Raw genomic sequence first — 57,671 nt, forward strand, 5'->3', positions numbered from 1 at the left:
GGTGAGGGGCTGAAGATTTTCGAGGGCTGACTTCCGGTCGACACGACCGGAAGTCAGCCCTCTGGCTTACCCGCGCCTCTGCCCGCTCACCGCAAGGCGTCGCGAAGCTTGCGGAGCGTCGCGATCCCCTCCGAGTGCCCGGCGGCCTCGGCGTCCGCGATCGCCTTGTCGAGCCGGGCCTTGGCGGCGTCCGGCTGCTCCAGCGAGCGGAACTCGATGACCGCGGCCTGCCGGATCGCGTCGAACCGGGGCGGGATCGCCGCGAACCCGGGCCGGTCGTAGAGCAGGGCGGCACGCTCCAGCTGTTCGATCGCCTCCTGCGGCCGCCCCGCGGTGTTGAGCACCCAGCCGCGGGTGTAGCAGGTCTGCGCCTCGTCGACCTCGACGCTGAGGAACTGCGCCTGCGCCGCCTCCGCGAACTCGACCCGCATCCGATCGGCCTGCGTGAGGTACGCGAGCGCGTCCTCGGCGCGCTCGGCCCCGAACGCGTTGATGGTCTCCCCGGCCATGTCCCGCAGGGCCTCGGTCATGTCCGGGATCCGGGGCGCCACCGCGTTGGAGGCCAGTGCGCGCTCCCACGCGGCCTTGGCGCCGTCCCAGTTCCGCGCCAACGCCAGCGCGCCGGCCGCCTCAGCCGCGGCAGCGGTCAGCCGCCCGGCCTCCGGCCACCCGTCGACGGCATCGGCGACGTGCAGGAACTCGACGGCCGCCGCACGCGGTTCGTCCAGCGCGAGCAACCCGCGCGCGAGGTCCGCGCGGATCTGGACCATGAGCATGTCGGCGCGGGAGGGGTGCTTGGTCGGCTTGGGGGTGGTGGCGCTGGAAGGTTCGTCAGCCACGGCACTGGCATCGGCGACATTCGGCTCGTCACCGGTCTTGTCACCGGTCTCGGCACTGGTCTCGGCACTGGTCTCGTCACTGGTATTGGCACTGGTATCGGTATCGGTATCGCCGTCGGTAGCAAGGTCGGTGGGCGCATAGCCCCCATCCCCGCCGAGCGGAGTCTCCACCAGCGTTTCCAGCACCGCGACCGCATCCGCGGTCTGTCCCTGTGCCGCCAACGCATTACTCATCCGCCACCGCGTCTCGACCGCCCCGAACGCGTCGCCCTCGCGGTCCAGCCGCACCGCGGCCTCGGCGAACGCCCGCACGGCGGTCGCCGGCTCGCCGCCCTGCAACGCGGTCTCGGCGAGCAGCCGGTACAGCGGCGTCAGCTCGTCGGCGTCGACCGCGGGGTGCGCCTCGGCGATGCCGGTTTGCAGCACCTGCATCGCCTCCGGGTAGCGGTCCTGGCCGGCCAGTGCCAGGCCGAGGATCATGCGGGAGCGGTGCAGGCGCCAGGGCCAGCCGAGGTCGGTGAAGGTCTGGAGTGCGTGCCGGGCCAGCGGTTCGGCGGCTTTGGGGTCCTCGTGGGTGGCGTCGTACTCGGCGACCGCCTCCATCACCAGCGCCAGCCGCTCGGGGGCGTTGAGGCCGGTGCCCTCGCGGACCATCCGCTCGGCCTCGGCGCGGAAGACGGCGAGCCAGCGTTCGCGGTCGGCCGGGGCGGCGGCGTGGATGGCCGCGTTGCGGGCCGCGAAGACCCGGCTTTGGTGCACCACCAGCTTCTGTACCTGTGCGTCGGCGAGGTACTCGGCCGCGCCGCCGTCGGCCAGCAGCGTGTCGATCTGCCCGAGCAGCGCGTTCAGTTCCGGCCACGCCTGTTCGGCGACGACCGCCGCGTCAGTGTCCTGATCCCCGCGGTTGGCCTTGTTCCACTGCACCCGGGCCAGGGACGCGATCCTGCGGTCCGGCCGGTCCGCACGCTCGTAGCACGCGGCGGCCTCCAGGAAGTGCGTGTCGATCGCGTCCCAGTCCCGTTCCCGGTGTGCCCGGCCGGCCCGCTCGGTCGCGATCTCCCCGCGCAGTACGTCGGTCACCAGGTCGGCATCCGCGCCGTCGACCCGCTCCAGCAACGAGTCCCACAACCGCCGCGAGTCCGGATGGAACTGCCGGTCCAGCCGCAGCGTCTCGGCGACCAGGGCGGCGAAGTCGTCCGGGACCGCCGTTTCAGGAGCCTGCGACGCCGCGGCAGCCGAGCCCGCCGAAGGCACCGAAAGCGCTGTCTGAGCACCCTCCAACACCGCCGCCCGCACCCCGAGGTTCAGTTCGGCGACCAACGGCTGCTCGGCCAGCTGCTCCGCCCGCCGCCCCGACATGGTCGCGTTCCCGTTCCGCGCGTCGAAGCGCGCCACCAGCGCGTCCGCGTCCGCGGCGACCGACTCCAGCAGCTCGGTGACCGTCCACTCCCGTCCCAGCGGTCCGCCGCAGGGCGTGTCGGCGTGCCCGGCCGCGACCAGCCGGCGCAGCAGCACCTCGACCTTGGTCAGGAACTCCAGCCGGGACAACGGCGCGGACGTGAAGCCGAACAACGCACGGTTCTGCGACAGCAGCTCCAGGCCACGGGCCTGGTTCCCGGTCAGCGCACAGAACTCCAGGTGCCGGCCGACCAGCGCCAGGTACGCCTCGCGCCCCCGCACCGCCCGGTACGAAGCCAGGTGCGCTCCGCGCGCCTCGTCGGTCCGCCCCAACCGCACCAGCGGCAGCAGCGCCGCCGTCTGGCTGGCGTGCGGCTCCTCGTCGCATGTGTTGCGACCGTCCAGCGTCGCCTCCAGCTCGGCCATCCCGAGCTCGTCCTGGCCGAGCCCGAAGTGGTACTCGGCCCGGGACCGGGCTTCGCAGGCCTCGCAGTCGCTCATCCGGGTCCGGCCGCGCGTGGCCCACAGTTCGTAGGCCAGCTCCTCACCCTCGCCGAGGTGCTGCGCCAGCGAGTACAGCTGCCCGTAGACCGGCTGCAACCCGTAGTCGGCGGCCTCGTAGCGCTTGCGCATCTCGCCGATCCAGCCGCGGATCGCGGCCAGCGGCACGTCCGGGGTGGTGAGCAGGCCGGCACCGACCCACTTGAAATACCAGAAGACGCGGTGCGCCTCCCAGTCGTCGAACGCCTTCGGGTTGCGGTCCCACAACCGCAGCAGCCGCGCGAACACCACCGGGTACTTCACCCGCTCGCCGCTGCCGTGGTAGGAGCTCATCAGCTCGACCAGCGCGGTGGCCGTCACCTCGTCGTCGCCGAAGACCTCGGCCTCGTCGGCGATCTCCTCGGCGATCGCGGCCTTGGCCCGGCCGTCGGCCCGCTCGCGGTTCTCGCGCAGCGCGCCGAAGAACTCCTCCTTCGTGCCGAACCCGCTCACACGTCACCCCGGCTGTCGGAGGCAGTGCCCGCCGCGGAGCCGCCGCCGGAGCCGCCGGATCCCCCCGCGCCGCCCGCGCCGCCGACGCCGCCGGAGCCGCCGGCCGCCTGCGCCGCGAACTCCAACAGCCCGATGAACGACCGGTTCAGCAGCGCGTGGTCGCTCGGCCGCAGCGGACGCCGCGACATCAGCAGCGCCTGCCCGTACAGCGCCTCGATCGCGGTCTGCGACAGGTGCGGGTCCGCGATGTCCGCGATCTTGCGGATCAGGGGATTGAGATGGTTGACGATCAGCTGCGCCCGCGGTGCCGAGGACCCCAGCGAACCCAGGATCCCGGCCCACAGCTCGTCGGCGTCCGCCGACAGCTCCGCGCGCCGCCGCTCGTGCCGGGCCTCGCGGTTGTCGACCAGCATGGCCGGCACGCCGACCGGCTGGAACGAGCGCAGCGCGACGTCGGTGTCGAACTTGTCGCACACCGCCCGGGCCCGGGCCAGGAACGCCGCCGCGGCGAGTTCGGCCGCCGGATCCACGGTGTCCAGGTGCGCGCTGACCGTCTCCGGGTCCAGATCCGCGACCGTCACGCCCGGCCGCACCTCCGGCAGCCGGTGAACCAGCTCCCTGTCATACACGTAGCCGCCGTTGACGACGCCCAGCCCGGCCGAGGCCGCGATCGGCGCCACCTGCCGGAACTCCTCGACCGACTGCGTCACCAGCACCACCGGGTGCGCGCGGGCGAACTCGTCCAGGCTGACGTTGCCGTCGGTGGTCTCGAACGGCAGCCACGGCAGCAGCAGCGCCAGCAGCTTGTCGTCGTAGCGGGCCAGCGCCTTGACCGCCAGGTGGTGCACGTCGATGAAGCGCCGCAGCAGCGTCAGGTCCGAGGCCGCCAGCCCGACCAGCCACTCGCGGATCCGCTCGCCGATCGCGTCGCGCACCGCGGCCAGCGTCTCGTCCTCGTACAGCGCCTCGCGCGAAGCCGTCGGCCGCAGCCCGGTGGTGTCCACGACGCAGGACACGAAGAAGGCCCAGTCCGGCACCAGTTCGGCCGCCGAGTCCGACAGCAGCATGCCCTTGAGGTGGACCCGGTGTCCGGAGCGCTTCGTGGGGTGCACCGGGGTGGGCAGCACGAACGCCACGCCCTTCAACCCGACCAGCGGCAGGTCCAGGTCGATGGTGTCCAGCGGGGCGAAGTCGAACGTCGACTTGGCGTAGCCGGCCAGCGCCTCGCGCCGGGCCAGCGGCGAGCCGTACGGCCGGTCCCACACCGGCGGGGTATCGTTGACCTTGCTGACGTCGCCGTGCCGGTCCACGATCTCCACGTCGTAGCGCAGCAGCGAGCCGAAGTGCCGGGCCAGGCGCAGCACCCGGTTCGGCTCCAGCCACTCGCTGCCGTCGCCGCGGGGCACCAGCGTGACGGTGGTGCCGGGCTCGGCGACGGTGCCCGGTGGCAGGGTCTTGATCTGGTACGTGCCGTCGCTGCGGCCGCGCCACTCCACGGCCGGGGCGTTCGCGTCCCGGGCGCTGCGCGAGACCACGGTGATCTCGTCGGCCACCACGAAACAGGCCAGCAGGCCGATACCGAACTGGCCGATGAAGTCCTGGCGGGCCGCCGACAGGTCCAGGCCGCCGTCCTCGGCGCGCTTGGAGGAACGGCCGATGGTCGCCAGGAAGGTGTGCACGTCGGCCTCGGTCAGCCCGACGCCGGAGTCCTCGACCCGGATCCCGCCGTCGACGCCGGTCCGGATCCGGATCCGGGCCGGGGCCGAGGAGTCCAGCATGCGCCGCGCCGTGATGGCGTCGACGGCGTTCTGCATCAGTTCCCGCAGATACACCTTCGGGGAGGAGTAGAGGTGGTGGGAGAGCAGGTCGACCAGTCCGCGCAGGTCGACTTGGAAGGTGTGGCCGGGCTCGGTGCTCACGTGTCGTGTCCCCTACTTCTTCCGTTTCTTGACGCAGTCCTGCCGGGCCACCGCGAACACCCGCTCGGGGTCGCCACGGTAGCGCCACGGGGCCTTGGTGGCGTGGTCTGCGATCCGCTCGAACAGCCGGCCCGCCGAGTCCTTGTCGTCCGCGAGCCAGAAGGCCATCGCGAAGGTGTTCAGCGCGGTGTACGGCGAGGAGGTCGGGGCGAAGGCCGGGTGGAACACCGAGGCGTCCGCGGCCCGGCGCAGGTCCTGGACCACGGCCGCGTCCCGGATGTAGACGTCGTCCGGGCCCTGCTCCAGATCCAGCCAGTGCTCCAGGTGCGCCTGCGCGACGAGCTCGCCGAGCCCGCTGCCGGGCGGGGCGGCGTCGAAGACCTTCGTGGCGAACGCGTGCATCGCCTCGTGCGAGCCGCCCCACTTCGCGCACAGCTGCTGCAACATCTGGCGGTGCAGGCCGACGTGGCCGGGCGCGCGCTTGATCCCGGCTTCGAAGCGGCGGCGGGTGACGTCGGCGCCGTGTTCCAGGCCGCGGCTGGTCACACACAGGGTGTACCAGGGCGCGGCGTTGGCGGGGTCGAGTTCGACGGCGGTGTAGAGGTACTCCTCGGCGACGCGCAGCCGATCGTGGAAGACCTTGAACTGCTCCTCGGAGACCTGCGAGGCGCGATAGCCGGTGCGTGCCTCCCAGGCCCACGCCGAGTGCCGGGCGCCGGCCACGGTCAGCGCCAGCGGATCGGACGGGAGCTGGTTCGGGAGCTTGAGCAGGAAGTCGCCGCCGAGGTCTTCGATGTTGCCTATGAGAAAGGTGAGGCGTTCGAAGTCATCGCGGTCGCGGACCGGCCGCAGGATCTCCTCGACCGTCGGCCAGTCGGTGATCCGCGCGGCCTGGCGCAGCGCGGCGAGCTCGGGATCGCCGTGCGACCGGTCGATCGGCACCGGCTTGATCGCCTCGGTCTCGGAAGGCCTGCGGGCCCGGGCCCGCGCCGCGGCCTTCCTGCCCCGCTTGCCGCCATAACCCTTGGACAACCCGCGGATGACGGACACGGCGGCCACGGCGGCTATCGCCATGGTCGGGATGCTCGACGTCAAAGTGTGATCCCCTCCGTTGGACCGGTCCGGCGCGGTTCACGGCCCGGCACGGCTACGGTAGCCGACCGGACCGTCAGTGCGGTAACCGGTTCGGCGGCTGCGCCGCAGGTCAGCTCTGCGGGTCGGGGGCCGGGACGCGCATCGCGACGGGGCTGGGGGAACGTCAGTGCGGACCCGGCTCGGTAGGCTGGCGGCGTGGCGACGGGGGAGGATGTTCTCAGGGACCTGTCGAGCCTGTCGCAGACGTGGCGCGAGCGGATGGGGGATCGGCCGCCGATCGCGCACGAATTCCCGACGGAGCACCGCGATCGGTGGGTGCGGTTCCACAGCCTGCCGGAGTCGAAGCGGTACGCGAGCGACGCGGCCGAGCGGCGGACGATCCTGGAGCGGCACTACGCGGTACTCGGTGAGTTGTTCGGCGGCGAGGACGTCTTCATCATGACGTCGACGTGGTCGACCACGCCGGAGCCGGAGCCGCGAGACCGGCTCGATCTCCGGATCAACCCGGGGAGCGTGCTGTGGTGGTCCTTCTTGTCCGAGGACGATTCGAACCCTGATCTCGTGGTCCACACGCACGTCTATGTGGCGTGGACCGGTTGGTCCGCCGGGAGCCTGAATCGACTGTTGAGCGCGGTCGCGGAGTACCGGGCCGGCAACGTGGTGATCGGTGACCGCCGGCTGCGTCGCCTGTACCTCCCCTACGACGGCGGCGCCGACGTGCTGGCCGTCGACTCCGCCGAACGCGACGTACTGCGCGACCGGCACTCGGCCTGGCTGTCCGGACACCCGTCCGGCAGGTAGCGCCGACTGGCTCGCGGGGCCTCCGCCACGCGGCACTACCCAGTTCGCGGGTCTTCCGCAAAGCACGCGAATCTGTAGCCTGACACGCGTGGCCGACTATCGCATGCGCCGTCGCGCTTTCCTCGCCGCTTCCGCAACGACCGCCGCCTCCGCCGCCGCGTTCAGCACCCTCGGGGTGTCCGCCGCCAACGCCGACTACACCACGACTGTCGATCCCGGCACGTCGTGGGGTACGTGGGAGGGGTGGGGCACCTCGCTGGCGTGGTGGGCCAAGGCCTTCGGGAACCGCGACGACATCGCAGACATCTTCTTCACCCTGAACTCCGCGCCCTACAACGGATCCACGCTGCCCGGCCTGGGCCTGAACATCGTGCGCTACAACGCCGGCGCCTGCAGCGGGAACTCCATCGGCGGGACGACGATGGTGAAGGGTGCCGCCGTGCTGCCGACCCGGCAGATGGAGGGTTACTGGCTCGACTGGTACTCGGCGGATCCGGCGTCCGCCAGCTGGAACTGGTACGTCGACGCGCCGCAGCGGAACATGCTGTGGAAGGCGCGCGATCGCGGGGTGAACCACTTCGAGCTGTTCTCCAACTCGCCGATGTGGTGGATGTGCTACAACCACAACCCTTCGGGCTCGGCCGACGGGACCTCGGACAACCTCCAGTCGTGGAACTACCAGCAGCACGCCGTGTATCTGGCGACGATCGCCAAGTACGCGCACGACAACTGGGGCTTCCAGTTCACCTCGGTCGAGGCCTTCAACGAGCCGATCTCCGGGTGGTGGAAGGCCGACACCAGCTCGCAGGAGGGCTGCCACTTCGACGTCTCGACCCAGCAGACGGTCATCAACTACCTGCGCGCGGAGCTGAACAGCCGCGGCTTGGGCGGGGCGCTGCTCGCTGCCTCCGACGAGAACACCTACGACCAGGCCCGGGCCACGTTCCTGGGTCTGGACGGCACCGCGCAGGGCAACGTCGGGAAGATCAACACGCACGGCTACCAGTACGGCGGCGGACGCCGGGACCTGCTCTACGCCACCGCGAAGTCGGCCGGCAAGGTGCTCTGGAACTCCGAGTACGGCGAGGGCGACGCCACCGGCTTGTCGCTGGCGAGCAACCTGAACCTGGACCTCACCTGGCTGCATCCCACGGCCTGGGTCTACTGGCAGGTGCTCGACGGCGGCGGCTGGGGCGCGATCCAGTGCGACGAGGCGGCCGGCACCATCGGCGCGGTCAACACCAAGTACTACGTCCTGGCGCAGTTCACCCGGCACATCCGGCCCGGCATGCAGCTCATCGACAGCGGCGACCACAACTCGGTGGCCGCCTACGACGCCGCGAACCACAAGCTGGTCATCGTCAGCACCAACTACGGCACCGGGCAGTACATCGACTTCGACCTGTCGAAGTTCGGCACGGTCACCGGGTCCGGCGGGAACGGGCTGGTCAGCCGTTGGGCGACGCAGACCGGGGGCGGGGACGCGTACACGTACCACGCCGACACCTTCCTGCACGGCAAGGTGTTCTGGTCGTACTTCTCGCCGAACACGGTGCAGTCATTCGAGATCGACGGGGTCTATCTGTAGACGGGGTCTATCGGTAGCCGAGATCCCTCACCACGCCACCGGAGCCCTCACTCAGCGAAGAAGTCATCCGGGTACTCCTCGGGGTACTCCTCCGGCGGCTCCTCGAAGTCGAGCTCGGCGGGCGGCTCGGCCGCCTCCGGGCGACCGGGCCGGTCGAGGGCTTCGCCGAGCACGTCCAGGATCGGCTGCCCGTACTTGGCGAGCTTGTTCTCCCCGACGCCGTTGATCGTGCCCAGCTGCCCGAGGGAGCTCGGGGCCTGCGTGGCGATCTGGCGCAGCGTGGCGTCATGGAAGACGACGTACGCCGGGACGCCCTGCTCCTTGGCCGTGGCGCCACGCCAGGCGCGCAGTTTCTCGAAGACCGGCTTGGCCTCCTCGGACAGCTCCTGGACCGCGGCCCCGCCCCCGCCCGAGCCCGACGCCGTCCGGGGCGCCTTCGCCCGCGCCGGCTTCTCCGGCTCCCGGCGTAGCAGTACCTTGCGATCGCCGCGCAGCACCGCGCCGCTTTCCTGCGTGAGAGCCAGGGTGCTGTAATCGCCCTCGACCATCAGCAGGCCCTGGGCCAGCATCTGCCGCACCACGCCGCGCCACTCGCCCTCGGTCAGCTCGGTGCCGATCCCGAAGACGCTGAGCTGGTCGTGGCTGAACTGGCTGACCTTCTGCGTCTGCTTGCCGAGCAGGATGTCGATGGACTGGACGGCGCCGAACCGCTGCCGGCGCTCGCTCTTCAGCCGGTAGACCGTGGAGAGCAGCTTCTGCGCGGGGACCGTGCCGTCCCAGGACTGCGGCGGGTTCAGGCAGGTGTCGCAGTTGCCGCACGGCTCGCCGGCCTCGCCGAAGTAGTTCAGCAGCTGGACCCGGCGGCACTCGACGGTCTCGCAGAGCGCGAGCATGGCGTCCAGGTGCGCGGTGAGCTGGCGGCGGTAGGCGTCATCGCCGTCGGAGGAGGCGATCATCTTGCGCTGCTGCACCACGTCCTGGAGGCCGTAGGCGAGCCAGGCGGTCGAGGGCAGGCCGTCGCGGCCGGCCCGGCCGGTCTCCTGGTAGTAGCCCTCGACCGACTTCGGGAGGTCCAGGTGCGCGACGAAGCGGACGTCCGGCTTGTCGATGCCCATGCCGAAGGCGATGGTGGCGACGATGACCAGGCCGTCCTCGCGCAGGAAGCGGGACTGGGTCCGGGCGCGGGTGTCGGCGTCCAGCCCGGCGTGGTAGGCCAGCGCCGGGATCCCGTTGTTGCTGAGGAACTGCGCGGTCTTCTCGGTCGAGGCGCGCGAGAGGCAGTAGACGATCCCGGCGTCGCCCGCGTGCTCGGTGCGCAGCAACTCCAGCAGCTGCTTGTTCGGCTCGGCCTTCGGCACGATGCGGTACTGGATGTTCGGCCGGTCGAACCCGGCCACGAAGTGCTTGGCCCCGCCCAGATTCAGCCGCTCGGCGATCTCCTGGTGCGTGGCCTGGGTGGCGGTGGCGGTCAGGGCGATGCGCGGCACGTCCGGCCAGCGCTCGTGCAGCATCGACAAGGCCAGGTAGTCGGGCCGGAAGTCGTGGCCCCACGAGGAGACGCAGTGTGCCTCGTCGATCGCGAACAGTGAGATCTTGCCCCGGTCCAGCAGCCGCAGGGTCTGCTCCGACCGCAGCCGCTCCGGCGCGAGGTAGAGCAGGTCCAGCTCCCCGGCCAGGAACATCGACTCCACGAACCGGCGCTGGTCCGGATCCTGCGTGGAGTTGAGGAATCCGGCCCGCACCCCCACCGCGGTCAGCGCGTCCACCTGGTCCTGCATCAACGCGATCAGCGGCGAGACCACCACCCCGACCCCCGGCCGCACCAGCGCCGGGATCTGGTAGCACAGCGACTTCCCGCCGCCGGTCGCCATCAGCACCAGCGCGTCGCCGCCGGCGATGACGTGCTCCACGATCTCCTGCTGCGCCCCGCGGAACGAGTCGTAGCCGAAGACACGCCGCAGGACGTCGTCCGCGTCGGTGGCCGTATGGGTGGATTCGGGAGGAGCCATGCCAGGAGTCTACGGAGGTGGATGGGGCGGGGCCGGAAGGTTGGGCCTTTTGCCAGGTCGGGGCCATCCTCGCCCGGAGTCGGTCCCCGGCCCGGGCCGGCAGCGCCTCGTGCGGTCGCCGCGAAGATCGCGCAGCCCCGGGCGCACGACGGCTAAGGGTCATATCAAGGGTATGCGAAATCCGTTTCCACGGCTAACCTCACCCCTAACCGCACATCCATGCCAAAACACTGAGTTGGGAGCAATTCAGCATGCGCATGAACAGGAACGGGCGAACCACAGTAGCCGCCGTCCTCATGGCCGCGGGCCTGGTCACCGCCACCGCGGGCGCCGGGCAGGCCGCAGCCGGCCACGGCCGGCAATCGGCGGGCGCGTACAGCGAAAGCGCGAGTGCGCACGCCGCGCAGGCCGGCGAGAACATGCAGTACGGCGGCGGGCCGGTCCAACTGCACCCCGTGGTCTATCTCGTGTTCTGGGGATCTCAGTGGAAGAGCGACACCAACGGGATACCCGCGTACCTGACGAGTCTGTTCCAGGGACTCGGGACGACTTCGGACAACTGGTCCACCATCACCTCCCAGTACACCGACTCCAGCGGTCAGGGACCGAGCTTCAGCGGTGCGGTTCTCGGCGGCGTGTGGATGGACAACGCCAAGGCTGAGCCGGCCAATCCCAGTGCCAACGCCGTGGCCAGTGAGGGGAACCGGGGCGCGTCGCACTTCGGGGTGACCGGGAATGCCGACGCACAGATCGTCGTCCTCAGTGCACACGGCACGCACCCCGACGGCTGGCCGAACTCCGGTTTCTGCGCGTACCACGACTACACCGGCTCGGTGTCCTACACCAACATGCCCTACCAGCTCGACGCCCCGGCCGGCAGCCGCTGCCCGAACAGCGCGCTGGGCGGGAAGCTGGACGCGTTCAGCATCGTCGAAGGGCACGAATACGCCGAGTCGGTCACCGACCCGCAGGCCGGGAACGGCTGGGTGGCGCCGAACGGCGAGGAGATCGGCGACCAGTGTGAGAGCGACTTCCAGGCGGTGACGCTGTCCACCGGCACCTTCGCCATGCAGCCGATCTGGAGCAACAACGCCAACGGGTGTGTGATCCATAACTGAGCCCTGAAGGAGCGCGGTCCCGGCCGGTGCTGGGCCCAGGAGTAGCCGGCTCCCCCGAACCCGCCGCCGCATCGAGTACCGTGAACCTGGGGCGGCGGCGTCCCGATCAAGCGCACTCGGCGTCCCCGCAGCGGGGGCGCCGTTCCTTCGCGTCCCGGGCGGGCGGCCGGTGCCGGTACTCCGGCGGGCCGCGGTGGGCGTGTTCTTTCCGCTGGCAGCAGGAGGCGACCTTCTTGAACGTGACCCCGGAGTCCCGGGTCAAGCGCGCGACCATCGAGGACGTGGCAAAGCTGGCCGGGGTGTCGCGGCAGACGGTGTCTCGGGCGGTCAACGACAAGGCCGAGATCGACGCGGAGACCAAGAAACGGGTCCTGGACGCCGCGCGCAGCCTCAACTACCGGCCCAGCCGGTTCGCCCGCGGGCTGATCCGGCAGGACACCACCACGCTCGGTCTGATCATCTCCGACATCGGCAACCCGTTCTTCCCGGAGCTGGCCTCCGGGGTGCTGCGGGCGGCGCAGGCCCGGGACTGGCAGGTCGTGCTCTACGACACCGGCGAGGACCCGGAGCGCGAGGTCCTGGCGCTGTCGACGCTGGCCGCGCAGGCCGACGTCGGGGCCGGATTCCTCACCTCGCCGGAGGTCTTCGCGCACGCCGAGCGACTCGGGGTGCCGTTCGCGGTGCTCGATCCGGGCTGGGACGCGGGCGCGGCGCCGGGCGTGGGCATCGACGTCGCCGGCGGCGTGCGGCTCGCGGTGCGGCACCTGGCTGCGGCCGGGCATCGGCGGATCGGGATGGTCGACGGCGCCGCCGACCCGCGCGACAAGCGGCGGACCAGCTTCCTGGCGGTCGCCCGGGAACTCGGGCTGGAGGTCGGCGAGGACGATGTGCAGAGCGCGCCGCGCAGCGTCGAGGGCGGGGCCGAGGCGATCGGGGTGTTGCGGGCGCGTAAGCCGGAGATCACGGCCGTGTTCGCGTACAACGACATCCTGGCGGTCGGCGCGGTGCGCGGTCTGAAGGCCGCGGGCGTGCGGGTCCCGGAGGACTTCGCGGTGGTCGGCTTCGACGGCCTGCCGTTGGGCGAGTTGGTCGAACCGCCGATCACCTCGGTGTACGTGGACATCCGGCGGATGGGCGAACTCGCTGTCGCCGCCGCCGCCGAACTGCTGGCCGGCCGCACGCCGGAGCCGGTGGTGCTGAGCCCGGAGCTGCGGGTACGCGGCTCGGCGTGAATCGTTCACCGAAGCCTTCGGCTACGGCAATGTGAACGCAATCCGGTAACGCCTCTTGACGAGACGGTGTGAGCCGGACCACTCTTACCCCCGTGAGCGCTCCCGTGAGCGCTCACGGGCTCCGAGTGAGGCTGGGCTCGCCGGGGTTCATTCCCTAGCCCCAGGAGGCAGCGGATGTTCACACGACGACACCTAGCACCGTCTTCTGTAGACACGGCGACAAACAAGGCGGCGGACGCGGCGACTGCCGACTCCGCCCCGGGCAGCGGCGGCTCCGGCCGCCGACGGCGCCGCCCGGCCCTGCCGCGGTTCGCCGCGCTGGCCGCGGGCGCCGCCCTGGCCCTGTCCGCCTGCTCGGCGGCCGGCGGCTCGTCCTCCTCCAGCTCCGGCGGGGACAACAACACCATCACGTTCCTGACCTTCGAGACCCCGAACCTCACCCCGGCCTATTGGGACGCGGCCATCAAGCGCGTCACCGACCAGTTCCCGGGCATGAAGGTCAAGCGCCTGGTGTCCCCGACCTCCGACCGCACCAGCTACGCCAAGCAGCTCAAGGCCTCCGGGCAGTTCCCGGACGTGATGATCGCGGTCACGCCGACCGGCTTCGCGCAGGCCGGGGACCTGTACGCCTGGCAGCCCGGCGACCTGACGCAGTTCGAGGTGCCCGACGGCGGCGCCATCGGCGGCAAGGTGTATCAGCTCCCGGCGAACACCCAGACCATCCCGATGGTCTACTACCGCAAGTCGATGTTCGCCAAGGCCGGCATCACCGCCACGCCGACCACCTACCAGCAGATGCTCGACGACTCGGCCAAGCTCAAGGCCGCCGGGGTCCTGCCGTTCCAGGTCGGCGGCGGCTCCGACGCCTTCGCCGCGGTACTGCCGCTGTCGGCCACGGTCGCCACCCAGGTCTACCGCCAGGATCCGAACTGGCTAGTCGAGCGGCACACGAACCAGGTGAAGTTCTCCGACCCGGACTTCGTCGACGCGTTGCAGCGGGTCGGCGACCTGGCCGCCAAGGGCTACATCGACCGCTCCGGCCTGTCCCGCAACTACGCCGACAGCCAGAAGGCGTTCCTGGACGGCAGCGGCGCGATGTACCCGATGGGCATCTGGTTCGCCTCGGCCGCCGACGCCAGCCCGATCAAGGACGACATCGGCGTGTTCGCCTGGCCCACCGACGACGGCAAGCTCGTCATGCCCGCCTACACCGGCGGCGGCCTGGAGGTCAGCGCGCACGCCAAGAACCTGGACATGGCCAAGAAGTTCGCGCTGGCCTTCCAGCTGGACAAGCAGAACCTGGACAACAACGTGCTCAGCGACGCGCTGTTCCCGGCGATCAAGGGCTACACCCCGCCGTCGACCACCGGCCCGGTGTTCAACGAGTCCTACCAGCTGTACCAGCAGGCCAAGACCAGCGGCACCGTCGTCAAGGCGTTCAGCTGGGAGGCCGGCGACGACGCGCTGCTGCCGGGGATGGTCGACGTGGTCTACGGCGCGGTCGAGGACGTGATGCTCGGCAAGAAGTCGGCCAAGGACGCGGCGTCCTATCTGGACTCCGAGTGGGCCAAGCAGTCGTCGGACTGAGCGGTCGACCAGAGCCCTGGACCCCGAACCCAGGGCTCTGCGTCGTGAACCAGGGCTCTGTGCCTCGGACCAGGACTCTGCGCATTGAACCAGCACTCTGAGAGGAATTCCGCAGTGCGGATACTCGTGTTCAACGAGAACCACCACGAACTGACCCGCCCCGAGATCGCCGAACGCTACCCGCTGGGTATCCACGGCACCGTCGCCGCGGCCCTGGTCGAGCGGCTCGGCCCCGCGGCCGACATCACCACCGCGACCCAGGACCAGCCCGGCTACGGCCTGACCCGCGAAGCCGTCGAGGACACCGACGTCCTCATCTGGTGGAGCCACCTGCTGCACGCCGAGATGGACGACGTGACCGTGGACCGGATCCGCCGCCGGGTGCTCGACGGCATGGGCCTGGTGGTCCTGCACTCCGGCGCCGGCTCGAAGCTGTTCACCTCGCTGATGGGCACCAGCTGCGACCGCCGCTGGCGGCACGGCGAGGACCGGCACCTGGTCTGGACGGTCAAGCCCGGCCACCCGATCGCCGCCGGGATCCCGCAGCCGCTGGTGATCCCGCACGACGAGATGTACGGCGAGCCCTTCGACATCCCGGACCCGGACGAGCTGGTGTTCCTGTCCTCGTTCAGCGGCGGCGAGGTGTTCCGCAGCGGCGCCTGCTTCACCCGCGGGGCCGGGCGGATCTTCTACTTCGGCGCCGGGGACCAGGAATGCCCGGTCTACCACCAGAAGGAGGTGCAGGACGTGATCGCCAACGCCGTGCGCTGGGCCGCGCCGACCGGCCCGATCGGCGAGTACTTCGTGGACGAGCCCTCGCCGGTCGGGTGGTGGGAGCGATGAGCGGGTTCGCCACGGTCAGCACGCCGGGACCGCTGCGCGCGGTCATCGTCGGCGCCGGGTTCATGGGCCGGAACTGGGCCCGGGAGATCGCCCGGCAGGCCGACACCGAACTGGTCGGCTGGGTGGACCTGGACGAGGCCGCGCTGCGGGAGGCGGTGAAGGAGGCCGGGTCCGACGCGCCGGGGAACATCACGATCGGCACCGACCTGACCGCGCTGCTGGCCGAGCTCGCCCCGGACATCGTGTTCAACAGCTCCCCGCCGGCCGCGCACCGGTCGGTCACCGCATCAGCCCTCGAACACGGCTGCGCGGTCCTGTCCGAGAAGCCGATGGCCATGACGCTGGCCGAGGCCCGGGAACTGGTCGCGGTGTCCGAGCGCACCGGACGGCTGCTCGCGGTCACCCAGGACCGGCGCCAGCTCGCCGGTACCAGGGCACTGATAGACGCGGCCCGTCGGCTGGCCCCGCTCACCCGCCTGGAGATCGACTTCCGTCTCCCGCACCGCGCCGGCCCCTACGTCCACCTCTGGGACGAGCCGCTGCTGCGCGAGATGGCCATCCACCTGTTCGACGCGGCGCGCGCCGTCACCGGCGCCGACGCGCAGTCAGTGTTCTGCAACGCCTACCAGACGCCCTGGTCCTGGTACCCGGGCAACGACTCGGCCGAGGCCCTGTTCCAGATGGACGACGGCCTGCACTTCGCCTTCACCGGCTGCTGGACCGCGCGCTCGGACTTCACGTCCTGGACCGGCCGCTGGTACCTGGAAGGTGCCAACGGCTCGGTCAGCTGGGACGGCCTCGGCGCGCCGGTGCTCACCCCGGCACGCGGGGAAGGCGAGCCGGAACCGGCGTCCGAGACGCTGCCGGTCGCGCCGCAGTCGCCGGAGTTCCCGGGCTTGGCCGAGGTCCTGGCCGGATTCGTGCACGCGCTGCGTACCGGCGAAGCCCCGGACGGCGAGTGCCACGACAACCTGCGCAGCCTGGCCATGGTCGAGGCCGCCGTGGCCTCGGCCCAGTACGGACAAGTCGTCATCGTCGAGAACTGATATCCGCACCGCGTCAGATAGGGAGAACAGCTCATGACCTCCACCATCAGCCGCCGCTCCGTGATCGCCGCGACGGCCGGGGCCGCCGGCGCGGCTTCCGTCACCGGTGTCGCGTTCGCAGCACCGGCTTCGGCGAGTACGAACACGCCAGGAAACCTTTCACCTGACTGCGGATCCGGATCCGGGGTGCGCTGGGAGGACGTCCGGCGCCAGCTGGCCGCGGCGAACCCGCGGGTGAGCGCGCCGATCCAGAAGGTCGTCACGAACAAGTACACGCCGGGCATGCTGTTGGGCAACGGCGACATCGGCGTGGTCGTCGGCGATTCCTCGGTCGCGCAGCAGAGCTTCCACTTCGGCAAGAGCGATTTCTGGGGCAACAACCGCAAGACGGCGAGCCCGCTGTCCTGGCAGAACTCGATCCTGCCGGTCGGGGCGCTCACCGTCGCCGTGTCCGGCGCCACGCCGGCGGCCAGCGGCTACTCGATGGTCACCGACATCGGGACCGCTCAGGTCACGTCGGTGCTGCCGTTCGCGGGCAGCACCCTCACCCTGAACTCCTGGACCGCCGACCACGACAACGTCCTGATCACCGAGCTCTCTTCGGCGGCCGGCGATGCCGACCTCACCCTGAACGCCGGCGTGGTGTTGCCGAACGACCCGGCCTATCCGTCGGCGGCCGGCGTCACCGGCGGAGCGCTGTGGCTGACCCGGCAGAACAACGCCGTCGGCTACGGCGACGTCAGCTACAAGGCGTCCGTGGCGTCGGCGACCGTCGTCCTGGGCGGTTCGTTCACCGCGCCGAGCTCCACGGCGACCACAGCGGCCGGCACGTTCGTGCTGCGCGGAGGCGGCCGAGCGGTCCTGCTGACCGTCTTCCGCTCGCACGGCCAGGACCTCTCCGACACCAGCCCGGTGCCGACCCCGGACCAGCTGCGCGACCAGGCGATCGCGGCGGCGGCGTCGATGCGCGACCGGTGGCTCCGCGATGCGCGGGCCGTGCACCACGCCTACTGGACCGACTTCTGGACCCGGTCCAGCGTGGTGCTCGGCGACTCGCAGCTGGAGACGTACTACTTCAACGCGCAGTATGTGCTGGGCAGTGGTACGCGCTCCGGTGTGCACAACCCGCCGTCGCTATGGGCCGCCTGGACCACCAACGACACCCCGAACTGGGGCGGCCGCTACTTCCTGAACTACAACGAGGAAGCGCTGTACTACGGCGCCTTCTCCTCCAACCACGCCGAGCTGTCCGAGTCGTATCGGCGGATGATCCTCAACGAGGTGGCCTGGCAGCGCAACACCACCCACAACGCCGGGTATCAGGGCACGGCGTTCCAGCGGAGCCTTCCGCCCTTCCACCTGTACCAGACGCCTCCGGCGCCGGTCCCGGTCGCGGCGACGAAGAACTACTCGAAGCTGCCCGCCGACCAGAAGTCCAACGGCACCTTCGGCGCGCTGCCGCTGATCTGGCACTGGGAGTACACCCGGGACCTCGACTATCTACGCACCGAGCTCTACCCGCTGTTGAAGGAACTCGACGCGTTCTGGCGGGACTTCGCGGTCTGGGACGGCACCCGCTGGATCTTCCAGCACACCTCCGCGCACGAAGGCGGTGACGACACCAACCCGAACCTGGACCTCGGGTTCGCGCGGAAGGTCATCAATACCCTGCTGGACACGTCGGTGGTGCTCGGTGTGGATGCCGATCTGCGACCGGCTTGGACGGACTTCCTCGCCAAGCTGAGCGCGTACCCGACCGGTACCTACAACGGCGTCACCGTCTTCTACACCGGCGAGATCATCAACAACCCCGGGCTGCCCGACACCTTCGAACCCGGCAACCAGCCGATCAACATGGAAGGCGTCATCTTCCCCGGCGAGCAGTGCTCGATCGGCGGCGACGCGATGCTGCTCCAGTACGCCAACAACTCCCTGACCCAGATGAACTCGTGGGGAGTCACGCCGGGCGGCAACTCCAACAACGGCTTCTGCAAGGAGTTCGTCATCGCGGCCCGCGTCGGCTGGCCGGCCGAGGACCTGTTCCAGAAGCTCAAGGCCTCCATCGCCTACCTGTGGCGGCCCAGCAACAACACGGTCTTCCAAGGCGGCGGCGGGGTCGAGACCACCGGCACCACCGAGGCGCTGAACTCGATGCTGATGCAGAGCGAGGACGGCGTGATCCGAGTCTTCCCGTGCTGGCCGGCGGCGCGCGACGCGTCGTTCACGCTCCAGGCCAAGGGCGCGTTCCTGGTCGGCGCGGCACAGCGGGGCGGGAAGGTCGGCCAGGTCCGGCTGCACAGCCGGGTCGGCGGGGACGCCACGCTCCAGCTGCCGTGGAACACCGGGTCGGCGCAGATCGTCGACGAGTCGCACGGCGGTCGGGTCTCGGCTTCGTCGTCCGGTGGCCGGGTCACCTGGCGCACCGAGGCCGGCCACACCTACCGCGTCACCCCGAAGGGACGGTGAGCAGGACAATGGCTACCAACGGAAATGCGCGCATCGGTCGGCGCGCGCTGATCGGCGGCGCTGCCGCCGGGGTCGGTGCGGTCTTGGTGGGGACGGCTGCCGAGCAGGCGAGCGCGGCCGGCTCTCGGAGCGCCGGTGTGGTCGGCGCGGTCGGCGCGGGACGCGCGGCCGGTACGTCGGCCGCCTCCGGCATCAGCTGGCCGGCGGTCCAAGCCCAACTCGCGGCTGTGAACCCGCACGTCACCAAGCCCATATCGGGCGTCGTCACCAACAAGTACACGACCGGCATGCTGCTCGGCAACGGTGACCTGGGCGTCGTGGTCGGTGACTCCTCGGCCACCCAGCAGACCTTCGCCTTCGGCAAGAGCGACTTCTGGGGCGACGACCGCAAGAGCACGAGCCCGCTCAGTTGGCAGAACTCCATCCTGCCGATCGGGAAGCTGACGGTCGCGGCCTCCGGCGCCAGCGCGGCGTCCAGCGGCTACTCGATGACCACGGATCTGGCCGGGGCCGCGGTCACGACGGTGCTCGCGCTGTCGAACGCCACGGTCACGATGAAGTCGTGGACGGCCGACAACGACAGCGTCCTGATCACGCAGCTGTCGTCCAAGTCGGGGAGCTCTTCGGTCACGCTGGCCGCGACCGTCACGCTCCCGGTCGACAAGGCCTATCCGTCCGGTTCGGGCTCGATCAACGGCACGCAGCTGTGGCTGACCCGACAGAACAACTCCTCGGGTAACGGCAACGTCAGCCTGCAGGCCACCGCCGCCTCGGCGACTCAGCTCGTCGGTGCCAAGTTCACGAAGACCAGCGGCACGAAGACGTCGTCACAGACCTCTGCCACCGGAACGTTCACGCTGGCCGGCGGGGCGACCGCGACGCTGGTGACCGTCTTCCGCTCCCACGCGCAGGACGTGTCCGACCCGACAACCGCGCCGACCCCGACGCAGCTGCGTGATCAGGCGGTCAGCGCGGCCGCGGCCGTCGACGCGTCGTGGGTCTCCAGCGCCGCGGGCACGCACGCCGCGTTCTGGCAGGACTTCTGGACGCAGTCCAACGTCGTGGTCGGCGACTCGCAGTTGGAGGCGTACTACTTCAACGCGCAGTACGTGCTGGGCAGCGCGACCCGCTCGGGCGCCCCGACAGCGCCGTCGCTGTGGGCCCAGTGGCTCACCAACGACACGCCGAACTGGGGCGGCCGCTACTTCCTGAACTACAACGAGGAGGCGCTGTACTACGGCGCCTTCTCCTCCAACCACGCCGACCTGTCCGAGCCCTACCGCCGCGTCATCTACAACGAGGTGCCGTGGCAGCGGAACACCACCCATGGCGCGGGATATCAGGGCACGGCGTTCCAACGGAGCATGACGCCGTTCCACCTCTATGAGAAACAGCCCGCAACGGCTCCGGTCGCGTCCACGAAGGACTACACGAAGCTGCCCGCCGACCAGAAGTCCAACGCCACCTTCGCGGCGCTGCCGCTGATCTGGCACTGGGAGTACACCAGGGACACCGCCTACCTCCAGACGCAGCTGTATCCGCTGCTGAAGGAACTGGACGCGTTCTGGCGCGACTTCGCGGTGTGGGACGGCAAGCGCTGGGTGTTCGAGCACTCCTCGGCGCACGAGGGCGGCGACGACACCAACCCGAACCTGGACCTCGGGTTCGCGCGCAAGGTCGTCAACACTCTGCTGGAGACCTCGGCGATCCTCGGTGTGGACGCGAACATGCAGTCCACGTGGCAGAGCTTCCTGGCCAAGCTCAGCGCGTACCCGACCGGCACCTACAACGGCGTCACGGTCTTCTACACCGCCGAGGTCATCAACAACCCGAGCCTGCCGGACAAGTTCGAGCCCGGGAACCAGCCGATCAACATGGAAGGCGTGATCTTCCCCGGCGAGCAGTGCTCGATCGGCGGGGACGCCAACCTGTTGCAGTACGCGATCAACTCCCTGACTCAGATGAACTCCTGGGGCGTGACGTCGGGAGGCAACTCCAACAACGGCTTCCCCAAGGAGTTCACCATCGCGGCCCGCGCCGGGTGGCCCGCCGACGATCTCGTCGACAAGTTCAAGGCCTCGATCGCGTATCTGTGGCGGGCCGGCAACGACACCGACTTCCAAGGCGGCGGCGGGATCGAGACCTCCGGGTCGATCGAGACGCTGAACTCGATGCTGATGCAGAGCGAGGGCGGCGCCATCCGGGTCTTCCCGTGCTGGCCGACCTCGCAGGACGCGTCGTTCACGCTGCTGGCCAAGGGCGCGTTCCTGGTGAACAGCGCCGTCAGCGGCGGCACCGTCGCCTCGGTCGGGATCACCAGCCAGGCCGGCGGGAACGCCACGCTGGTCCTGCCCTGGACCGGCGGCACGGCGACCGTCACCGCCGACGGAACCTCCGTCCCCGTCACCGTTTCCGGTGGTCGGGCCACCTTCGCCACTACGGCGGGCACCACGTACAAGGTCACCCCATGACATCCATGCAAGGCTCATTACGGGGGTCCAGCCAGGGTTCCCGGCAAAGCACGAAGAACCGGCGCTCGAACCTGGGGTACTTCCTCGGGTTCGGCGCGCCGGGGCTGTTCTTCTACGCGTGTTTCGTGTTCGCGCCGCTGGTGCTGAGCCTCGGCTACAGCTTCACCAACGCGGACGCGTTCGCGCCGCACACGAAGTTCACCGGGCTGCACAACTACGTGAAGCTGCTCGGCGACCCGGACTTCCGGATGGAGGTCCGGGTCACCACGATCCTCACGCTGATCATCGTGATCGTGCCGAACGTCGCAGGGCTGGCGATCGCGGTACTGCTGAACCGGCAGGGCCGGCTCTACCGCGCGCTGCGGACGGTGTTCTTCGTGCCGGTCGTGCTCAGTTCCGTGGTGGTCTCCGTGGTGTGGCAGGCGATGCTCACCGACGGCGGGCTGCTGGACACGGTGCTGGGCTCGATGGGGGTGAAGCATCCGCCGGGCTGGCTGTCCGATCCGTCGATCGCGCTGTATTCGGTGGGATCGATCGCGAGTTGGCAGCTGCTCGGGTTCTGCACGGTCGTGTATCTGGCCGGGCTGCAGGGCGTGCCGGACGAACTGCTGGAAGCGGCGGCGATCGACGGGGCCGGGAAGTGGACCCGGTTCCGGCGGGTCACCTGGCCGATGCTGGCGCCCGCGCTGACCATCAACACGGTGATGCTGCTGATCACCGGGTTCAAGACCTACGACTACGTGCAGGTGATCACGCACGGCGGGCCGGGGACCGGGACGACGGCCACGGTCGCGTACGGCGTGATCCAGACCGGGTTCACCGAGAACAAGACCGGGATGGCCTCGGCGATGGCCGTGGTGATGCTGATCATCGTCGCGGTGGTGTCGAGCGTGGCGCTGCGGCTGCTGCAACGGCGGGAGGTGGAGCTGTGACGGCGGGAACGACAACTGAAGCGGCCGAGACGACGCCGGCGCGCGAGGCCGGGACGCATCCCGGCCGACGCGACGAGTCGCGGGCCCCGTGGGTGCGGCCGCTGGTCGCGCTGATCGTCACCGCGCTCTTCGCGGTGCCGCTGTATCTGGTCGTGGTGAACGTGTTCAAGCCCGGCGGCCATATCACCGGCTCGCCGGCGTCCATCCCGTGGCCGCCGACCCTGGACAACCTCAAGGCGACGCTGGACCGTCCGGACAACCTCTACTGGGACGGCCTGATCAACAGCGTCGAGATCACCGCGGTCTCGATCGTGGTGCTGGCGATCCTGTCCGCGATGCTCGGGCACTACCTCGCCCGGACCCGCAGCCGGTTCGCGCGGGTCATGCTGCTGGTACTGCTCGCCGGGCTGATGGTGCCACCGCAGGTGATCCTCGTGCCGGTGGTGCGGATCCTGCGGCTGACGCACCTGATGACCACTCTCACCGGCATGGTCGCGTTCAACGTCGGGTACTACATCCCGTTCGGCGTCTTCGTCTTCGCCGGCTTCATCCGCTCGATCCCGATCGAGCTGGAGGAGGCCGCGGCGTTGGACGGGGCCGGCCGGTGGCGCACGTTCTGGATCGTCATCTTCCCGCTGCTGCGGCCGGCGACGGCGAGCGTGCTGATCTTCCTGGGGGTGTGGATCTGGAACGACTTCCTGGATCCGCTGATCATCCTCGGACCGGTCGGCGGGACCACCGTCACCGTCGGCGTCTATCGGGCACTCGGCGAGCACCAGTCGAACTACGGGCAGTTGTTCGGACTGATGTTCCTGGCCGCGTTGCCGGTGGTCATCTTCTACTTCCTGTTGCAGAAGCACTTCGTCAAGGGCCTGACCGGTGGCGCGGTCAAGGGCTGAAAGGGAATCATGACGCTCATTCGGTCGATTCCCGGGGCTCGGGCCTGGGTGGTGACCGCCGGCCGGTCGTGCGCGGTGTTGCGGCTGGACGATCGGGACCGGTTGTTGTCCGCGCACTGGGGACGTGCGCTGGGGGTGGAGCAGGCCGCGGCGTTGGTCGGAGTGCCGGTGGCCGTTCCGGTCGCGGCAGCTGTGGCCGGACCGGTCGGCTCGGCTTTCGGCGGCCCCGGCGGTCATGGCAGCTCCGGTGCTCTCGGAAGCTCCGGCGGTCACGGCAGCTCTGTGGGTCACGGAAGCTCCGGCGGTATCGGCGGTCCCGCAGAGGCTCCCGGCTTCGGCGCCGTCGGGCACGGCGGGGCCTGGCCGTTCGAGGAGGACGTCGACGGCCCGCTGGAACTGGCGGCCGGCGCCGCGTTCCAGTTCGGGCACGCCCAGCTCGCCGTGCGGTTCGCGGACGGCACCCGCGATCTGGAGCTGCGGTTCGTCCAGGCCTCGATCGCGGACTCCGACGACTCCGGCGACTCGGCCGAGCTCGTCCTGAGCTTCGCCGACCGGCACTATCCACTGGCTGTGGAAAGCCGACACCGGGTTCGGAGGGGAAGCCCGGTGATCGAGCGGCGGCTGGTGTTGCGGCACACGGGAGCGTCGGGGGAGGAGCCCATCAGTGTACTGAGAGCTGACTCCGCCTCCTGGACGCTGCCGCCGCTCCCCGACTACCGGCTGAGCCAGGTGCGCGGGCGATGGTCGGCCGAAACCCGGCTGCACCGCTCGTCACCGCCGTTCGGGGAGACGCTGCTCACCAGCCGCCGCGGCATCACCGGCCACCACGCGAACCCGTGGGTCATGGTCGACGACGGCACCGCGGGCCCGGCCCACGGCCAGGTCTTCGGATGCGCGCTGGCCTGGAGCGGGAGCTGGCAGATCACGGTCGAGCGCACGTCTGCCGACCGCACTGTCGTGGCCGCCGGGTTCGGGCACGACGGCCTGGCCTGGTCGCTGGCACCCGGGGAGGTGCTCACCACCCCGGTCAGTGCCGGGATCTGGACGGACGGCGGGTTCGACGCGGCTTCGCAGGCGTGGCACGCATACGTCCTGGACCACGTGCTGCCGCACGCCGCGGAACTGCGGCCGGTCGTCTACAACTCCTGGGAGGCGACGGGCTTCGACGTCTCATTAGAGGGACAGCTGGCACTGGCCCGGCAGGCGGCGGCGCTCGGCGTCGAACTGTTCGTCATGGACGACGGCTGGTTCGGGTCCCGGACCTCGGACCGGGCCGGCCTCGGCGACTGGTGGCCCAACCCGGACCGGTTCCCGGACGGCCTCGCGCCGCTGGCCAAGGGCGTGCGCGAGCTGGGCATGGACTTCGGGCTCTGGGTCGAGCCGGAAATGGTGAACGCGGACTCTGATCTCTACCGCGAACATCCGGATTGGGTGCTGCACCAGCCCTTTCGGCAACGGAGCGAGCATCGGAACCAGTTGGTGCTGAACCTGGCCCGGCCCGATGTGGCCGCCTGGGTGCACGAGCAGCTGGACCGGCTGGTGGCCGAGAACGACATCGGGTTCCTGAAATGGGACATGAACCGGCCGTTCACCGAGGTGGGGTGGCCGCAGGCCGGTGCCGACGGAGGCGACCTGGTGTGGCGGAGGTACGTGGAGAACCTGTACGCCGTACTGGACAACCTGCGTGCCGCTCACCCGGCGTTGCGGATCGAGGCGTGCAGCGGCGGCGGAGGCCGGCTCGACCCGGGCATGCTGGCGCGCGTCGACCAGGTGTGGACGTCGGACAACACGGACGCGCTGGACCGGTTGGCGATCCAGGAGGGCTTCGCGCAGGTGTACCCGGCGCGGGTGATGTCGGCGTGGGTCACCGATTCGCCGAACCCGCACACCGGACGTCGGATCCCGCTGGAGTTCCGCTTCCATGTCGCGATGGCCGGCGTACTGGGGATCGGCGGCAACCTGGCGGAGTGGAGCGAGGCGGAGTCGGCCACGGCGCGCGAGATGGTGGCTGCCTATAAGCGGATCCGGCCTGTTGTGCAGCACGGGGTGCGGTACGCGCACGGCGATGCGGCGGGGGATCTGAGCGGGGTGGAGTACGTCGCGGCCGATCGCTCCGAGGCCGTGGTGTTCATCTACCGGCGCGAGCGGCGGTTCGCGCAGATCGAGCGGCCGGTGGTGCTGCGCGGGGTCGATGCCGCCGGACGGTATCGCGATGTGCGCAGCGGGATCGTGCACCACGGCGCGGTGCTGCTGAGCCGGGGGCTGCCGATGGCTTTGGGCGGCGGCGATCCGGTCAGCACGATGGTGCATTTGGTACGGGAAGGGTGAGATGGGGCTTCTGAGTAAGGGAGGATGCTGATGCGCGCGGTCCAAGTGGTCGGATTCGGGCGGCCGGTCGCCGTCGTCGATCGGCCGGAGCCGAAGGTCGAGGCGCCGCAGGACGTGGTGGTCCGGATCGCCGGAGCCGGCATCTGCCGTACCGACCTGCACATTGTCGAGGGCGGGCTGGAAGCGGCGTTCAACCAGCGGCTGCCGCTGACCCTCGGCCACGAGAACGCCGGCTGGGTCGAGGCGGTCGGCACCGGCGTCCCGCACCTTGCGGTCGGCGACCCGGTGATCGTGCACCCGGCCGTCACCTGCGGGTTCTGCGACGCCTGCCGGCGCGGCGCCGACATGCACTGCGCCACCTGGCGCTTCCCCGGTGTCGACGGCTGGCCCGGCGGATACGCGGAGCTGATGCTGACGTCGGCGCGGGCGCTGGTGAAGCTGGCGCCCGGCACGTCCCCGGCCCCACTCGCCCCGTTCGCGGACGCTGGCCTGACGGCCATGCACGCGGTGCGGCGCCTGACTCCGTTCGCAGGCACCGGCACGACAGTGGTCTGTCTCGGCTCGGGCGGCGTCGGACAGATCGCGGTCCAGCTGCTGAAGATCCTGACGCCGGCCAGGGTGGTCGTCGTGGAACCGGATGAAGCGCGAGCTCAGACCGCTTACGAACTAGGCGCGGATGAGGTCGTCACCCTTCCCGCCGAAGCCGCCGCCGACGCCGTCCTGGACCTGACCGCCGGCCACGGCGCCCAAGCCGTCCTGGACCTGGTCGGCGAAGGCGGGGTTCCGGAGCAGGCACTGCGCATGCTCGCGAAGGGCGCGGTGTACTCGATCGTGGGCTACGGCGGCGGCGTCCACATCGAGCACCTGGACATGATCAACCGCGAACTCACCATTGTCGGCAACCAGATCGGCACGCACGCGGAGCTCGGCGAGCTGATGGCGTTGGCGGCGGCGGGGAGGGTGACGCTGGGTACTGAGACGTTCCCGTTGGAGGCTGCCGCCGAGGCGATGGCCGCTGTCGCCGCGGGGCAGGTCGGTGGCCGAGCCGTGTTGGTGCCTGAATAGCTCCTCAGCCGAACAGCGTCGATCCCAAGGCGTGCTCCGCGTCGAACCCCGGCAGGATCAAGAACGTCGCGCTGGCCGTGGTCGTGGTGAACGCCAGCAGCGCGTCGGAGTCGTCCATGTGCGTGAGGGTGGCGGTGAAGGTGTGCAGATCGTTCTGGAAGGAGATGAACAGCAGGCCGGGCTTCGGGTCGTCGATGCTGTAAGACCGGCGCAGCATGAGGCCGACGCCGACCACGTTCGCGTGCGCGCGGCGGGCGTGGGCGTCGGCGGGGATGAGGTAGCGGCCGTCGGGGGTTTTGGCGCCGAGGTCGGGGTTGCTGGCGATCGTGCCGCCGGACAGGGGGACGCCGGTGGCGCGTCGGCGGCCGAAGACCGCTTCCTGTTCCGGGACGGACAGTGCGGCGAAGCGCGTCAGGTCCAGCTCCATGCGGCGGACGACCGCGATGGTGCCGCCGGCGACCGGTGCGGGTCCGGCCAGCCACAGGTCGCTCTGCTGCTCGGCGGTCGTGGTGGGGCCGATGATGCCGTCGATGAAGCCGAGCAGGTTGCGCGGCGCGGCGCGGCCCGGCGCCACGGGGGTGTTCGGGCCGCGGCGGGCGGACTGGCGCCAGCGTTCGGTGACCCGGGCCCCGGCCTGGTCCAGTAGCGCGGCGGCCGCGACCGGCAGTACCAGCGTGTCGCCGGCGCACAGCTGGATCAGCAGATCGCCGCCGCGGGCCTGCGGGACGATCTCTTCGCGCGAGAACTGCGGGAGGTCGGCCGAGCCGGGCAGGGCGGCGTTGGCGTTGGCGCTTGCGTCGGTGTTGTTGGTGCTGGCAGCCCCGGCTGCCGATGCCTTCCGCACCACACCGGGTCCCACGCCGACCGTGATGGTCAGGTCCCCGGGGGCCAGACCCAGCAGCCGTGGCTCGGTCCCCGCAGTGAGTGCGAGCACTGTCTTGCCCAGCTCGGCCAGCAACGGCCCGACCGCGGCCTCGTCATCGATGTCTGCGACGACAGCCAGCAGATTCGGCTGCGCCGGCTGCGGAACGATGACGCCGGCCTGATAGCGGCCGGTCGGCGGCACCGACGTGTCAGCGGGAGTGCTCTGTGCCTGAGCGTGGGCCTGAGCCTGGGCCTGCGACGTGTCAGACGCCGCGTGAGACTGCGAATGTGCATCGCACCCCGCGGCACCGCCGACGGCCACCACGGCCCCGGCCGTACCGAGGAAGGCGCGGCGGGACGGTTGCTGATCGGCTCGGCGCACAGCGTAGAGACTGCCATATCCGTCCGCCCGGTAGTGAATCCGAGTCCTGAGTCCATCGTTCGTGCCAGACTGAGCCGTGCCACATTTGGGTTTGCGCGGGAGCGCGGTGCTGGGTGTCCTGACGTTGGCGACGGCCGCGTGCGGCAGTGGTGCGAGTCATCCCGCCGGCCAGGGTCACCGCCCGGCCGGGAGCAACGTGACCATCCAGGTGCCGGCGGACGCGCCGACGATCTCCGCCGCGGTGGCACTGGCCGAGCCCGGAGACCTCGTCTTGGTCGCGCCGGGCGTCTACCACGAGACGGTGAAGATCAAGACACCTCAGATCACGCTGCGTGGCGAATCGCGGGACAAGGTCGTCATCGACGGGCAGCTGCAACAGGCGGACGGTGTCGTGGTCACCGCGCCCGGGGTCGCGGTGGAGAACCTGACCGTCGAGAACAACACCCAGAACGGTGTGCTGGTCACCGGTTCGGCCCGGGCGGCCGCCGGGTCGCCGGAGTCCGGCGGCGACTACGACACCGGCAGCGAGCCGGTCAACTTCCTGAATTCGTTCCTGGTGTCCTACGTGACGGCGACTCGCAACGGCCTCTACGGCATCTACGCGTTCTCCGCACAGAACGGCGTCATCGAGGACTCATACACCTCGGGCGGCGCCGACTCGGGCATCTACGTCGGCCAGTGCAAGCCGTGCCACATCGTGGTGCGGGACAACATCGCCGAGCTCAACGCGGTCGGCTACGAGGGCACCAACGCCAGCAACGACATGTACGTCGTGGGCAACCGCCTGGTCGGCAACCGCGTCGGCCTGACCACCGACTCCGACCACCAGGAGAAGCTGCTGCCGCAGCAGGGCGCGGTCGTGGCGGGCAACCTGGTCGCGGCCAATCAGCAGGCCGCGACGCCCGAACAGGCCGACGGCGGTTGGGGGATCGGCATCGGCATCGACGGCGGCAGCTCCAACCAGTTCCTGCACAACCGGGTCACCGGCAACGTCAACGCCGGTCTGGAGATCACCGCGACCCAGGACGTCCCGCCGAACGACAACCAGATCCTGGACGACGTCTTCGCGGGCAACGGTCTGGACGTCGGCTGGACCTTCCCGAACGCGACCGTGGGCCAGGGCAACTGCGTGAGCGGCACCGGCCTGGCCACGAACCCGTCCGGGCTGACCAAGACCGCGGCCTGTCCGGCCACCCACCAGACGCAGTCCCCGTCCGGCACGTGGAGCGCACCGACCCCGCCGGCCGGGATCCCGTTCACCACCGTGGCCGCCCCGCCGGTCCAGCCGCAGTTCCCGAACGCCGCCGGCGCGCCGGCCACCGTCGTCCCGGCCACGCCGACGATGCCGGACCCGGCCGGTATTCAGGTGCCGACGGCGTCGCTCCTGGCGGCTACGGCCTTGGTACAGGCTTCCTGAATCTCGCTTTGGACGACGGGCTTACGTGACAGGCCTACTGGCCAGCCGTGATGACCGGGACCGGCGCGTACTTCTGTGTGTCGAACTCGATGACAGCGGGCTGCGTCGAGGACGCCACCGCGGCCTGGACCCGGTACATGGTGCCGTCCTGGCCGACCCAGTAGCGGACCGTCCCCGTCAGCCCCGATCCGGACCCGCTCTGCGCGGTCGGGCCGGTCATCACCGTGACCTGATGTCCGGCGATCTTGTCCAGGCCGACCCACATCGCGCCGTTCTGCGGCAACAGCTGCGCGTTGTCCGGCCGGTCGCTGCCCAGGTTCAACGCGATGGCCAGCGAGCTGTCCAGCGAACTGCCGGTCTGCTGGAGCTGGCGGCTGTACCAGCCGGTGGCCGGCGGTGTCGCCGGGGCGGTGGCGGGGGCGCTCGGCATCGGATCGACGAGCACTGATGTGGCCGTCCACTCGATGAGCCCGTCGCTGGACGTGTCGCGTCCGGTGCCGTGCACGACGCCGTAGCCGAGCTTGGCGCGGTAGTCGACCGACCCGGTGATGACCAGGCCGCCGGCGTCGCCGGGTACGCTGATCGTCACCGCCCGGCCGCCGGTCTCGTAGTTGCGGAACCGGGTGATGGCCAACCGGTTCGCTTCGTCAGAAGTCAGGACCCTGGTCTTCGTGCTGGTCCCGGAGCCGCTCGCCGCGACCACGATGACGCCGGCCGCCGCGACCGCCGCAACGCAGCCCCCCGCGATGAGCCAACGGGCCCGCGGAACGCGCCGCCCGGTGGGCGCCGGCGGCGGCACTTCTCGTGGTTTTGGCATGGCCGTACCTTACGGGCACCCGGGTGCGCGGCGTGCTCGGTTCGCCATGAAACACCTGTTCGCAAGGCGTTTTCAGGGCCCGAGCGATACAATGCTCTGATTCACTGTGGTGGTTCCGCGGCACCCGCCGGCACCGGTGCGCGTACCCGCTCGGCCACGGGCCGGGCGCCTCGAACCATTGCATCAGTACCCTGACAAAAGGATATCGGGCATGAGCGAAGCCGGCAGAAAACGGGTACGGCCAGCCGCGCAGGGAGTCGGGCGGCTGGCCCGGGTGGGACTGGCGACTGCGTTGGCGGTGGGTGGCGCCACCGGGGCGATGGCGAGCGGGGCCCCGGCGGCCAGCGCGGACTCCTCCGACGGGTCCGTGACGGTCCAGGTGCTCCGGGACTTCTTCGGGACCGGCGTCATCAACGCCACGATGGACACGCCGCAACAAGGCATGAGCGTCGATGTCGCTGACGCGGCGGGGCACCACGTCATCGGGATCACCGACGCGACCGGCAAGTTCGTGGTGCCGGCCTCGACCGATCTGGTCGGCGGACAGTACCGGGTCGACGTGACCGTCCCGCAATCGCTGAACTACCTGCGGGCGGCTCCGGCCTCCACGCAGACCAACCACTTCGACAGCTTCACCACGTTCGTCGACGTGACCGAGGGCAAGAAGGCTTCGGTCATCACCGGCGTGTGGAACCCGGCGGACTACACGACGTCGGACCACAAGTACTACGTCCCGGTGCAGACGCCCGCCGTGACGACGAGCGGCGCTCCGAGCGACCCCGACGGCCATGCGCTGGTCGCGGTCGATCCCGCGGCGCGCGATACCTGCAAGCCGCCGACGAACTGCCCCACGACCCTCAACACGCAATCTGAGGTCGGGACCACGTGGGGCTTGGCGTACGACAAGTACCAGAGCCGCATCTTCCAGAGCGCTTTCGCGAAGCGCTATACCGTCTACGGTCCTGACGGAGGCGGCGCGATTTACACGACGCCGACCGACGGCTCGTCTGCTCCGCAGCTGTTCGCCAGGGTGCCCGACGCCGCGCCGACCGGCCACGGCCTGCTGGTCGACATGCGCAAGGACCCGGCGTTCGTGGACGTACCGGGTAAGGAGAGCGTCGGCGGTGTCGCGCTGTCCGAGGACGGCAAGACGCTGTACGCGGTGAACCTGAACACGCGCTCTCTGGTGAGCTTCGACGCGACCGGTAAGACGGCTTCGGCGCCTTTGGCGACCGTGTCGATCCCCGACCCCGGGTGCGCGGCGGATAGCGACTGGCGGCCGTTCGCTGTCAGCGCGCATGATGGCAAGCTGTACATCGGCGGCGTGTGCGACGCCGAGAGCACTCAGCAGCGCAGCGACCTCAAGGCCGTCGTGTACACATATGACGGCTCCAGTTTCAGCAAGGTGCTGACCCAGGGGCTCGACTACCAGCGGGGCCAGGTCATCAACGGGGTCTCCACCGCGCACTCCGACCACTGGAACCCGTGGAACACCAGCCTGTCGACCTGGGACCAGCGTTTCGGCTACTCCAACGTGTACATCGATCCGCAACCGGAGCTGGCCAGCCTGGCCTTCACCCGGGACGGCTCGATGATCCTCGGGTTCCGCGACCGGTTCATGGACGTCATCGGCGCCGGCGGCCTCGACCCGCGGCCGGGGAACAACACCCCGGAACAGGGCATGTCCGGCGGCGCCATCGACATGGCCTGCTCCGCGCCGAACGGCTATGACTGGGAGGGGACCGGCGACTGCCCCAACAACGCCACGTATGCCAATGACGGCCACAAGCCGGCCGGCGTCGTGCAGTACTTCCCCGGCGACTTCTTCGACCCGAACCACACCGGTCAGGGCGAGCACGAGGACGCGTCCCAGGGCTCGGTGGCCTACGTCCCGCAACAGGAATGGGTCGTCAGCACCGAACTCGACCCGGCCTTGCAGGTCAGCTCCGACGGCCTGGGCTACTACGACGTGAAGACCGGCGTCGGTCCCGGCCAGAACGATCCGGCGAACGGCTACCAGTTCATCGGCCCGAACGACAACGCCTTCGGCAAGGCCGGCGGCCTCGGCGACATCGCCTACACCGCGGCCAACGCCCCGATCCAGATCGGCAACTACGTCTGGTTCGACGGCGACCACAACGGCATCCAGGACCCGCACAGCACCAACGAGGTCCCGCTGTACGACGCCACGGTGAACCTGTTGGACGCCAATGGAAAGCAGGTGGCGACCACCACGACGGACAAGGCCGGCGAGTATTACTTCGGCGGGGTGGGGGCGGCGTACCAGCTCACTCCCGGCGCGAAGTACACGGTGGAGTTCGACGTGTGCACCGCCAAGACGGACAACGTCCCCAGCCGACCGGCGGCCACCGACCTGCGCTTCACACTCCCGCTGGCCGGCAACGACCGGGCGCACGACTCCAACGTCGTGCCGCCCACGACCGGGCAGCTGTGTGACGGGTTCGCCCCGGTGACGGCACCGGCCAACCCCGGTGGGGTCGACCACACGATCGACGCGGGCGTCTACATCCCGCCGCCGGTCCCGCCGTCGAGCCCGCCGCCGTCGACCTCGTCGTCGTCTTCTTCCTCGGCGCCGCCGACGACATCGCCGTCGTCCACGCGCTCGACGATCCCGACCACGCCGTCGACCACGCCGACCACCCCGACCGAGTCGAGCTCGGGGACGTTGGCGAAGACTGGTGTGAGCGACGCACTGCCCGAAGTGATCACCATCAGCGTCCTGCTGCTTTGTGCGGGTGCCGCGATCGCTTGGGGGAGTCGGCATCGGCAGGTCGGCCGACACTGATTCCCGGTTGTAGAGGTCCGCGCCGCCCGCACTTTGAAAGTGCGGGCGGCGCGGGCTTTTGCCCGTCGGCGGCTCTGGGAATCAGGGGACGTTGATGAGAATCAGGGGACGTTGATGACGTTCAGCGTCGGGGCGGACGACTGCGGGGTCGCAGTGGACGTGACGGCGAACAGGGTGTCGCCGGAACGGTCCCAGGCCAGGTCGTAGACGCTGAAGCCGCCGAGCTTGTAGGTGCTGGTCGGGTTCGAGACGCCGGGCGTGAACAGGTCGACCGAGGAATCGGACTCCAGGCCGACCGCGATCGTGCCGCTCGCGGGGGCGACGGCGACGGCGGACGGGTAGGCGCCGGTCTGGTAGGTGGCGTCCTCGGTCATCGTGTTCAGCGTCAGCTGGCTGCCGTAGTACGGCGCGCCGCAGGCCGCGACCACGTCCTTGCCGCCGGCGGTGATCGCCAGCTGCCGAAGGTTCTCGCAGCCGTCCGACTGCGTCCAGGGATTGGACGTGGCCAGCACCACGGGCGCGCCGGAGGTGACGTCGAAGGACTCGATGACGGACGGGCTGATGCCCGCGTTGCCCGCGACCAGGGTGTTCGGCGCGCTGGGCGAGGCGGCGAGTACCGGAGCGTAGTAGAAGGCTGATTCGGCGGTGGTGCCGACGGTCAGCGCTCCGGGGTCGAGCACCCCTATCCCGGCGCTGCCCGTACTGCCGTAGCTGAACCAGATGTCGTTGCCGACGACGGCCAGGTGCTGGGGATCGTGCCCGGTCCCGGTGAAGTAGACGGCGACCTCTTGCAGCGTGGCGGTGTTGACCGCGGCGATCTCGTCGGTGCCGCCGATCGCCGCGTAGAGGATGCCGTCCTGCCGCGACAGGGCCAGCGCGTCGGCGCCGTCGAGGGCGGGCAGCGTGGTGAGCGGCTTGCCGGCGAAGTCGGTGACCGCGACCGGGTCGGAACCCACGCCGGAGACGAAGACCTGGTGGTGGGTGGAGTCGGCGGCGATGGAGGAGAAGCCGGTCAGGGACAGGACCGTCGCGCTCGTCGGATTGGCGGTGGGGACGGAGGCGGCGGTGGTGCTGGTGGTGCTGGTGGTGCTGGTGGTGGCGCCGGCGGCGTGGGCGGCGGCCCCAGCCGGGCCGGCCATGGTGACGAGGACGGCCGCGGTGGCGGCTCCCAGGGCTCCTGCGGACTTGAGTCGGCTACGCAAGACGGACTCGGTTCCTTCCGTTCGGATGGTGCTGCGCTCGACGGCCAAGCACGGCTTGACCTGCCCCTTTGCTGCGGGCGGGCGCAGCGTGTCGACGTTCCCTTGCGGAACCAGTTTAGTCGCAGGGTGCTGATAACGACAGCGATTTATCGAAGACTTGTTCGAGGGGAAACCCCGCTGTCGGGGTGGCCGTCGGCGTGGTTCCGCCGGTGGCCGCACGGGCTGAATCTGTGGTGCTGACGTGCGCACGGAGACCCGGCGACGAGGCGTCCCGCTCCTGACTCCGCAGGGTGCCTGGCGCGCCACTGGAGTTACCTCGCTACCCGCCCGCGCAATTAACCTTCGTCGAAGGGGTAGCGCGCGTTTGCGCAGTTCGGCACACTGGTGCGCCGGGGGTTATGCGGTCACCTTGTCGATCAGACATGCGTGCTGAGCATCACTGGGACTGTCGGGCCCCGGCAAACACAACAGTCGGAAGCAATCCACCACTAATCCGGATGGACTGCGGGGGTCACGCCATAGGCGGGGTCGACGCGGCCTATGGAGAAAGAGACTCATCGATGACTCAGCCGCAGTACCCGGACGCGCCCCAGCCCGGCGGACAGCAGTACTCCCCGGGCTACCAGGGCATGCCGCAGGCGCCGCCCATTCCTGCGGGCTACGGATACGGGACGCCGCAGCAGAACGTGCCGCCGGGCATGTACTACGACCCGACCTCGGAGCTCATCCTCCCGCAGGGAGTCGAGCTCGCCAGCGTCGGCCGCCGCATCGGCGCCTACTTCCTGTCCATCCTCCTGGTCGTGGTCACCCTCGGCGTCGGGTACCTCATCTGGGGCCTGGTCTCCTGGAGCAAGGGCCGCGGCCCGACACAGCAGGTCCTCGGCATGCGCTGCTGGACCCCGGCCAACGGCCGCGTGGCAGGCTGGGGCACGATGGCCCTGCGCGACATCGTCGGCGGCCTCGCCCAGGGAATCCTGGGAGCCATCACGGGCCTCGTCTCGTTCATCCTCTTCTTGAGCAACAAGCAGCACAAGTCCCTGATGGACATGGTCGGCAGCACGGTCGTGCTCCACGACCCGAACAAGGTGCTGGACAACTGGCAGGGCTAGCCGCCGTCTCCGCCTAGGCGCGGAGGGGGCAGCGCATAGCACGCGGCGCGTACGACGTAGCGCTTATGACGCGGAGCGGCCTCGTGGGCCGGGTGCGGGAGTACCTGGTCGGCGGGGCCGTTTTCGTGTGCGTTCAAGGCGGATGCCGACGATCGGCCAGGTCGCGAGCTACCTGGGCGTGACGAACCGGGCCATCCGGCACTACCACCAGAGGGGTCTGCTGCCCGAATCCGAGCACGATCTCTCGGGCTACCGACGCTACACACCCGACGCGATCCTCGTCCTCGCCCTCGTGAGGATCAAGACCCTGTCGGACACGGGCATCCCGCCGGCGCGGATCGAGCAGCTGATGGCAGCCGGCACGGATGAGTTCGCGGCGTCGATCGTGTCGATCGACGCGGAGACGCAGCAGCAGGTCAGGGAGCTGAAGCAGCGTCGGAAGCGGATCGCGGAGTCCGGAGAAGACGATCCACGCCGACGCTGGGCTCGCGCTGGTGGAGGTGGGAGATTCGCCGAGAAGGTTCTCTGACGGTCACGTCTCATCACGTCATGACGCACAAGTCGGCGAGTCGGCGAGTCGGCGTGTAGTGCGGATTGCGTGGGATGACGATCCGGACAGATGGGGCGTGGGAGGCTGGCACCGTGAACCGATTGGCTACCGCGACCTCGCCCTACCTCCTCCAGCACGCCGACAACCCGGTGGACTGGCACCAATGGGGCGACGAGGCGTTCGCGGAAGCTCGCCGGCGCGACGTCCCCCTCCTCATCTCCATCGGGTATGCCGCGTGCCACTGGTGCCAACCGATGCGCTAAGTACACTAGTCGCGAAATGCTTCGTTCGGCCTGGTCAGCCCCTGATTCGCCGCGAGTTCACGGCAAGTTGGCGGCGTCCAGCCGTTCGATGAGGGTCGGTTTGCGGTGATGAGTCGAGCGCAGCTCCGCAAGCCTTTCAGCGAACTGTGCGGATCGACCGCGGCGGCGACTGATCTCGGCGAGATCGATGAGCAATCGGACAGCGGGCGTCGTCCTTCTGCTTCTCGGTGAGCCCGCTGATCCAGGCTTCCATGGCAGCGTCCTGATCGGCGGCAGGCTTATCGACTATCGGCGCCGATGCCTCTGCTGCGGCCTTCAGCAGGTCTTGATTCACGCGAAGGAAGTCTGCCACCGCACGCTGGGGCGCTGTCAGCTGCGCGAGGCCCGCCGGAACAGGTGGCTCGATGCCATAGTCGTCTTCTTGACCGCCATCTGACTGGTCGTCCTCGTATTCGTCCAAGATGTAGGAGACGCCGGCCAGCCAGGCCAGGTAGAGCGGACGCAGGTCCCCTGCAGACAGTTCGTCCCGACAACGCCTGCCCTCACTCGTACTCGCCGTCGGTTAAAGGCCTGTCCAGAGTGAGAAACTCGTAGTACTGATACTCGCTCATCGGTTGTCCTCCAGTGAGCGAGTGGTCGATGCCGAAGCGTCGAGCAGATCGAGAAATCCGTCGACCGCTTGCCACAGATGATCCTCCGGGTACCGGCCATTGCGACTATGCGAACGCCTCCAGGCGATATCGTCCCAGCGGTCACGGATTGCGCGAAGGTGCGCCGTCGACAACTTGAGTTCGCGGGAGATCTGTTCGGCTGCGACGTCGTCATCGGCATCCGCGAGCCGGAAGGGCTCAGCGCGCCGTTCGGCCAGAGCGTCGAGCGCGGGCGTCTGGACTCCGTCCTCACGCGACCAGATGAGCATGGGCCTGCGGATCTCATGGTTGGCCACCGGCCACTCCGCCGGCCGCCACAGCCTCAGGACCGGCGCCTTGTCCAGCCTGAGCATGTGAGCCAGTGAGGTGCAGCCCGGTGGCTCGACACCCCAGGGAAGCTCCGCGGCGGGTAGTCCCATCACGAGAACGACGTTCACGTCGTCGAGATCCTCACCGGGATGATCGAGTACAGGCCCGAAGGCGTATACGGCGAAAAGCCCGTCCTCGCCGGTAAGGAGCGAGCTGGCCTTGTCGCAATCCTCGGCGATGGTGCGCAGCCGTCGAACGGCGGTGTTGTGGTGCATGGCGAACCTCCTGGAACAAGCATGCAACTAACTCAGCGACCAAAAGCGTTCGAGTGGAAGAACGTGCAGGCGGTCCTCGTAGGTGTACGACCGCTGGCCGAGATTGACGACCGCCCCGCCGACGAAGGCGCTGCCGAGCCTGTCCCGTAGCAGCCGCAGTCCAGCGAAGTCGCTTCCGGTCACGGTGCCGGACGCCTTGACTTCGATTGCGGCCACGGAGCCTGCGGCGGTCTCGATGACAAGGTCGACTTCCTGGTGGTCACGCGTGCGGAAATGGGAGAACGCGACCTCCTGCTCCGCCCACCCTGCTTGCTTCATCAGTTCGTTCACAGCGAATGTCTCAACGAGGTGGCCGAACTGGGTCAGGGCCGCGGGCAGCCGACTCGACAGCTTCTGCGAGGTGAGGCCGATGAGATGAGCGGCGAGTCCCGTGTCTACGACATGGGCCTTCGCGCTGCGGATCGCGCGGTTCGCGGCTGAGCGAGTGAACGGTTCTAGGCGGTGGATGAGGAAGACAGCCTCCAAGAGCCCCAGGTAGTCCTTGACTGTCGTGGCATCCAGCCCCACGGCATCGGCGATGTTCGCGACGTTGATCACTTGTCCGGTTTGGTCGGCGAGCCTGCGCAGAATCTGAGGAAGTACCTGGCGTTGGCGGACCTTGCGGATCTCCAGGACGTCCCGCTCGATGACCAGCGTCACGAAATCACGGAACCAGCGGTCGCGAGAGCGTCCAGGGTCGCGGGCCAGTGCGAGCGGGAATCCGCCGGCGAGAATGACCTGCTCGTAGTCACTGCGCGTGGTTGTGGCGGGATCGCTGACGACGAGCGAGGCGGGATCGTTGATCAGGGCGTCGAGGGCGGTTTCCCTGACTCCTGTGATCTCGCCTTGGGACAGCGGCCACATGGTGACGACATGGGCTCGGCCGGTCAGCGACTGACCCGTGGCGGGGAGGGATCCGTACCGGGTGGATCCGGTCAGTATGAACCGTCCCGCGCGCAGGTCTTTGTTCAGCTCGGCCTTGATGGCGTCGAGAAGCTGCGGGACGTGCTGGAACTCGTCGATGCAGACCGGGGCCGGTCGGTCGGCCGCGACGAACAACTCCGGATCCGCGGCGACAGCCCGCCTGGTCGGGAGATCGTCGAGATCCAGGATCTGCACCCCTTCGGCTTCGGCGCAGGCGGCCAGGAGCGTGCTCTTGCCGACGGTGCGTGCCCCGGTCAGAACCACCACCGGTTCGTCGGCAAGCAATTCCGCAAGGACGGGCTGAAGCTGCCGGGCGATCAGTCGCTGCTCGGCCACGGTGCTCCTCGGATCGGTGATCTGCGGGTCCCAAGCTAGCACTTTCGCGGCCACTGAATCCCAGAACTACCGAAACAAATTTCCCAGAATTGTCGGACGTCCGATCTTCCGAACTGTCGCGACCGTGCCAGGGGTCGGCTGCTGCTCGGCACGTCATGGCCCAGGAGTCGGCAGGTCGCCGTCGGTCGGAGGCGCGACAGAATCGTGTCCCGTCTGGCTCGCATGCGGGAGGCTGGGACCGTGAACCGACTGGCTACCGCGACCTCGCCTTATCTGCTCCAGCACGCCGATAACCCAGTCGATTGGTGACCATGGGGCGAAGAGGTGTTCGAGGAGGCGCGGCGCAGAGATGTGCCGATTCTGCTGTCCATCGGGTACGCCGCGTGCCACTGGTGCCACCTGATGCGTTAAGTGGACTAGTTGGTTCGGTGGAGAACCGCTTGGTAGGTCGATTCTCGGCCGTGTTGTCGTCAGTGGGAATATGGATCGGACAGGGTCATAGGCGTGCGAGCAATGCGAAGCGTTTGTTCGGGGAACCGTGTGCCGGCCGTGTAGTAGCGGGCGCGTGTGCGACCGACGGGTTCGAGTACTTCAGCTGTTACCAGATCTCGTAGATCACGTTGGGCCTGCTGCGTGCTGAGATTTTCGGCGTGCTCATAGCGGGAACGACGGACTCGGCCGGCCATCGCCACGTCATGGAGGGCGGACACAATCCGATCGTCGCGGCCCGTGCCCGCTGCGAAGTCCGACAACTCGGTCCACACTCGCCCTGAACGGTCGAGCCGGCCTTGTACCGTTTGAGCTTGCTGGTGGTAAGCCGTGAGGTTGAAGCGAAGCCAGCTGGAGACGTCCTGATCCGGAAGGTACTCGGCACCACGGCGTGCAAGCTCGCGGTAGTACTCCCAGGTATTGCCAGGTCGTCCCAACCACGCCTCGATGGACGAGAATTCGGGGGCGAGAACGCCTTCGCGTGCGATCATCAGTGTCTGCAGTGACCGTGACATGCGCCCGTTGCCATCGGCCCAGGGATGGATCGAAACCAGGTCCAGGTGTGCCATCGCCGCCCGTACAAGGGGATGGCTGTGGTCGTCCCCGTTCAGCCAATCGACGAGTTCATACATGAGACCGGGGATATCCGCCGCGTCCGGAGCTGTATAGGCGGCGATGCTGGGGTCGCGGGCATCAGTGACGTAGACGGGTCCGCGACGCCACTGCCCGGCTGGCTTCCGATTGCTGTGTCGGTGGCCTTGCAGCATCCAGTGCAGCCCGTTGAGGAGGCCCTTGCTGTAGCTGAAGTCGCCCGAATCATGCAGAGCTTGGACGTACGTCATCATCTGTTGGTAAGCGAGTGTCTCCTGGCGGTCGTCTTCGGAGACGTCAACGTCACGCTCGCCGTCGAGCAGGTCTTCGACGTCGACTGTGGAGACTTTGAAGCCTTCGATGGAGTTCGACGCCGCCACTGCGTCAGCCGTGAGGAACTTCCGCAGTCCTGCTGTCCACCTCGAGGGCGAGGAGGCTACTTGGTGCTTCAATCTGTCCCGGGCACGGTCGATCTCGCCGAGTACACGCTGGTCATCGGCGTCGAGCTTGGGTGTCGGGTACAGCATGCATCAATGATAGTTTGACGCAATCATTGCGTCAAACTAGGCTCGATTCCAGAACCTGCGAGGACTCGGGATGCCGGGATGGCCGTAGTCGGCCGGCGGAGTGGCCGCCTAGACGAGATCTCCGAGGCGCTGGCCGGTACGTTCGAGCACCCATTCTCGTGGCCCACTTGCCTCACGGCCGACGTACGCCTTCAAGGCCGGCGAAGGTTCCGCGAACCTGCGCCCGTCATCGATCTGTAGGCACCCGTCATCGGTGACCTCGGCGTAGAACGTTCGCTTCTTGCGAGGCTGGTGGTGGACCAACCGGTCTCCAGGGCGTAGTGCTCCTGACTTCAGCAGGGGAAGGAGAACGCCCGGTTTTGCCGGAGCCGTCGGTGTCGGGGGCCGGCTCAGAAGCACTCGCCGCAGCACGTCGTTGGGGTCGCGATCAGTGAACGGGATCGCGAGTGCCTGCAGGCTTGCCCAGACCTCATCGTCGATCTCGATCTTCCTTCGAGCCATGCTCAGCGCCTTCCTTGGTTCCTCTACCCTTTGAAGGTTAACGATGGCAAGCTTGCAAGGGTACGTCAAGGCTCACGCGATTCGCTGACGAGGGGTGAATGGTCGTCTGCGATGGATCGGCTCAAGGCGGTCGAAGCGTTGGCGCTAGCTAGTCCTCGTCACACGCGGGTGGCGGGGCATCGAGCGAAGCCCGCGACGAGCGCCCGTCTTGCCCACGCCATGGCCGCGGAAAGTGCGAAACGGCTCGGTGTCTTCATGTGTCGAAGGCCAGGGTGGTGTTGAAGGGTCATGCGAGGATTGACCTCATGAACCGGCTCGCGAACGCCACTTCCCCCTACCTCCTCCAGCACGCCGACAACCCCGTCGACTGGTACCAATGGGGCGATGAGGCGTTCGCCGAGGCGCGGCGCCGGGATGTTCCACTCCTCATCTCCATCGGCTACGCCGCGTGCCACTGGTGCCATGTGATGGCGCACGAGAGCTTCGAGGATGAGGCGATCGCGGCGTTGATGAATGAGAAGTACGTGTGTGTGAAGGTGGATCGGGAGGAGCGGCCTGATGTGGATGCCGTCTATATGGCGGCTACGCAGGCGATGACGGGGGGTGGGGGGTGGCCGATGACGGTGTTCGCCACGCCGGAGGGGAAGCCTTTTCAGGCCGGCACGTACTATCCGCCGGTGGCTCGGCATGGGTTGCCTTCGTTCCGGCAGTTGTTGGTGGCCGTGGATCGTGCCTGGGGTGATATCCGGGACGATGTGGTGCGGGCCGGGGATGGGCTGGTTGCGGAGTTGGCGCACAATGCGCGGATCGTGGCTGGGGCGGATGGGGTGCCGGATGCCGGGGTGTTGGGTGGTGCGGTTGGGGTTTTGTTGCGGGAGTTCGATGCCGAGCGGGGCGGGTTCGGGGGTGCGCCGAAGTTTCCGCCGTCGATGACGTTGGAGCAGTTGCTGCGGCATCATGCGCGGACCGGGGATGTGGACGCGCTCGCGATGGTGTTGCGGACGTGTGAGGCGATGGCGCGGGGCGGCATCTACGACCAGCTCGGCGGGGGGTTCGCGCGCTACTCCGTGGACAATGCGTGGGTGGTGCCGCACTTCGAGAAGATGCTGTATGACAATGCCCTGCTTCTCCGCGCCTACCTGCATCTGCGTCGGGCGACCGGTGACGCGGTGGCGTTGCGTGTCGTCGGCCAGACCGCCGACTGGATGCTGCGGGAGCTGTGGCTGGGAGGCGCGGGCGGTGGGTTCGCCTCCTCGCTCGACGCCGACACGGACGGGGTCGAGGGCAAGTTCTACGCCTGGGACGCCGATCAGTTGGTCGATGTCCTCGGTGAGGAGGACGGGGCCTGGGCCGCGGAAGTCTTCAATGTGACGGCCGAGGGCACCTTCGAGCACGGCCTGTCCGTCCTGCAACTGTTGCAGGAGCCTGATGATGTGGGCCGGTTTGAGCGCGTGCGCGGTCGGCTGTTCGAGGCGCGCCGCGACCAGCGCACGGCGCCGGGCCGGGACGACAAGGTCGTGGCGGCGTGGAACGGGCTCGCGGTGGCGGCGTTGGCCGAGGCCGGGGCGTTGACCGGGCGGCCGGAGTTGGTGGCGGCGGCGCGACAGACTGCTGAGATGCTGGAGCGCGTCCACTGGGACGACAAGGCGGGACGGCTGACGCGCACCTCGCGCGACGGCGTTGCGGGCAGCCAGAATCCGGGCGTGCTGGAGGACTACGCCAACGTCGCCGAGGGCCTTCTCGCGCTGTACGGGGTGACCGGCGAGCCGCGCTGGTTCGCGTTCGCGGGCCGGTTGTTGGACGTCGTCCTCGACGAGTTCCGCGATGAATCAGGCCTCTTCTATGACACCGCCGCCGATGCCGAGGCCCTGATCTTCCGGCCGGCGGATCCGACCGACAACGCCTCGCCCGCCGGTACCTCCGCCGCGGCCGGTGCCCTGCTGACCTACGCCGCGCTTACCGGTTCGGGACGCCATCGCGAGGCCGCGGAGCAGGCGCTGCGCTTCACCGGTGCGCTGGCCGAGAAGGCGCCGAGGTTCGCGGGCTGGGGGCTGGCGGTCGCCGAGGCCGTGGCGGACGGGCCGCGTGAGGTGGCGATCGTGGGCGAGTGGGGTGCGGGGACGTCGGGGACGTCAAACGGCGCTGGGACGGACAAGGGCGAGAGGACAGCTCAGGGCGACGGCACCGACGCAGCCGGCAGCGCCGACGAATCCCCCAGCAGCCAGGCCTTCCGCGCCCTGCACCAGATCGTCTTCGCCAGCAACGCCCCGGGCCTGGTCATCGCGGTGACCCCGCCGGTCGGGACGGCGGCCGGCGAAAGCCTCCCGGAACTGCTCAGCGGCCGGCCCACCATCAACGGTGAACCGGCCGCGTACGTCTGCCGTGGCTTCGTATGTCAGACCCCGACGACAGTCCTCTCAGAGCTGGCGGTACAGCTGCGCTAGTTCTTGCCGGAGCTGGAGGCTGGGTGACCAGCCTTCTGCTGCGAATCACTCCCCTTGCCCGCGCTGGGCACATGCAGCGCCGGCGAAGGGGGCACCGACGCGATCGCCTTGTTCCACACCGGCGACTGCACGACCTTCGTCGTCTGATCCACCGTCAGCGGCAGCGCCGAGGCGGTGGTGCCGCCCTTCTCCTGGGCCTGGTTGAGGACCTGGAAGTCGACCATGATGCCGTCGGTGCGGTACCAGGAGACTTCGATCCGCTTCGAGGTCGGGTCGCCGTTTCCCGCCGGCCACTCGGGCCCGTTGAATATCTCCAGGTGCGAGCCGTCGGGCAGGTTCTGTACGGAGAAGTACGGCGGCAGCGAGCCGTTCGGGTCCTGCCAGGGCTCGCGGTTGACGACCAGCGAGACGCTGCCGACCCCGGCCGGGTAGCTGACCCGCAGGGTGGCGAAGGGCCCGCCGGCATCGCCCGTCCCGGCCTTGTACAGCACTTTCTCGTCGCTGAAGTGGTACGGCTGCAACGTCTGCTCCAGCCACGTCACCATGTCGTCGCCGCTCACCGGCGGCGCGGCCGGGGTGGTCGGGGTGGTTGGGGTGCCCGGGCTGCTCGGGTCGCCCGGCGCGCCAGCCGCGGGGGACGTCGGCGCGGCGAGCGCGCCGTCGTCTGAGGAACTGTGCGACAAGGCGGCCGATCCGGCCGAGACGCTCGTCCCCGAACCGCCGTCGCCGCCGTGGCCGGGGACGATCATCGCCACCGCGCCGAACACCGCGGCCACGCCGAGCGTCGCGCCGGAGATCTGGGAGATGCGGCGGGTGCGGCGCTTGCGCACCCCCCGCTCGATACCGCCGGCGGTCAGCTCGCCGACGTTGGGGTGCAGGTCCTGCATCGCGGTGCGCATGACACCGGCCAAGTCTTCAGGCATGTCAGCTTCCTTCTTTCTCGGAGCCACAGGGTGCTGATTCTCAGGTGAGGGCGAGATCCGGAAGCAGATCACCCAGCGAGCCCCGCAGCCGGGCCAGGGCCCGGTTGGTGCGGGTGCGCACCGCGCCGGAGCTGGCGCCCATGATGTGCGCCACCTCCTCGACGCTGCGGTCCTCCCAGAACCGCAGGACCAGCACGGCGCGGTCCTTGGCAGGCAGGGCCGCCAGGCCCTCCAGCAAGGTCACGCGCAGGGAGGCGTCCGCCTCGTGGAACTCGGCCTCCGGCAGCCGGGACGAGGGCAGCTCCCGGGAGCTGCGCTTGCGCCGGGCCGAGATGAACGTCCGGGTCAGCACGGTCTGCGCGTAGGCGTCCGGGTTCTCGATGCGCCGCTTGCGCCCCCACACCGCGTAGACCTTGCCCAGCGTCTCCTGGACCAGGTCCTCGGCTTGGTGCCAGTCCCCGCTCATCAGGTACGCGGTACGGAACAGGTGTGGGGTCCGCGCCGAGGCGAACTCCAGGAACTCATCGTCGTGCTTCGCCATGGGCCACCCCGCGCTTCCCTCGTCGAACATTCCACCCGTACCGACGCCGGGCCTGCGGTCCGTGTTACAGACACTTCAATGCGTATTTCTACGTCGCCTGACGGATCAGGCCTCTGGTGCCCCGCGCCTACATTGGAGCCCGGCGCCGGAACAGGCAGCTGGCGCCGATGAACGCGTTCAGAACGATGCCACGAGAACCACTCATGCCGTACGGAACCGGGGTGTGGCCCGGCCCGAGACGCCGCGACGAGTGGCGACGACGAGGGCGGTGCGACGCTCGAGTCGTCCAAGATCGACCCGGCATAGATAAATAGACAAATTCACAGAGAGACGGTCACGGAGAGACGGTCACTGAGAGAAACCTTCGAGAAGTCGTCGCGAGGGTCAACGGCGTCCCGTGTGTGGACGGGTGCCGGTACCCGCGCTGGCTGGTGAAAGGACTGAAGGGCTAGAAGGAACTGGAGATTGCGGTGAAGCCGCGCGTGTGGCGCGCACACTGATCGACACAGGTCTCGCAGACCTCCCTGGGGGGACCAGGGGGCAGGGCCGGGCGTTCGCTGATGGCGAACGCCCGGCCCTCAGTCGTGTCCCCGGGAACCTGTCGCAGTCGATGTAATCGTGTAATCGTGGATACATGAGTACACGGGAAGAACTGATCGAGAAGACGCGAGGGTGGTTCACGGGACGGCTGCCGGAGGACCTGTTCGAGGGCGCGCCGGAGGTCACCGTCGACCGTGAGGAGATCACGGTGGTCGGGCGGATACCGGAGCCCACATATGCCGAAGGCGCTTCGGAGGCGGAGAAGGCCGCCGCCGTCGAAGGCCGCATCAAGGAGTTCCGGGAGCGCACACGCGAGGCGCGGATGGCCGTGGCCCGGGACGCGGAGCACAAGTTCAGGCGCAAGGTCTCCTGGGGCGTGCGGTGCGGGGACCAGGGGCGGTTGTACACGCACCTGTCCGTGCCGGTGATGACCCGGCTGAAGCAGCCCGAGCGCGCGTTGCTGGACACCTTGGTGGACGGCGGTGTGGCGCGCAGTAGGAGCGAGGCGCTGGCCTGGTGCGTACGGCTCGTGGAGAAGCACGCCGGCGACTGGGTCGGCGACCTGCGGGACGCGATGCGCAAGGTCGAGGAGGTCCGGGAAACCGGGCCGGACCGTGATGGCGGACAGGCGGACGACGGCGGGCACGGGGACGCCTAGTCTCCTGGGTCGGGGCTAGACATCGGGGGAGTTCCACGGCGCGCGCTGCCGCCTTGGGGGCAGCTCATTACGGTTCGCTGAACAGCGGCGTCGCATGGGGTGCGGCGCCGCTTTCGGCGTCTAGCGTCGGCGGCATGAGGGTTCTGGTCACCGGTTCCGCCGGGTTCATCGGGTCGCACGTCGTCGAGGCGCTGACGGCGGCCGGGCACGAGGTCCAGACGTTGGACCTGGTGGACGGCGCCGACGTGCGGGAGGCCGACGAGGTCCGCAGGGCACTGCGAGGGGTGGACGCGGTCTGCCATCAGGCGGCGAAGGTCGGCCTGGACCGGACGGTCGCCGACGCGCCGGATTACGTGTCCCACAACGGCTTCGGGACGTCTATCCTGTTGGCCGGGATGGCCGAGACGGGAGTGCGGGCGCTGGTCTTCGCCTCGTCCATGGTCGTCTACGGCGAAGGCCGGTACGAGTGTCCCGAGCACGGCTGGGTCCGTCCCGGCCCGCGCCGCGAGGACGATCTGATCGCAGGGTCCTTCGAACCGCCGTGCCCGATCTGCGCAGAGCCGCTGGCCCCCGGTCTGGTCGGTGAGGACGCACCGCTGGACCCACGCAACGTTTACGCCGCCTCGAAAGTGATGACCGAGCACCTGGCGGCTTCGTGGGTGCGGCTGGCCGACGGCGTCCGGGCCGTGGCCCTGCGCTATCACAACGTCTACGGCCCCCGGCTGCCGCGCGATACGCCCTACGCGGGAGTCGCGGCACTGTTCCGCTCGGCCCTGCTGCGGGGCGAGGCGCCGGCGGTGTTCGAGGACGGCGGCCAGCGGCGGGATTTCGTGCACGTACGGGACGTCGCTACCGCGAACGTGGCGGCGCTGGAGTGGGCTTTCGAGGCGGCCGGACGCGGGACCAGTGAGCTGCGAGCCTACAACGTCGGCAGCGGAACGCCGCGCACCGTCGGGGAGATGGCCGCCGAACTGGCGCGCGCGATGGCCGGTCCGGCGCCGGTGGTGACCGGCGGCTACCGGCTCGGGGACGTCCGGCACATCACGGCGTCCAGCGCCCGGATCCGCGACGAACTCGGCTGGCGGCCGGGGGTCGGCTTCGCCGACGGGATGGCGGAGTTCGCGCTAACCCATTCGCTCGCCTAGCGCGCCGTTCGCGCGGCCGGTGCCCAAGCTTGGTGCTATGAGTACTGACTACAGCGGCGGCCAGGACCCTGCGAACAGCGTGATGGTGAGCACGATGAACGACCTGCCCGGCTTCCGGATCGAACGGGTGTTGGGCGAGTGCTTCGGGCTGACGGTCCGCGCGCGCAACATCGGCAGCTCGTTCGGGTCGGCGATGAAGTCGCTGAAGGGCGGCGAGCTGAAGGGGCAGACGAAGATGCTCGTCGACAGCCGGATGGAGGCGATGGCCCGGCTGACCGAGGAAGCTGCGAACCGGGGCGGGAACGCCGTGCTGGCGATGCGGTTCGAGACCTCGCCGGGTGAGCTCGGGACTGAGATCTGTGCTTACGGGACCGCGTGCGTGGCCAGTCCGCTCAACCAGGGCTAGAGGCAGAGCCAGAGACCAGTGCTCCAGGGCCAGGGTCAGGGTCAGGGTCAGGGTCAGGGTCAGGGCCAGGGCCAAGAACCGGCCTGGAAGGGCTAACGCCCGAGGAACTTGCCGAGCTTCTTCGGCTTGGGATACCGCACCGAGACCTCGCCGAACAACGCGATCCCGCGCAGCACCACGACCGGCGAGTCCGGGGTGATCGGCACGTCGCCGGCGGCGTTGCGGTCCGAGCCGCTGCGCGACCCGAAGACCGCGGTGCCCTCGTCCCGCACCACGACGCCGTGCGGCACCTTGATCTCGATCGAGCCGAACACCGCGTTCGCGACGATGACCACCTCGCGCTGGGTCAGCACCGCCTCCCGCAGGTCGATCGTGACCTGGCCGAAGATCGCCGCGGCGGTGGTCTGGGACGGCACCAGCCAGCGTCCGCCGCGCTTCTGCTCGGCGAAGACCGCGGTGACGCTGGAGCCCGGCGCGTACTCGGCGGGCATCGTCGGAATCGGGCCGCCCGGGCCCGGCACGGGGGACGCGGTGTGGGTGTGGCGCTGCGGCAGGTCCGACAGCAACGGCGTCAGTTCGCCGAGGGTCTTGGCCTGGTACGTGCGGTCCAGGCGCTCGTTGTGCTCTTCGACGTCCAGACGGCCCTCGGCGTAGGCCTCCCGGAGGGCTTCGGCCACGCGGTCCCGGTCGGCGTCGGAGGCGCGCATGGTGTTGTGGGGATCGTTGGCCGGAAAAGCTGCGGGCACGCTCACCTTGTGCACTATACGCGGGGCGATCGTGGGAGGGGCTTGTCGGCGGCAGGCTCGGCGAGGTCGGTGGGCTTGACGGGGCCGGCGGCCTCAGCGGAGTGGCGAGGCCCGGATCTGAGGCGTCGCCTACTCTTCAGCGCTTGTCTCGACGTTCAGCGAGGCCTCCCGCACGGCCGCCTCGGGGTCCCCGGCGCGCACGGCGTCCAGCAGGGTGCTGTGCCCGGCGACGAGGAACCGGTCGAAGTCGGTGCGCAGCGCCCGGTCGTACAGAACAGTGCGCAGCGCGCTGCCGATCTCCAGATAGAGGTCGAGCAGCAGGGGGTTCCCGGCGGCGGCGACCATCGCGGTGTGGAAGTGCGCGTCCGCCTCGACCCACTCGTCGACCCACGAGGTGTCGCCCGGGCTGGCCTTCTCGACCTTGCGCGCCGCGACGTCGCGGGCGGCCAGGGCGTCCGAGCACGCGTCGAGGTCGGCGGCGTCGGCCCGGCCGGCGGCCAGCCGCGCGGCCTCGACCTCGATGGCGCGGCGGACTTCCTGCACGTGGTCGTGCGTCGTGGCCTGGATCTCGCGGCGCAGCGCACCGGAGAGCTCGCTTCGGGCCCGGACGTACGTCCCGTCACCGCGGCGCACCTCCAGCAACCCGGCGTGCGCCAGCGCCCGCACCGCTTCGCGGACCGTGCCGCGCCCCACGTTCAGGGCCTCGACCAGCTCCGGTTCGGTGGGGATGCGGGCGTCCACGGGCCAGGCGCCGCTGCTGATCTGTTCGCGGAGCTTGTCGATGACTTCGTCGACCAGGGAGCCGCGCTGGATGCCGGTGAGTCCGTTCGCCACGACGGCAGTCTTTCAGTTCGCGGCCGGGGCCATCGAGTCGGAGTCCCCGGACTCGCTGATCAATGTGCCGCGCTTGGGTGACCCCACGTAGGCCGCGACCACTCCCTGGGCCAGCACCACGACCACCATGATGGCCAGCGGGACGGTCCAGCTGTGCAGCGCGTGGCCCAGGATGCCGAACATGATCGGGCCCATCGCGGCGATGAGATAGCCGGCCGACTGGGAGAACGCGGACAGCGCCGCGGTGCCGGCCGGGGTGCCGCCGCGCAGCCCGATCATCGTCAGTACCAGGGGGAAGGCGGCCATGCCGACGCCGATCAGGACCGCGGCCAGGTAGGCCAGCGAGCCCGGGGCGACGATCAGGGTGCCGAAGCCGAGCGCGAAGACCACGCCGAGGGACATGGCCAGCAGCCGCTGGCTGCGCAGCCGGGCGGCGGTCAGCGGCACGATGAACGACAGCGGCGCGTTGACCGCGAACGTCACGCTCAGCACGGTGCCGGCGGCGGCCGAGGACATGCCGTGGTCGTGCAGCACGCTCGGGATCCAGCCCATGACCACGTAGCCGGACATGCTCTGCAGCCCGAAGGCGACGGTCATGGCCCAGGCCAGCTTGGACTTGGCCAGCGACTTCAGCGGGATGTGCGGCGCCTGCGCGGCGGTGCTGACCGTGCGGTCGTGGCGGCGGCGGTGCGGGTGGCTGGCCATCCACAGCGCCAGACCGGCCAGGGCCGGGATCGTCCAGAACTCCAGGCCGCCGGACGGGCCGCCGAGGGTGTCGGACAGCGGGACGGCGATACCCGCGGCGACGGTCGAGCCCAGGGCGATCATCGTGGAGTAGATGCCGGTGATGGCGCCGATCCGGTGCGGGAAGTAGGTGCGCACCACGACCGGCAGCAGGACGTTGCCCAGCGCGATGCCGATGCCGGCCAGGACCGAACCGGCCAGCAGGCCCGGGACGTCCGGGATGCCGCGGACCGCGGAGCCGGCGACCAGGACCGCCAGGCTCGCGGCCAGGACGGATCCGGCGCCGTGCCGCCGGGCCAGCCAGGAGCCGGCGGGACCGGCGAAGGCGAAGATCACGACCCAGAGCGTGGGGAGCAGGGTGACGACGCCGGCCCCGAGGTGCAGGCGGTCGCGGAGCTGGTCCAGCAGCGGGCCGGTGGAGGAGACGCCGAGCCGCAGGTTGGCCGCGACCAGGATGATCCCGGCCAGGATCAGCGCGCCGCCGGCCAGGCGCTGCTGGTCGCGTTCCCCGGGTTCGGCCGGTTCGGTGGGCTCGCCGAGGCGCTCGATGGTTTCGAGGGCTCCGGTGGTTTTGAGAGCCCCGGTGCTTTCGAGGGCTCCCGCGCTTTTGACGGCTCCCGCGGTCTCAAGGCTTTCGACGAGCTCGGCGGGACCGTCGTGGCCGTCGTGGCCGGTGCGGCGGTGCTTGCCCCGGGACGCGCCGGGCCGCTCGAGCGATATCGTCATGCGTCCGATGGTAAGACGTATGATGTTTAGCGGCAACTTCGCGTGCGGCGGGTGTGGCACACGGCACAAGCAGGGGCTCCGTGGGGCGTGAGTACGCTGGGGACATGCCTGACTTCGAGTACGCCGACCTCCTCCCAGCGGGGCCGGACGAGACCCCGTACCGCCTGCTCACCACCGAGGGCGTCAGCACCGTCGAGGCCGGCGGGCGCACGTTCCTGCAGGTCGAGCCGGAGGCGCTGCGGCTGCTCACCGAGACCGCGATGCACGACATCGCGCACTACCTGCGGCCCACGCACCTGCAGCAGCTGCGGAACATCCTGGACGACCCCGAGGCCTCGCCGAACGACCGGTTCGTGGCGCTGGACCTGCTCAAGAACGTCAACATCTCGGCCGGCGGTGTGCTGCCGATGTGCCAGGACACCGGCACCGCGATCGTGATGGGCAAGCGCGGCCAGAACGTGCTGACCGCCGGCGGGGACGAGGCGCACATCGCGCGCGGGGTGTACGACGCCTACACCCGGCTGAACCTGCGGTACTCGCAGATGGCGCCGCTGACGATGTGGGACGAGAAGAACACCGGCTCGAACCTGCCGGCGCAGGTCGAGCTGTACGCCACCGACGGCGACGCGTACAAGTTCCTGTTCATGGCCAAGGGCGGCGGGTCGGCGAACAAGTCGTACCTGTATCAGGAGACGAAGGCGATCCTGAACCCCAAGGCGATGATGAGGTTCCTGGAGGAGAAGATCCGCTCCCTGGGGACCGCGGCCTGCCCGCCGTACCACCTGGCGATCGTGATCGGCGGCACCTCGGCGGAGTTCGCGCTGAAGACCGCCAAGTACGCCTCCGCGCACTACCTGGACACGATGCCGAAGCAGGGCTCGATCACCGCGCACGGCTTCCGGGATCTGGAGCTGGAGGCCGAGGTGCTGGAACTGACCCGGCAGATCGGCATCGGCGCGCAGTTCGGCGGCAAGTACTTCTGCCACGACGTGCGCGTCATCCGCCTGCCCCGGCACGGCGCCTCGCTGCCGGTGGCGCTGGCCGTGTCCTGCTCGGCCGACCGCCAGGCGCTGGGCAAGATCACCAGCGAGGGCGTGTTCCTGGAGCAGCTGGAGTTCGAGCCCGGCCACTTCCTCCCGGAGACCACGGACGAGCACCTCGACGACGACGTGGTCCGCGTCGACCTGACCCGCCCGATGTCCGAGATCCGCTCGGAGCTGTCGAAGTACCCGGTGAAGACCCGGCTGTCGCTGACCGGCACCCTGGTCGTGGCCCGCGACATCGCGCACGCCAAGATCAAGGAACGCCTCGACGCCGGCGAACCGATGCCGCAGTACATGAAGGACCACCCGGTGTACTACGCCGGCCCGGCCAAGACCCCCGAGGGCTACGCCTCCGGCTCCTTCGGCCCGACCACCGCCGGCCGCATGGACTCCTACGTGGCGCAGTTCCAGGCCGCCGGCGGCTCGATGGTGATGCTGGCGAAGGGCAACCGCTCCAAGCAGGTCACCGACGCCTGCGCCGAACACGGCGGCTTCTACCTCGGCTCGATCGGCGGCCCCGCGGCCCGCCTGGCGCAGGACTGCATCAAGAAGGTCGAGGTGCTGGAGTACGCCGAGCTCGGGATGGAGGCCGTGTGGCGGATCGAGGTGGAGGACTTCCCGGCTTTCATCGTGGTGGACGACAAGGGGAGTGACTTCTTCCAGGACACGACCGGTCCGGTGATGCGGATCGGGTCGAAGCCGCCGACGGGCTGAGACGTGGCAGCCGAAGCCATAGCGGAACCACTCGTCCTGGTCCTGCGGCCAGGGCAGCGAAAGCGGCTCCTGGCCTATGCCCTGGGATGTGTGCTCGTCGCCGTAGTGTGCGCTGTCATCAGTGCCCTGCAAGGCGTCGGTCACAACGGTGGGCGGTCTGGCTACTTCGTGCCGATCCTGGCCGTGGTCGCGGCCGTGAACGCGGTGTTCCTGGTGGACACCGCGTTCGGCCGCACGGTTGTCGACCAGGAAGGCGTCACCTTGTGGCGTCCCCTTCGCCGCCGCATCGTGCGCTGGGACGACGTCGATGCTTTCGAGCAGAAGGAGTCGGGAGACGGCGACGTCAGTCGGGTCCTGCTGCGCACCGGTTCCGGCCGGCGGCGTGTGCTGCCGGCGCCGATGAACGCGTCGTGGGGGCTGGACAACGATCTGGGCGCGGAGGTTCGCGAATTGCGGGCGCGGCTGGCGATGGTTCGTGGCGAAGTCGGGGTGGGTGGCCGTTCCGCTTAGGTAGATGGCTGATTAGGTGGATGGCTGCTGAGCTACTGCCTTCGTGCCATCGCCGCTTCGAGGATCGCCCGCGCGTGTGCTTCGGCGACTGCCTCGTCGTTGAGGAGATAGGGCGGGCAGGTCTGCGCCGGAGGCTGGGCGTCGGCTTGGACCGGAGGCTGGGCGTCGGCTTGGACCGGAGGCTGGGCGTCGGTCGCAGGCCGGGCGTCGGCCGGGGGCTGGCTGTCGCTGCCGGCCAGAGCCGCGATGAGCTCGGGGATCTGGTCGGCGCCGAGGTGGTGCGGGCGGAGTTCGGTCAGGCCGGTGAAGACGAAGGCCACCTGGTTCTCGCCCGGGGTGTAGCGGAATTCGTAGTCTGCGAAACCCGCGACCGCGCCGCCGATTTCGTTCCCGGTCTCGGTGGAGCTGCCGCGGGCGGTGCCGCGGGTTAGCGCGGCGCCCATGACTTCGGCGTCCTGGCCGCGCCGGGCGTTGGGGCGGGCGAGGAAGGGGCAGGTGAAGGCGGCGAAGAGCATGCAGATGCGGTGGCCGGGTGCCTCGGGGGAGGGCGCCTTGTTGGCGACGCTGCGGCCGGCGGCCTGGGCCGCGACCAGCGCCTCTGTTTCGGCGGCCGCTATCACGCGGTAGACCGGGCCGGGGGGCATCGGGGTGCCGCAGATCGAGCAGCGGCGCTCGACCGCGCAGATCAGGGAGCGGGCGGCGCTGGTGATGGCGAACGTCGGGTGGCCTTCGGGATCGCGCGGCGTGATGGCCGGGGTCGGGTAGCCGCGGGCATCGTGCGGCAGGGCGGCTATCGCGGGCGGCACCGGGATCGCGCGGGGCGTCATGGCGCTATTGAAGCACCGGCGCGGTGACTGTGGGGCGTGATCAAGTGCGCGGTACGTGGCGGTAGCATCACGAAACGGTCATCACCGCGCAAAAGTTGATAACTGATCGGCAACAACCCTTGGCGTTTCAGCCATTTCTCAGCATGATTTGCTGGTGGGTCGGAGCTGGCGCTTCACCTGGGGCGGGGACTGATGAAGCGCCAGCTCCGCTCGCCGTTTTCCGGGCGGTGCGGGGAAGCGGCTCTGAGTCGGGGCGGTCACCATCGGCATTGGACGTACCATCCGCTCCGGCTGCACCAGCCGCACCGGCAACCGCGCGGCCGAGACCGCGTCCCGCATCGCCGCCGCCAGCCCGCCGAACTCCTCGGCGCGCGCCGACGACGACCGGTGGACCAGCCCGATCCGCCGCGAAGGCGCCGTCCCGTCGAAGCGCCGCGCCTCCAGACCCGACCCGGCGCGGGCGTCCACGGCGACCGCCGTCTCCGGCAGCAGTGTCACGCCGATCCCGCCGGCCACCAGCTGGACCAGCGTCGACAGCGAGGCTGCCCGCGTCGCCCCGGAGTCGGTGACGCCGACCTCGGTGCACACGTCCAGCGCCTGGTCTCGCAGGCAGTGGCCTTCTTCCAGCAGCAGGATCTCGTGTTCCTTGAGCACCGCACGCGAGACCGGTCCGTCCCCGGCGGGCAGCGTGTGCTCGGGCGCGACGACCAAGAAGTCCTCGTCATAAAGCGCCAGTTCCTCAACGCCCGCCGGCCCGGCCGGCAACGCCAGCAGCCCGAGGTCCAGCCGGCCGGTCGCTATCCCGTCGAGCAGTACTGCCGTCTGCTCCTCGTGCACGAACAGATCCAAGTCCGGGAACCGCTTCTTCAACGGCCGCAGCAGCGCTGGAAGCAGATACGGCGCCAACGTCGGGATCACCCCGACCTTCACCGTCCCGGTGAACGGCTGACGCGCCGCGGCCGCTTCCTCGACCAGGTCGTCCATCGCCGCCAGCACCCGCTGGGCGTGCCGCGCCACCCGCTCCCCGGACGGCGTCAGCAGCACCTTCCGCGTGGTGCGCTCGACGAGCCGGGTCCCCAGGTTCTCCTCCAGCGCCGCGATCGCGCCGGACAGCGCCGGCTGGCTCATCCCGAGCATCGCGGCCGAGTCCCGGAAGTGCAGATGCTCGGCGACCGTCGCGAAGGCCTTGAGCTGGGCGATGGTCGGGGTGCGGAGCGGGGTGCGGAGGGACGTGGCGGTATTTGAGCGCGGCAGGGCGCGGACAGGCACAGCGGTGCTCCAGGCATGCGCGGTTGCGATTGATAGACGAACTTTATCGCGGTATGCGCATTGTTCGGCGCGCGGTGATCAATCGCCTGGGCGGCTGGAGTCCAGGCGGCCGGAGTCCGGGCGACTGGAGTCCGGGCGGCTGGAGTCCGGCCGCACCAGCGACGCCAGCAGCTCCCGGTAGTGCTCGAACCCCGGATCGTCGGCGTCCGCCTCCTTCGCGGCCTCGTCCCAGCGCCGCAGCCGCACGGCGTCCGCCGAGTGCGGATCGGCCTCGAACGCCGCGACCTCCTCGGCCGACATCGGACCGCCCTGCACCGACAGCGTGTAGACCGAGGCGGCGGACAGCTTGGCGAAGTACCCCGGCTCGACCGCGCACAGGTAGCGCTTGGCGGCGACGTGCATCCGCACCGGCTCGGTGACCTCCGGCCCGAACCACCCCGCGAGCCAGTCCGCGCCCTGGTGGCTGTGCCGGTTGTCGCGGCCGGCCATCAGGTCCCGGCCGTGCACGGCGCCGGTGAAGTGGCCGACGTCGTGCAGCAGCGCGGCCGCGACGAGCGTCGGTGCCGCGCCGTCCCGCTCGGCCAGCGCCGCCGCCTGGAGCATGTGCTGGGCCTGGGTGACCGCCTCGCCGAGGTATTCGGCGCCGCCCTCGCCGGTGAACAGGGCGGCGATCCGGTCCACGACGGCCTCGGGGGCGTCGGCTGCTTCAGGGGTGTTCGCGCTCACTCTCCGAACGGTAGCCACCGGCCGACGTGCGGCGTAACCAACGATCGGCCTATGGCGGCCATCAAGCAGATGTACGGAGGGCAGCCATGAAAGCCGCGGCCCGCCGGGTGATCTCCTCCCAGTCCCCGGCCATCACGACGTCCGGCGGCACCACATCAGTACCCGCACACACCGCGAGCGCCCCCTGCGCCAGGAAGTCGGCGGCGTTGCCCGCGTTGACGCCGCCGGAGGCCACCAACGGCAGTCCCGGATACGGCCCGCGCAGGTCCTTGAAGTAGCCGGGGCCGAAAGCCTTGGCCGGGAAGATCTTCACGGCCGCGGTGCCGAGGTCCAGGGCGGTCGCGACCTCGGTCGGGGTCAGCGCCCCGAGCACGACCGGGATCCCGGCGCCGTGCGCGGCCTCGGCGACCTCCGGCCGCAGGCCCGGGGTGACGAGGAACGACACGCCGGCGTCGATCGCGTCCTTCGCCTGCTCGGCGGTCAGCACGGTCCCGGCGCCTATGCGGTGCCCGGCGGCGACGGCGGCCCGAAGGTGCGGGACCACGTTCGGCGTGCTGAACGTGAGCTCGGTATAGGTGATGCCGCCGGCGGCCAGCGCCGCGCACAGAGCCGGTGCGTCAGGGATCGAAGGTGCCCGGACCACGGCTATGACCGGTTCGGCGGCCAGGGCTTCGCGGAACTCCGGGTGCGGAAGGTCGAAAATCATAAGGCTGATACCCCCTGCTCGTCTCGTCGCAGCGCCCGGCCCGGGAGCGCTCCGGTGGGCCTGCCGTCGGTCACCACCGACACGCCGTTGACCAGCACCTCGACGATCCCCTCGGCGGCCCGGCGCGGCTCTTCGAACGTCGCGGCGTCGCGCACGGTCCGTGGATCGAACAGCACGAGATCCGCGTGGTGGCCGACCCGGACCAGACCGCGCCGGTCCAGGCGCAGCCGTCGGGCCGGGCGGCCGGTCATCCGCGCGACGGTCTCCTCCAGCGTCAGTACTTTGAGATCGCGGCTGTAGTGGCCGAGATAGCGCGGGAACGTGCCCCAGGCCCGGGGATGCGGACGGGCCCCGACCAGCAGGCCGTCACTGCCGACCGTGTGCGTGCGGTGCCGCATGATGGCCCGCACGTTCTCCTCGTTGCCGACGTGGTGCAGGATCGAGGTGCCGAGCCGGTCCTCGCGCAACAGGTCGAAGAACACCTCGGTGCCGGTCACGGCCCGGGCCGCCGCGATCTGGGCCACGTTCTGCCCGACGACGCCGGCCAGCGCGGGGTCGCGGACGCCGGAGATCTGGATGGTCCGCCAGTCGATGACCATGCCGTGGTTGCCGTCGCTGCCGCGGTCCTCGACATCGCGCCGGATCCGCTCCCGGGACGCCGGATCCGCCAGGCGCGCCAGCGTCGCGTCCGGGCCGCCTTCGGCGGACCAGCTCGGCAGCAGCGCGGCCAGGGTCGTGGAGCCCGGTAGATAGGGGTAGGTGTCCAGGCTGATGTCGCAGCCCTCTGCCAAGGCCGCGTCGACCAGTTCCAGGAACTTGGCGGCGCGGCCGGCGTTGACGCTGAAGTTCATGGTGGCGTGCGCCAGGTGCAGCGGGCAGCCGGAGCGGCGCGAGATCTCGATCATCTCGGCGTAGCCGCCCAGCGCCCCCGCGCCGTAGGAGCGTTGGTGCGGCGAGTGGTAGCCGCCGTACGCGGCCACGACTTCGCAGAGCTCGATCAGCTCATCAGTGCTCGCATACATGCCCGGGGTGTAGGACAGCCCGCTGGACATGCCGACCGCGCCTTCGCGCATCCCCTGTGCGACCAGTTCCCGCATGCGGTTCAGCTCGGCGCGGCTCGGCTCGCGGTTCTCCCAGCCCATCGCGAGCATGCGGACCGAGCCGTGCGGGACCAGGTAGCAGGCGTTCACCGCGATACCCTGATCCAGCCGGTCGAGGTATTCGCCGACCGTGCGCCAGTTCCAGTCGAAGTCGTCGGGATCGCCGTTCCAGCCGGCGATCTGGCGGCGTAGCGCGGGCCGGGTGGTGTCGTCGGCCGGGGCGTAGGACAGGCCGTCCTGGCCGAGGACTTCGCAGGTGACGCCCTGCGTGACGCGCGAGGGGTGGTCGCGCTCGACAAGTGTGCGCAGGTCGGAGTGCGCGTGCATGTCGATGAAGCCGGGTGCCAGGACCAGGCCGTCGGCGTCGATGGTCCGCGCCGCGGCCGACC

The 57,671-nt window shown here is 69.7% G+C and carries 45 protein-coding genes and 2 pseudogenes (1 of these 47 running past the window's edge); 25 read left to right on the forward strand and 22 right to left on the reverse strand.

All coding sequences use genetic code 11. From position 1 onward, the window contains the following. Window positions 1-86 precede the first annotated feature (86 nt). Genes KGQ19_RS06710 through KGQ19_RS06720 form a run of 3 tightly spaced genes read right to left on the reverse strand, consistent with a single transcriptional unit; the run spans window position 87 to window position 6,223 of the window. Entirely contained in the window at window positions 87-3,230 is a 3,144-nt protein-coding gene (locus tag KGQ19_RS06710) for a hypothetical protein (RefSeq protein ID WP_212008199.1), read from the reverse strand. Further along, window positions 3,227-5,149 (reverse strand): HSP90 family protein, encoded by a 1,923-nt coding sequence (locus tag KGQ19_RS06715; RefSeq protein ID WP_212008200.1) that lies wholly within the window; start codon window positions 5,147-5,149, stop codon window positions 3,227-3,229. Before KGQ19_RS06715 ends, KGQ19_RS06710 begins: the two co-directional genes overlap by 4 nt. Before the next feature lie 12 nt (window positions 5,150-5,161). After that, window positions 5,162-6,223 (reverse strand): hypothetical protein, encoded by a 1,062-nt coding sequence (locus KGQ19_RS06720; protein WP_212008201.1) that lies wholly within the window; start codon window positions 6,221-6,223, stop codon window positions 5,162-5,164. Between the two features lie 216 nt (window positions 6,224-6,439). Between KGQ19_RS06720 and KGQ19_RS06725 the strand changes: the two genes are divergently transcribed. Together KGQ19_RS06725 and KGQ19_RS06730 are read left to right on the forward strand one after the other, a co-directional pair. Then, entirely contained in the window at window positions 6,440-7,045 is a 606-nt protein-coding gene (locus tag KGQ19_RS06725) for a DUF3885 domain-containing protein (protein WP_212008202.1), read from the forward strand. 88 nt (window positions 7,046-7,133) lie between these two features. After that, the gene (locus KGQ19_RS06730) at window positions 7,134-8,633 is read left to right on the forward strand and encodes a glycoside hydrolase (RefSeq protein ID WP_212008203.1); all 1,500 of its coding nucleotides are present in this window, start codon (window positions 7,134-7,136) and stop codon (window positions 8,631-8,633) included. 47 nt (window positions 8,634-8,680) lie between these two features. Here the strand turns inward: KGQ19_RS06730 and recQ are convergent, their stop codons facing one another. Continuing rightward, complete coding sequence (recQ, locus tag KGQ19_RS06735) at window positions 8,681-10,642, reverse strand: DNA helicase RecQ (RefSeq protein WP_212008204.1); 1,962 nt, start codon at window positions 10,640-10,642, stop codon at window positions 8,681-8,683. A 251-nt stretch (window positions 10,643-10,893) separates the two neighbouring features. Here recQ and KGQ19_RS06740 point away from each other — a divergent pair, with 251 nt between their 5' ends. The 11 genes from KGQ19_RS06740 (at window position 10,894) to KGQ19_RS06790 (ending at window position 26,629) form a co-directional block, all read left to right on the forward strand. Next, window positions 10,894-11,760: a hypothetical protein gene (locus KGQ19_RS06740; RefSeq protein WP_212008205.1), complete on the forward strand. Its 867-nt coding sequence runs from the start codon at window positions 10,894-10,896 to the stop codon at window positions 11,758-11,760. Between the two features lie 239 nt (window positions 11,761-11,999). Next, window positions 12,000-12,992, forward strand: a complete 993-nt coding sequence (locus KGQ19_RS06745) for a LacI family DNA-binding transcriptional regulator (protein WP_307856359.1) — start codon at window positions 12,000-12,002, stop codon at window positions 12,990-12,992. 174 nt (window positions 12,993-13,166) lie between these two features. Beyond that, on the forward strand, window positions 13,167-14,579 hold the full coding sequence (locus tag KGQ19_RS06750; RefSeq protein WP_212008207.1) for an ABC transporter substrate-binding protein: 1,413 nt from the start codon (window positions 13,167-13,169) through the stop codon (window positions 14,577-14,579). A 114-nt stretch (window positions 14,580-14,693) separates the two neighbouring features. After that, a complete protein-coding gene (locus KGQ19_RS06755) occupies window positions 14,694-15,422 on the forward strand; it encodes a ThuA domain-containing protein (RefSeq protein WP_212008208.1) in 729 nt (242 codons plus the stop codon). Beyond that, window positions 15,419-16,468, forward strand: a complete 1,050-nt coding sequence (locus KGQ19_RS06760; RefSeq protein ID WP_212008209.1) for a Gfo/Idh/MocA family protein — start codon at window positions 15,419-15,421, stop codon at window positions 16,466-16,468. The genes KGQ19_RS06755 and KGQ19_RS06760 overlap by 4 nt, the downstream gene beginning before the upstream one ends. Before the next feature lie 33 nt (window positions 16,469-16,501). Then, window positions 16,502-18,934, forward strand: coding sequence for a glycosyl hydrolase family 95 catalytic domain-containing protein (locus tag KGQ19_RS06765; RefSeq protein WP_212008210.1), 2,433 nt, complete (start codon window positions 16,502-16,504; stop codon window positions 18,932-18,934). A gap of 8 nt (window positions 18,935-18,942) precedes the next feature. Then, window positions 18,943-21,405: a glycosyl hydrolase family 95 catalytic domain-containing protein gene (locus KGQ19_RS06770; RefSeq protein ID WP_212008211.1), complete on the forward strand. Its 2,463-nt coding sequence runs from the start codon at window positions 18,943-18,945 to the stop codon at window positions 21,403-21,405. 71 nt (window positions 21,406-21,476) lie between these two features. Further along, on the forward strand, window positions 21,477-22,337 hold the full coding sequence (locus KGQ19_RS06775; RefSeq protein WP_368862062.1) for a carbohydrate ABC transporter permease: 861 nt from the start codon (window positions 21,477-21,479) through the stop codon (window positions 22,335-22,337). A gap of 101 nt (window positions 22,338-22,438) precedes the next feature. After that, a complete protein-coding gene (locus KGQ19_RS51755) occupies window positions 22,439-23,236 on the forward strand; it encodes a carbohydrate ABC transporter permease (protein WP_368862063.1) in 798 nt (265 codons plus the stop codon). Between the two features lie 9 nt (window positions 23,237-23,245). Further along, window positions 23,246-25,564, forward strand: coding sequence for an alpha-galactosidase (locus tag KGQ19_RS06785; protein ID WP_212008214.1), 2,319 nt, complete (start codon window positions 23,246-23,248; stop codon window positions 25,562-25,564). A gap of 30 nt (window positions 25,565-25,594) precedes the next feature. After that, complete coding sequence (locus KGQ19_RS06790) at window positions 25,595-26,629, forward strand: NAD(P)-dependent alcohol dehydrogenase (protein ID WP_212008215.1); 1,035 nt, start codon at window positions 25,595-25,597, stop codon at window positions 26,627-26,629. Window positions 26,630-26,633: 4 nt separating this feature from the next. On the opposite strand, the gene KGQ19_RS06795 is transcribed toward KGQ19_RS06790, so the two are convergent. Continuing rightward, a complete protein-coding gene (locus tag KGQ19_RS06795) occupies window positions 26,634-27,875 on the reverse strand; it encodes a Dyp-type peroxidase (protein ID WP_212008216.1) in 1,242 nt (413 codons plus the stop codon). Between the two features lie 76 nt (window positions 27,876-27,951). On the opposite strand from KGQ19_RS06795, the gene KGQ19_RS06800 reads away from it, so the two are divergent. Beyond that, window positions 27,952-29,292, forward strand: a complete 1,341-nt coding sequence (locus KGQ19_RS06800) for a right-handed parallel beta-helix repeat-containing protein (RefSeq protein ID WP_368862061.1) — start codon at window positions 27,952-27,954, stop codon at window positions 29,290-29,292. A gap of 34 nt (window positions 29,293-29,326) precedes the next feature. Here KGQ19_RS06800 and KGQ19_RS06805 read toward each other — a convergent pair whose 3' ends face one another. Beyond that, window positions 29,327-30,109, reverse strand: coding sequence for a hypothetical protein (locus KGQ19_RS06805; RefSeq protein ID WP_212008218.1), 783 nt, complete (start codon window positions 30,107-30,109; stop codon window positions 29,327-29,329). A gap of 319 nt (window positions 30,110-30,428) precedes the next feature. Here KGQ19_RS06805 and KGQ19_RS06810 point away from each other — a divergent pair, with 319 nt between their 5' ends. Then, window positions 30,429-32,915 (forward strand): SdrD B-like domain-containing protein, encoded by a 2,487-nt coding sequence (locus tag KGQ19_RS06810; protein WP_368862064.1) that lies wholly within the window; start codon window positions 30,429-30,431, stop codon window positions 32,913-32,915. A gap of 101 nt (window positions 32,916-33,016) precedes the next feature. Here the strand turns inward: KGQ19_RS06810 and KGQ19_RS06815 are convergent, their stop codons facing one another. Further along, window positions 33,017-34,117 (reverse strand): YncE family protein, encoded by a 1,101-nt coding sequence (locus tag KGQ19_RS06815; RefSeq protein WP_212008220.1) that lies wholly within the window; start codon window positions 34,115-34,117, stop codon window positions 33,017-33,019. A gap of 560 nt (window positions 34,118-34,677) precedes the next feature. Between KGQ19_RS06815 and KGQ19_RS06820 the strand changes: the two genes are divergently transcribed. From KGQ19_RS06820 to KGQ19_RS06830, 3 genes and pseudogenes are all read left to right on the forward strand, one after another. After that, window positions 34,678-35,226 (forward strand): RDD family protein, encoded by a 549-nt coding sequence (locus KGQ19_RS06820; protein ID WP_212008221.1) that lies wholly within the window; start codon window positions 34,678-34,680, stop codon window positions 35,224-35,226. A 142-nt stretch (window positions 35,227-35,368) separates the two neighbouring features. Then, a complete protein-coding gene (locus KGQ19_RS06825) occupies window positions 35,369-35,755 on the forward strand; it encodes a MerR family transcriptional regulator (protein WP_212008222.1) in 387 nt (128 codons plus the stop codon). Window positions 35,756-35,829: 74 nt separating this feature from the next. After that, window positions 35,830-36,033: pseudogene (locus tag KGQ19_RS06830) on the forward strand (DUF255 domain-containing protein); the annotation flags it as partial. A 142-nt stretch (window positions 36,034-36,175) separates the two neighbouring features. Here the strand turns inward: KGQ19_RS06830 and KGQ19_RS06835 are convergent. The 3 genes from KGQ19_RS06835 to KGQ19_RS06845 all read right to left on the reverse strand — a co-directional run bounded on the left by KGQ19_RS06835 (window position 36,176) and on the right by KGQ19_RS06845 (window position 38,572). Continuing rightward, a complete protein-coding gene (locus KGQ19_RS06835; protein WP_212008224.1) occupies window positions 36,176-36,499 on the reverse strand; it encodes a hypothetical protein in 324 nt (107 codons plus the stop codon). Between the two features lie 147 nt (window positions 36,500-36,646). Continuing rightward, a complete protein-coding gene (locus KGQ19_RS06840; protein ID WP_212008225.1) occupies window positions 36,647-37,273 on the reverse strand; it encodes a DUF7711 family protein in 627 nt (208 codons plus the stop codon). 27 nt (window positions 37,274-37,300) lie between these two features. Continuing rightward, entirely contained in the window at window positions 37,301-38,572 is a 1,272-nt protein-coding gene (locus tag KGQ19_RS06845; protein ID WP_212008226.1) for an ATP-binding protein, read from the reverse strand. A 222-nt stretch (window positions 38,573-38,794) separates the two neighbouring features. Here KGQ19_RS06845 and KGQ19_RS52585 point away from each other — a divergent pair. Beyond that, a pseudogene (locus KGQ19_RS52585) lies at window positions 38,795-38,977 on the forward strand (DUF255 domain-containing protein); the annotation flags it as partial. Window positions 38,978-39,042: 65 nt separating this feature from the next. On the opposite strand, the gene KGQ19_RS06860 reads toward KGQ19_RS52585, so the two are convergent. Together KGQ19_RS06860 and KGQ19_RS06865 are read right to left on the reverse strand one after the other, a co-directional pair. Further along, complete coding sequence (locus tag KGQ19_RS06860) at window positions 39,043-40,179, reverse strand: Fic family protein (RefSeq protein WP_212008228.1); 1,137 nt, start codon at window positions 40,177-40,179, stop codon at window positions 39,043-39,045. 108 nt (window positions 40,180-40,287) lie between these two features. Next, entirely contained in the window at window positions 40,288-40,680 is a 393-nt protein-coding gene (locus KGQ19_RS06865) for a restriction system modified-DNA reader domain-containing protein (RefSeq protein WP_212008229.1), read from the reverse strand. Window positions 40,681-40,985: 305 nt separating this feature from the next. Between KGQ19_RS06865 and KGQ19_RS06870 the strand changes: the two genes are divergently transcribed. Continuing rightward, the gene (locus tag KGQ19_RS06870) at window positions 40,986-43,124 is read left to right on the forward strand and encodes a thioredoxin domain-containing protein (protein WP_212008230.1); all 2,139 of its coding nucleotides are present in this window, start codon (window positions 40,986-40,988) and stop codon (window positions 43,122-43,124) included. Here the strand turns inward: KGQ19_RS06870 and KGQ19_RS06875 are convergent. Next, window positions 43,121-44,047, reverse strand: a complete 927-nt coding sequence (locus KGQ19_RS06875) for a hypothetical protein (RefSeq protein WP_212008231.1) — start codon at window positions 44,045-44,047, stop codon at window positions 43,121-43,123. The genes KGQ19_RS06870 and KGQ19_RS06875 overlap by 4 nt on opposite strands. A 40-nt stretch (window positions 44,048-44,087) precedes the next feature. Continuing rightward, entirely contained in the window at window positions 44,088-44,588 is a 501-nt protein-coding gene (locus tag KGQ19_RS06880; RefSeq protein ID WP_194900123.1) for a SigE family RNA polymerase sigma factor, read from the reverse strand. Between the two features lie 634 nt (window positions 44,589-45,222). On the opposite strand from KGQ19_RS06880, the gene abmR reads away from it, so the two are divergent. From abmR to KGQ19_RS06895, 3 genes are all read left to right on the forward strand, one after another. Next, window positions 45,223-45,786 carry an ATP-binding transcription factor AbmR gene (gene abmR, locus KGQ19_RS06885; protein WP_212008233.1) on the forward strand — a complete coding sequence of 188 codons (564 nt, stop codon included), beginning with the start codon at window positions 45,223-45,225 and terminating at the stop codon, window positions 45,784-45,786. Window positions 45,787-45,920: 134 nt separating this feature from the next. Further along, window positions 45,921-46,931 (forward strand): NAD-dependent epimerase/dehydratase family protein, encoded by a 1,011-nt coding sequence (locus KGQ19_RS06890; RefSeq protein WP_212008234.1) that lies wholly within the window; start codon window positions 45,921-45,923, stop codon window positions 46,929-46,931. Window positions 46,932-46,968: 37 nt separating this feature from the next. Then, the gene (locus KGQ19_RS06895; RefSeq protein ID WP_212008235.1) at window positions 46,969-47,337 is read left to right on the forward strand and encodes a YbjQ family protein; all 369 of its coding nucleotides are present in this window, start codon (window positions 46,969-46,971) and stop codon (window positions 47,335-47,337) included. Between the two features lie 92 nt (window positions 47,338-47,429). Here the strand turns inward: KGQ19_RS06895 and KGQ19_RS06900 are convergent, their stop codons facing one another. From KGQ19_RS06900 to KGQ19_RS06910, 3 genes are all read right to left on the reverse strand, one after another. Beyond that, window positions 47,430-48,089 carry a DUF1707 SHOCT-like domain-containing protein gene (locus KGQ19_RS06900; RefSeq protein WP_212008236.1) on the reverse strand — a complete coding sequence of 220 codons (660 nt, stop codon included), beginning with the start codon at window positions 48,087-48,089 and terminating at the stop codon, window positions 47,430-47,432. A 123-nt stretch (window positions 48,090-48,212) separates the two neighbouring features. Next, window positions 48,213-48,917: a FadR/GntR family transcriptional regulator gene (locus KGQ19_RS06905; RefSeq protein WP_212008237.1), complete on the reverse strand. Its 705-nt coding sequence runs from the start codon at window positions 48,915-48,917 to the stop codon at window positions 48,213-48,215. A 12-nt stretch (window positions 48,918-48,929) separates the two neighbouring features. Next, the gene (locus KGQ19_RS06910) at window positions 48,930-50,387 is read right to left on the reverse strand and encodes a CynX/NimT family MFS transporter (protein WP_212008238.1); all 1,458 of its coding nucleotides are present in this window, start codon (window positions 50,385-50,387) and stop codon (window positions 48,930-48,932) included. 104 nt (window positions 50,388-50,491) lie between these two features. Here KGQ19_RS06910 and KGQ19_RS06915 point away from each other — a divergent pair, with 104 nt between their 5' ends. Together KGQ19_RS06915 and KGQ19_RS06920 are read left to right on the forward strand one after the other, a co-directional pair. Further along, the gene (locus tag KGQ19_RS06915; RefSeq protein WP_212008239.1) at window positions 50,492-52,144 is read left to right on the forward strand and encodes a fumarate hydratase; all 1,653 of its coding nucleotides are present in this window, start codon (window positions 50,492-50,494) and stop codon (window positions 52,142-52,144) included. 168 nt (window positions 52,145-52,312) lie between these two features. Then, window positions 52,313-52,654, forward strand: coding sequence for a hypothetical protein (locus KGQ19_RS06920; RefSeq protein WP_212008240.1), 342 nt, complete (start codon window positions 52,313-52,315; stop codon window positions 52,652-52,654). Between the two features lie 32 nt (window positions 52,655-52,686). Here KGQ19_RS06920 and KGQ19_RS06925 read toward each other — a convergent pair whose 3' ends face one another. The 5 genes from KGQ19_RS06925 to KGQ19_RS06945 form a co-directional block, all read right to left on the reverse strand. After that, complete coding sequence (locus KGQ19_RS06925) at window positions 52,687-53,481, reverse strand: hypothetical protein (RefSeq protein WP_212008241.1); 795 nt, start codon at window positions 53,479-53,481, stop codon at window positions 52,687-52,689. Window positions 53,482-53,619: 138 nt separating this feature from the next. Beyond that, complete coding sequence (locus KGQ19_RS06930) at window positions 53,620-54,750, reverse strand: hydrogen peroxide-inducible genes activator (RefSeq protein WP_212008242.1); 1,131 nt, start codon at window positions 54,748-54,750, stop codon at window positions 53,620-53,622. A gap of 78 nt (window positions 54,751-54,828) precedes the next feature. Beyond that, on the reverse strand, window positions 54,829-55,476 hold the full coding sequence (locus tag KGQ19_RS06935) for a phosphonate degradation HD-domain oxygenase (RefSeq protein ID WP_212008243.1): 648 nt from the start codon (window positions 55,474-55,476) through the stop codon (window positions 54,829-54,831). Between the two features lie 61 nt (window positions 55,477-55,537). Continuing rightward, window positions 55,538-56,182: a bifunctional 4-hydroxy-2-oxoglutarate aldolase/2-dehydro-3-deoxy-phosphogluconate aldolase gene (locus tag KGQ19_RS06940; RefSeq protein ID WP_212008244.1), complete on the reverse strand. Its 645-nt coding sequence runs from the start codon at window positions 56,180-56,182 to the stop codon at window positions 55,538-55,540. Next, window positions 56,179-57,671 carry the 3' portion of an N-acyl-D-amino-acid deacylase family protein gene (locus KGQ19_RS06945; protein ID WP_212008245.1) on the reverse strand. Its footprint extends 130 nt past the window's final position, so only the last 1,493 of its 1,623 coding nucleotides appear in the window; the start codon falls outside the window, past its right edge; it ends in the stop codon at window positions 56,179-56,181. Before KGQ19_RS06945 ends, KGQ19_RS06940 begins: the two co-directional genes overlap by 4 nt.

The organism is Catenulispora pinistramenti, from assembly GCF_018274385.1.
Taxonomy (GTDB): Bacteria; Actinomycetota; Actinomycetes; order Streptomycetales; family Catenulisporaceae; genus Catenulispora; species Catenulispora pinistramenti.

Bases quoted from the DNA above. Each gene is read 5' to 3' on its own strand.
- KGQ19_RS06740 (WP_212008205.1), top strand. From the start codon at position 10,894: ATGCGCATGAACAGGAACGGGCGAACCACAGTAGCCGCCGTCCTCATG.
- KGQ19_RS06890 (WP_212008234.1), top strand. From the start codon at position 45,921: ATGAGGGTTCTGGTCACCGGTTCCGCCGGGTTCATCGGGTCGCACGTC.
- KGQ19_RS06790 (WP_212008215.1), top strand. From the start codon at position 25,595: ATGCGCGCGGTCCAAGTGGTCGGATTCGGGCGGCCGGTCGCCGTCGTC.
- KGQ19_RS06925 (WP_212008241.1), bottom strand. From the start codon at position 53,481: ATGACGCCCCGCGCGATCCCGGTGCCGCCCGCGATAGCCGCCCTGCCG.
- KGQ19_RS06915 (WP_212008239.1), top strand. From the start codon at position 50,492: ATGCCTGACTTCGAGTACGCCGACCTCCTCCCAGCGGGGCCGGACGAG.
- KGQ19_RS06875 (WP_212008231.1), bottom strand. From the start codon at position 44,047: ATGCCTGAAGACTTGGCCGGTGTCATGCGCACCGCGATGCAGGACCTG.
- KGQ19_RS06805 (WP_212008218.1), bottom strand. From the start codon at position 30,109: ATGCCAAAACCACGAGAAGTGCCGCCGCCGGCGCCCACCGGGCGGCGC.
- KGQ19_RS06910 (WP_212008238.1), bottom strand. From the start codon at position 50,387: ATGACGATATCGCTCGAGCGGCCCGGCGCGTCCCGGGGCAAGCACCGC.
- KGQ19_RS06825 (WP_212008222.1), top strand. From the start codon at position 35,369: ATGCCGACGATCGGCCAGGTCGCGAGCTACCTGGGCGTGACGAACCGG.
- KGQ19_RS06810 (WP_368862064.1), top strand. From the start codon at position 30,429: ATGGCGAGCGGGGCCCCGGCGGCCAGCGCGGACTCCTCCGACGGGTCC.
- KGQ19_RS06760 (WP_212008209.1), top strand. From the start codon at position 15,419: ATGAGCGGGTTCGCCACGGTCAGCACGCCGGGACCGCTGCGCGCGGTC.
- KGQ19_RS06840 (WP_212008225.1), bottom strand. From the start codon at position 37,273: ATGCACCACAACACCGCCGTTCGACGGCTGCGCACCATCGCCGAGGAT.
- KGQ19_RS06895 (WP_212008235.1), top strand. From the start codon at position 46,969: ATGAGTACTGACTACAGCGGCGGCCAGGACCCTGCGAACAGCGTGATG.
- KGQ19_RS06770 (WP_212008211.1), top strand. From the start codon at position 18,943: ATGGCTACCAACGGAAATGCGCGCATCGGTCGGCGCGCGCTGATCGGC.
- KGQ19_RS06870 (WP_212008230.1), top strand. From the start codon at position 40,986: ATGAACCGGCTCGCGAACGCCACTTCCCCCTACCTCCTCCAGCACGCC.
- KGQ19_RS06720 (WP_212008201.1), bottom strand. From the start codon at position 6,223: ATGGCGATAGCCGCCGTGGCCGCCGTGTCCGTCATCCGCGGGTTGTCC.
- KGQ19_RS06820 (WP_212008221.1), top strand. From the start codon at position 34,678: ATGACTCAGCCGCAGTACCCGGACGCGCCCCAGCCCGGCGGACAGCAG.
- KGQ19_RS06765 (WP_212008210.1), top strand. From the start codon at position 16,502: ATGACCTCCACCATCAGCCGCCGCTCCGTGATCGCCGCGACGGCCGGG.
- recQ (WP_212008204.1), bottom strand. From the start codon at position 10,642: ATGGCTCCTCCCGAATCCACCCATACGGCCACCGACGCGGACGACGTC.
- KGQ19_RS06860 (WP_212008228.1), bottom strand. From the start codon at position 40,179: ATGCTGTACCCGACACCCAAGCTCGACGCCGATGACCAGCGTGTACTC.
- KGQ19_RS06785 (WP_212008214.1), top strand. From the start codon at position 23,246: ATGACGCTCATTCGGTCGATTCCCGGGGCTCGGGCCTGGGTGGTGACC.
- KGQ19_RS06880 (WP_194900123.1), bottom strand. From the start codon at position 44,588: ATGGCGAAGCACGACGATGAGTTCCTGGAGTTCGCCTCGGCGCGGACC.
- KGQ19_RS06865 (WP_212008229.1), bottom strand. From the start codon at position 40,680: ATGGCTCGAAGGAAGATCGAGATCGACGATGAGGTCTGGGCAAGCCTG.
- KGQ19_RS06940 (WP_212008244.1), bottom strand. From the start codon at position 56,182: ATGATTTTCGACCTTCCGCACCCGGAGTTCCGCGAAGCCCTGGCCGCC.
- KGQ19_RS06750 (WP_212008207.1), top strand. From the start codon at position 13,167: ATGTTCACACGACGACACCTAGCACCGTCTTCTGTAGACACGGCGACA.
- abmR (WP_212008233.1), top strand. From the start codon at position 45,223: ATGAGTACACGGGAAGAACTGATCGAGAAGACGCGAGGGTGGTTCACG.